Source organism: Alteromonas lipotrueiana, assembly GCF_019249245.1.
GTDB lineage: Bacteria > Pseudomonadota > Gammaproteobacteria > Enterobacterales > Alteromonadaceae > Alteromonas > Alteromonas lipotrueiana.
Map to the genome: position 1 here is coordinate 1 of NZ_JAESDK010000016.1, position 57,671 is coordinate 57,671.

Annotated in this window: 56 protein-coding genes (1 of these 56 running past the window's edge); 11 read left to right on the forward strand and 45 right to left on the reverse strand. The window is 43.4% G+C overall.

Features of this window, described 5'->3' with window-relative positions:
• Nucleotides 1-278: 278 nt before the first annotated feature.
• Nucleotides 279-1,043, forward strand: a complete 765-nt coding sequence (locus JK130_RS11335) for a hypothetical protein (RefSeq protein ID WP_218354445.1) — start codon at nucleotides 279-281, stop codon at nucleotides 1,041-1,043.
• Between the two features lie 49 nt (nucleotides 1,044-1,092).
• Here JK130_RS11335 and rfbB read toward each other — a convergent pair whose 3' ends face one another.
• From rfbB to JK130_RS11405, 14 genes are all read right to left on the reverse strand, one after another.
• Nucleotides 1,093-2,175, reverse strand: a complete 1,083-nt coding sequence (gene rfbB / locus JK130_RS11340; protein ID WP_218354446.1) for a dTDP-glucose 4,6-dehydratase — start codon at nucleotides 2,173-2,175, stop codon at nucleotides 1,093-1,095.
• 15 nt (nucleotides 2,176-2,190) lie between these two features.
• Nucleotides 2,191-3,045, reverse strand: a complete 855-nt coding sequence (gene rfbD / locus JK130_RS11345) for a dTDP-4-dehydrorhamnose reductase (RefSeq protein ID WP_218354447.1) — start codon at nucleotides 3,043-3,045, stop codon at nucleotides 2,191-2,193.
• A gap of 9 nt (nucleotides 3,046-3,054) precedes the next feature.
• Nucleotides 3,055-3,600, reverse strand: a complete 546-nt coding sequence (gene rfbC, locus JK130_RS11350) for a dTDP-4-dehydrorhamnose 3,5-epimerase (RefSeq protein WP_218354448.1) — start codon at nucleotides 3,598-3,600, stop codon at nucleotides 3,055-3,057.
• A 23-nt stretch (nucleotides 3,601-3,623) separates the two neighbouring features.
• Nucleotides 3,624-4,502: a glucose-1-phosphate thymidylyltransferase RfbA gene (gene rfbA / locus JK130_RS11355; RefSeq protein WP_218354449.1), complete on the reverse strand. Its 879-nt coding sequence runs from the start codon at nucleotides 4,500-4,502 to the stop codon at nucleotides 3,624-3,626.
• A gap of 201 nt (nucleotides 4,503-4,703) precedes the next feature.
• Nucleotides 4,704-6,380 (reverse strand): glycosyltransferase family 2 protein, encoded by a 1,677-nt coding sequence (locus tag JK130_RS11360; protein WP_218354450.1) that lies wholly within the window; start codon nucleotides 6,378-6,380, stop codon nucleotides 4,704-4,706.
• Nucleotides 6,377-7,459 carry a hypothetical protein gene (locus JK130_RS11365; RefSeq protein WP_218354451.1) on the reverse strand — a complete coding sequence of 361 codons (1,083 nt, stop codon included), beginning with the start codon at nucleotides 7,457-7,459 and terminating at the stop codon, nucleotides 6,377-6,379. Before JK130_RS11365 ends, JK130_RS11360 begins: the two co-directional genes overlap by 4 nt.
• Nucleotides 7,460-7,575: 116 nt before the next feature.
• Complete coding sequence (glmM, locus tag JK130_RS11370; protein WP_218354452.1) at nucleotides 7,576-8,919, reverse strand: phosphoglucosamine mutase; 1,344 nt, start codon at nucleotides 8,917-8,919, stop codon at nucleotides 7,576-7,578.
• 38 nt (nucleotides 8,920-8,957) lie between these two features.
• Entirely contained in the window at nucleotides 8,958-11,705 is a 2,748-nt protein-coding gene (locus JK130_RS11375) for a glycosyltransferase (protein ID WP_218354453.1), read from the reverse strand.
• 7 nt (nucleotides 11,706-11,712) lie between these two features.
• On the reverse strand, nucleotides 11,713-12,846 hold the full coding sequence (locus JK130_RS11380; RefSeq protein WP_218354454.1) for a hypothetical protein: 1,134 nt from the start codon (nucleotides 12,844-12,846) through the stop codon (nucleotides 11,713-11,715).
• A gap of 14 nt (nucleotides 12,847-12,860) precedes the next feature.
• The gene (locus JK130_RS11385; protein ID WP_218354455.1) at nucleotides 12,861-17,864 is read right to left on the reverse strand and encodes a glycosyltransferase; all 5,004 of its coding nucleotides are present in this window, start codon (nucleotides 17,862-17,864) and stop codon (nucleotides 12,861-12,863) included.
• 81 nt (nucleotides 17,865-17,945) lie between these two features.
• Nucleotides 17,946-19,163 (reverse strand): UDP-N-acetyl-D-mannosamine dehydrogenase, encoded by a 1,218-nt coding sequence (gene wecC, locus JK130_RS11390; protein ID WP_218354456.1) that lies wholly within the window; start codon nucleotides 19,161-19,163, stop codon nucleotides 17,946-17,948.
• The gene (gene wecB / locus JK130_RS11395; RefSeq protein WP_218354457.1) at nucleotides 19,153-20,280 is read right to left on the reverse strand and encodes a non-hydrolyzing UDP-N-acetylglucosamine 2-epimerase; all 1,128 of its coding nucleotides are present in this window, start codon (nucleotides 20,278-20,280) and stop codon (nucleotides 19,153-19,155) included. Before wecB ends, wecC begins: the two co-directional genes overlap by 11 nt.
• Nucleotides 20,277-20,618 (reverse strand): hypothetical protein, encoded by a 342-nt coding sequence (locus tag JK130_RS11400; RefSeq protein WP_218354458.1) that lies wholly within the window; start codon nucleotides 20,616-20,618, stop codon nucleotides 20,277-20,279. Before JK130_RS11400 ends, wecB begins: the two co-directional genes overlap by 4 nt.
• A gap of 54 nt (nucleotides 20,619-20,672) precedes the next feature.
• Nucleotides 20,673-21,827 carry a hypothetical protein gene (locus JK130_RS11405; RefSeq protein WP_218354459.1) on the reverse strand — a complete coding sequence of 385 codons (1,155 nt, stop codon included), beginning with the start codon at nucleotides 21,825-21,827 and terminating at the stop codon, nucleotides 20,673-20,675.
• A gap of 250 nt (nucleotides 21,828-22,077) precedes the next feature.
• Between JK130_RS11405 and JK130_RS11410 the strand changes: the two genes are divergently transcribed.
• The gene (locus tag JK130_RS11410) at nucleotides 22,078-23,367 is read left to right on the forward strand and encodes an alginate O-acetyltransferase AlgX-related protein (RefSeq protein ID WP_218354460.1); all 1,290 of its coding nucleotides are present in this window, start codon (nucleotides 22,078-22,080) and stop codon (nucleotides 23,365-23,367) included.
• Nucleotides 23,368-23,419: 52 nt separating this feature from the next.
• Here the strand turns inward: JK130_RS11410 and rplQ are convergent, their stop codons facing one another.
• The 23 genes from rplQ to JK130_RS11525 all read right to left on the reverse strand — a co-directional run bounded on the left by rplQ (nucleotide 23,420) and on the right by JK130_RS11525 (nucleotide 40,860).
• Entirely contained in the window at nucleotides 23,420-23,818 is a 399-nt protein-coding gene (gene rplQ / locus JK130_RS11415) for a 50S ribosomal protein L17 (RefSeq protein ID WP_218354461.1), read from the reverse strand.
• 41 nt (nucleotides 23,819-23,859) lie between these two features.
• Nucleotides 23,860-24,849 carry a DNA-directed RNA polymerase subunit alpha gene (locus JK130_RS11420; RefSeq protein WP_218354533.1) on the reverse strand — a complete coding sequence of 330 codons (990 nt, stop codon included), beginning with the start codon at nucleotides 24,847-24,849 and terminating at the stop codon, nucleotides 23,860-23,862.
• Nucleotides 24,850-24,868: 19 nt separating this feature from the next.
• The gene (gene rpsD / locus JK130_RS11425) at nucleotides 24,869-25,489 is read right to left on the reverse strand and encodes a 30S ribosomal protein S4 (protein WP_218354462.1); all 621 of its coding nucleotides are present in this window, start codon (nucleotides 25,487-25,489) and stop codon (nucleotides 24,869-24,871) included.
• Nucleotides 25,490-25,513: 24 nt separating this feature from the next.
• Complete coding sequence (rpsK, locus tag JK130_RS11430; protein WP_218354463.1) at nucleotides 25,514-25,906, reverse strand: 30S ribosomal protein S11; 393 nt, start codon at nucleotides 25,904-25,906, stop codon at nucleotides 25,514-25,516.
• Between the two features lie 17 nt (nucleotides 25,907-25,923).
• Complete coding sequence (gene rpsM / locus JK130_RS11435; protein WP_218354464.1) at nucleotides 25,924-26,280, reverse strand: 30S ribosomal protein S13; 357 nt, start codon at nucleotides 26,278-26,280, stop codon at nucleotides 25,924-25,926.
• A 163-nt stretch (nucleotides 26,281-26,443) separates the two neighbouring features.
• On the reverse strand, nucleotides 26,444-26,557 hold the full coding sequence (rpmJ, locus tag JK130_RS11440) for a 50S ribosomal protein L36 (RefSeq protein ID WP_013786217.1): 114 nt from the start codon (nucleotides 26,555-26,557) through the stop codon (nucleotides 26,444-26,446).
• 25 nt (nucleotides 26,558-26,582) lie between these two features.
• Nucleotides 26,583-27,902, reverse strand: a complete 1,320-nt coding sequence (gene secY / locus JK130_RS11445) for a preprotein translocase subunit SecY (protein WP_218354465.1) — start codon at nucleotides 27,900-27,902, stop codon at nucleotides 26,583-26,585.
• A gap of 5 nt (nucleotides 27,903-27,907) precedes the next feature.
• Entirely contained in the window at nucleotides 27,908-28,342 is a 435-nt protein-coding gene (gene rplO / locus JK130_RS11450; protein WP_218354466.1) for a 50S ribosomal protein L15, read from the reverse strand.
• Between the two features lie 3 nt (nucleotides 28,343-28,345).
• The gene (rpmD, locus tag JK130_RS11455; RefSeq protein ID WP_195811084.1) at nucleotides 28,346-28,525 is read right to left on the reverse strand and encodes a 50S ribosomal protein L30; all 180 of its coding nucleotides are present in this window, start codon (nucleotides 28,523-28,525) and stop codon (nucleotides 28,346-28,348) included.
• 6 nt (nucleotides 28,526-28,531) lie between these two features.
• Nucleotides 28,532-29,032 (reverse strand): 30S ribosomal protein S5, encoded by a 501-nt coding sequence (gene rpsE, locus JK130_RS11460; protein WP_108568767.1) that lies wholly within the window; start codon nucleotides 29,030-29,032, stop codon nucleotides 28,532-28,534.
• Nucleotides 29,033-29,041: 9 nt separating this feature from the next.
• Nucleotides 29,042-29,395 (reverse strand): 50S ribosomal protein L18, encoded by a 354-nt coding sequence (gene rplR, locus JK130_RS11465; RefSeq protein WP_218354467.1) that lies wholly within the window; start codon nucleotides 29,393-29,395, stop codon nucleotides 29,042-29,044.
• Between the two features lie 12 nt (nucleotides 29,396-29,407).
• Nucleotides 29,408-29,941 (reverse strand): 50S ribosomal protein L6, encoded by a 534-nt coding sequence (rplF, locus tag JK130_RS11470; RefSeq protein ID WP_218354468.1) that lies wholly within the window; start codon nucleotides 29,939-29,941, stop codon nucleotides 29,408-29,410.
• Nucleotides 29,942-29,955: 14 nt separating this feature from the next.
• The gene (rpsH, locus tag JK130_RS11475; protein ID WP_195811080.1) at nucleotides 29,956-30,348 is read right to left on the reverse strand and encodes a 30S ribosomal protein S8; all 393 of its coding nucleotides are present in this window, start codon (nucleotides 30,346-30,348) and stop codon (nucleotides 29,956-29,958) included.
• A gap of 13 nt (nucleotides 30,349-30,361) precedes the next feature.
• Complete coding sequence (gene rpsN, locus JK130_RS11480; RefSeq protein WP_218354469.1) at nucleotides 30,362-30,667, reverse strand: 30S ribosomal protein S14; 306 nt, start codon at nucleotides 30,665-30,667, stop codon at nucleotides 30,362-30,364.
• A 13-nt stretch (nucleotides 30,668-30,680) separates the two neighbouring features.
• Nucleotides 30,681-31,220 (reverse strand): 50S ribosomal protein L5, encoded by a 540-nt coding sequence (gene rplE, locus JK130_RS11485; RefSeq protein ID WP_195811078.1) that lies wholly within the window; start codon nucleotides 31,218-31,220, stop codon nucleotides 30,681-30,683.
• A 16-nt stretch (nucleotides 31,221-31,236) separates the two neighbouring features.
• The gene (rplX, locus tag JK130_RS11490) at nucleotides 31,237-31,551 is read right to left on the reverse strand and encodes a 50S ribosomal protein L24 (protein WP_218354470.1); all 315 of its coding nucleotides are present in this window, start codon (nucleotides 31,549-31,551) and stop codon (nucleotides 31,237-31,239) included.
• Between the two features lie 12 nt (nucleotides 31,552-31,563).
• Nucleotides 31,564-31,932 carry a 50S ribosomal protein L14 gene (gene rplN, locus JK130_RS11495; RefSeq protein ID WP_108568760.1) on the reverse strand — a complete coding sequence of 123 codons (369 nt, stop codon included), beginning with the start codon at nucleotides 31,930-31,932 and terminating at the stop codon, nucleotides 31,564-31,566.
• 195 nt (nucleotides 31,933-32,127) lie between these two features.
• Nucleotides 32,128-34,227 (reverse strand): GAF domain-containing hybrid sensor histidine kinase/response regulator, encoded by a 2,100-nt coding sequence (locus tag JK130_RS11500; RefSeq protein WP_218354471.1) that lies wholly within the window; start codon nucleotides 34,225-34,227, stop codon nucleotides 32,128-32,130.
• A 286-nt stretch (nucleotides 34,228-34,513) separates the two neighbouring features.
• The gene (locus JK130_RS11505; protein WP_218354472.1) at nucleotides 34,514-36,166 is read right to left on the reverse strand and encodes a S8 family serine peptidase; all 1,653 of its coding nucleotides are present in this window, start codon (nucleotides 36,164-36,166) and stop codon (nucleotides 34,514-34,516) included.
• Between the two features lie 487 nt (nucleotides 36,167-36,653).
• Entirely contained in the window at nucleotides 36,654-37,394 is a 741-nt protein-coding gene (rlmB, locus tag JK130_RS11510) for a 23S rRNA (guanosine(2251)-2'-O)-methyltransferase RlmB (protein WP_218354473.1), read from the reverse strand.
• Nucleotides 37,395-39,707: a ribonuclease R gene (gene rnr, locus JK130_RS11515; protein ID WP_218354474.1), complete on the reverse strand. Its 2,313-nt coding sequence runs from the start codon at nucleotides 39,705-39,707 to the stop codon at nucleotides 37,395-37,397. It abuts the gene before it with no gap.
• 183 nt (nucleotides 39,708-39,890) lie between these two features.
• On the reverse strand, nucleotides 39,891-40,484 hold the full coding sequence (locus tag JK130_RS11520; RefSeq protein WP_246587783.1) for a tetratricopeptide repeat protein: 594 nt from the start codon (nucleotides 40,482-40,484) through the stop codon (nucleotides 39,891-39,893).
• Between the two features lie 130 nt (nucleotides 40,485-40,614).
• Nucleotides 40,615-40,860, reverse strand: a complete 246-nt coding sequence (locus JK130_RS11525) for a TIGR02647 family protein (protein WP_218354475.1) — start codon at nucleotides 40,858-40,860, stop codon at nucleotides 40,615-40,617.
• 212 nt (nucleotides 40,861-41,072) lie between these two features.
• Between JK130_RS11525 and ubiD the strand changes: the two genes are divergently transcribed.
• The 7 genes from ubiD to JK130_RS11560 all read left to right on the forward strand — a co-directional run bounded on the left by ubiD (nucleotide 41,073) and on the right by JK130_RS11560 (nucleotide 49,230).
• The gene (gene ubiD / locus JK130_RS11530; RefSeq protein ID WP_218354476.1) at nucleotides 41,073-42,542 is read left to right on the forward strand and encodes a 4-hydroxy-3-polyprenylbenzoate decarboxylase; all 1,470 of its coding nucleotides are present in this window, start codon (nucleotides 41,073-41,075) and stop codon (nucleotides 42,540-42,542) included.
• Between the two features lie 42 nt (nucleotides 42,543-42,584).
• Nucleotides 42,585-43,280 carry an NAD(P)H-flavin reductase gene (fre, locus tag JK130_RS11535; protein WP_218354477.1) on the forward strand — a complete coding sequence of 232 codons (696 nt, stop codon included), beginning with the start codon at nucleotides 42,585-42,587 and terminating at the stop codon, nucleotides 43,278-43,280.
• Nucleotides 43,281-43,339: 59 nt separating this feature from the next.
• Nucleotides 43,340-44,704, forward strand: coding sequence for a M28 family metallopeptidase (locus tag JK130_RS11540; protein WP_218354478.1), 1,365 nt, complete (start codon nucleotides 43,340-43,342; stop codon nucleotides 44,702-44,704).
• Nucleotides 44,705-44,947: 243 nt separating this feature from the next.
• On the forward strand, nucleotides 44,948-45,934 hold the full coding sequence (locus JK130_RS11545) for a type 2 periplasmic-binding domain-containing protein (protein ID WP_218354479.1): 987 nt from the start codon (nucleotides 44,948-44,950) through the stop codon (nucleotides 45,932-45,934).
• Between the two features lie 345 nt (nucleotides 45,935-46,279).
• Nucleotides 46,280-46,837, forward strand: a complete 558-nt coding sequence (locus tag JK130_RS11550) for a GbsR/MarR family transcriptional regulator (RefSeq protein WP_218354480.1) — start codon at nucleotides 46,280-46,282, stop codon at nucleotides 46,835-46,837.
• Nucleotides 46,838-46,848: 11 nt separating this feature from the next.
• Nucleotides 46,849-48,210 carry a cytochrome ubiquinol oxidase subunit I gene (locus JK130_RS11555; protein ID WP_218354481.1) on the forward strand — a complete coding sequence of 454 codons (1,362 nt, stop codon included), beginning with the start codon at nucleotides 46,849-46,851 and terminating at the stop codon, nucleotides 48,208-48,210.
• Between the two features lie 9 nt (nucleotides 48,211-48,219).
• The gene (locus JK130_RS11560) at nucleotides 48,220-49,230 is read left to right on the forward strand and encodes a cytochrome d ubiquinol oxidase subunit II (protein WP_218354482.1); all 1,011 of its coding nucleotides are present in this window, start codon (nucleotides 48,220-48,222) and stop codon (nucleotides 49,228-49,230) included.
• A 68-nt stretch (nucleotides 49,231-49,298) separates the two neighbouring features.
• Here the strand turns inward: JK130_RS11560 and JK130_RS11565 are convergent, their stop codons facing one another.
• On the reverse strand, nucleotides 49,299-50,483 hold the full coding sequence (locus JK130_RS11565) for an acyl-CoA dehydrogenase (protein WP_218354483.1): 1,185 nt from the start codon (nucleotides 50,481-50,483) through the stop codon (nucleotides 49,299-49,301).
• 55 nt (nucleotides 50,484-50,538) lie between these two features.
• Complete coding sequence (locus JK130_RS11570; protein WP_218354484.1) at nucleotides 50,539-51,012, reverse strand: Lrp/AsnC family transcriptional regulator; 474 nt, start codon at nucleotides 51,010-51,012, stop codon at nucleotides 50,539-50,541.
• Nucleotides 51,013-51,132: 120 nt separating this feature from the next.
• Here JK130_RS11570 and JK130_RS11575 point away from each other — a divergent pair, with 120 nt between their 5' ends.
• Nucleotides 51,133-52,116: a PLP-dependent cysteine synthase family protein gene (locus JK130_RS11575; protein WP_218354485.1), complete on the forward strand. Its 984-nt coding sequence runs from the start codon at nucleotides 51,133-51,135 to the stop codon at nucleotides 52,114-52,116.
• A gap of 5 nt (nucleotides 52,117-52,121) precedes the next feature.
• Here the strand turns inward: JK130_RS11575 and JK130_RS11580 are convergent, their stop codons facing one another.
• Nucleotides 52,122-52,805 carry a hypothetical protein gene (locus JK130_RS11580; protein ID WP_218354486.1) on the reverse strand — a complete coding sequence of 228 codons (684 nt, stop codon included), beginning with the start codon at nucleotides 52,803-52,805 and terminating at the stop codon, nucleotides 52,122-52,124.
• Between the two features lie 38 nt (nucleotides 52,806-52,843).
• On the opposite strand from JK130_RS11580, the gene JK130_RS11585 reads away from it, so the two are divergent.
• On the forward strand, nucleotides 52,844-53,341 hold the full coding sequence (locus JK130_RS11585) for a P-loop nucleotide/nucleoside kinase family protein (RefSeq protein ID WP_218354487.1): 498 nt from the start codon (nucleotides 52,844-52,846) through the stop codon (nucleotides 53,339-53,341).
• Nucleotides 53,342-53,378: 37 nt separating this feature from the next.
• On the opposite strand, the gene cspE is transcribed toward JK130_RS11585, so the two are convergent.
• The 5 genes from cspE to JK130_RS11610 all read right to left on the reverse strand — a co-directional run.
• The gene (cspE, locus tag JK130_RS11590) at nucleotides 53,379-53,588 is read right to left on the reverse strand and encodes a transcription antiterminator/RNA stability regulator CspE (protein ID WP_108568737.1); all 210 of its coding nucleotides are present in this window, start codon (nucleotides 53,586-53,588) and stop codon (nucleotides 53,379-53,381) included.
• 290 nt (nucleotides 53,589-53,878) lie between these two features.
• Nucleotides 53,879-55,519 (reverse strand): ubiquinone biosynthesis regulatory protein kinase UbiB, encoded by a 1,641-nt coding sequence (gene ubiB, locus JK130_RS11595; protein ID WP_218354488.1) that lies wholly within the window; start codon nucleotides 55,517-55,519, stop codon nucleotides 53,879-53,881.
• Between the two features lie 12 nt (nucleotides 55,520-55,531).
• Nucleotides 55,532-56,164: a ubiquinone biosynthesis accessory factor UbiJ gene (locus JK130_RS11600; protein WP_218354489.1), complete on the reverse strand. Its 633-nt coding sequence runs from the start codon at nucleotides 56,162-56,164 to the stop codon at nucleotides 55,532-55,534.
• Nucleotides 56,164-56,949, reverse strand: a complete 786-nt coding sequence (gene ubiE, locus JK130_RS11605) for a bifunctional demethylmenaquinone methyltransferase/2-methoxy-6-polyprenyl-1,4-benzoquinol methylase UbiE (RefSeq protein ID WP_218354490.1) — start codon at nucleotides 56,947-56,949, stop codon at nucleotides 56,164-56,166. Before ubiE ends, JK130_RS11600 begins: the two co-directional genes overlap by 1 nt.
• A gap of 147 nt (nucleotides 56,950-57,096) precedes the next feature.
• A protein-coding gene (locus JK130_RS11610; protein ID WP_218354491.1) for a DNA-3-methyladenine glycosylase I crosses the window boundary here: on the reverse strand, nucleotides 57,097-57,671 show its 3' portion. 118 nt of this gene lie beyond the right edge of the window; 575 of the gene's 693 nt are visible here — the last part of the coding sequence; its start codon lies beyond the right edge, outside the window; its stop codon occupies nucleotides 57,097-57,099.

Sequence of the window (57,671 nt, forward strand, 5' to 3'; positions counted from 1 at the left end):
AAACCGTTACCAGCGTTGCTCTGTAGCCTGACTGATAACCCTTCTTCAGTGTTGCCGTTTGGCCTGTCCCGTCGAAGTGGAGCGCATTCTAGCGACTCTCTAAAAAAGGTCAATACTTAATGCAAATAAAATTGAAAAAAACTCATTAAAAGGTTACTTTTTACACTTGCGTAACAAAAAGTGACCATTGTGGACTTATTGATAATGGTTTCGTTCTATCTTTACGCTATCTTATACATTAACCTGTTTGTTCACCCACTTTAGGAGTTCGGCTTTTTATGCGCAGTCTAAGCTATATAGCCTTAGCGGCTTGCATTTGCACCTCAGCCGGTGCTACGGAATTTTCAGATACCGAAGCAAAAGTGATTGACCCCTATCAGGTTAAGTTTCTTAAACGCCAGGTAGATCAGAACATGTCTATTGGCAGGGCTATCAAATCTATCGCCAGCCATTATCCCCAAGACGTAGTAGCAATTGTCGAAGTAGCATTAGAAACCTACCCCGACTACTACCAGGAAATTATTCATTCAGCGATATCTGCTCAACCTTCGTCCACTAAAGAAATAGTTGAACTCGCTATCGCTAAAAACGTGAGCTCATGCCCGGCTATTGTTAAACTCGCAATCTCTGCTGAGCCTAGCTATGTAGACTTTGTGGTTCAGGCGGCAGCCAACGCCACACCCGATGAATTAAATGAGATTGTACGAGTGGCGGTACTAACCGAGCCAAACTCTGCCGACTCTATTGTCCAAACCCTTTCTCGCCAACACCCAAACAAACTCGTCGATATAATGACTACCGCGCTGAACACCGTTCCTTATGTAGGAGAATATGTTGTTGATGCCTTATTGGCTATTTTCCCAGGTCAGGCGGATAATGTTGTAACCACCGCGATTAAAGAATCCGCGGCGCAGCGTGAACAAATATTACGTATCCTGGAAACCGCCCAAGATGCGGGTGTGGCAGATGACCGAATCAGACAGTATGGTCTGGATGCAGGTTTTTCTGATGAAGAATTGGCAGGTGTATTAAACGACAAGTAGTTTTAGACTGAACAAAAAGAACCCGCTTTTAAATGCGGGTTCTCATAGCTTAGCTTCCAGCCCCGAGCCTTTCACCCTGATAACTTCCATCAAGGACCGCTTGCCACCAGCTTTCATTATTTAGATACCATTCGATGGTTTTACGTATACCAGATTCAAATGTTTCTTGCGGGCTCCAGCCTAACTCGCGCTCTATTTTTGAGGCATCTATAGCATAACGCATATCGTGTCCCGGACGGTCCTGTACATACGTAATCTGCTCAGCGTAAAGGGATTCTTTTGGCTTTACTTCATCCAGAATTGAACAAATGGTTTGTACGACTTCTAGATTCTGCTTTTCATTGTGGCCGCCAATATTGTAGGTTTCACCAATCTTCCCCTCCAGTGCAACAAGAACCAATGCTCGGGCATGGTCTTCTACATATAGCCAGTCGCGGATTTGGTTGCCCTTACCATAAACGGGCAACGGCTTTCCTGCCAGCGCATTCAGAATTACCAGCGGAATCAATTTTTCCGGGAAGTGATACGGGCCATAGTTGTTTGAACAATTGGTGACAAGCGCAGGTAATTTATAGGTTCGCAACCATGCCCGTACTAACTGATCGGATGATGCTTTAGAAGCAGAATAAGGGGAACTTGGCGCATAGGGCGTGGTTTCAGTAAATAGTGGAAGCTCCGTACCCGGTTCCATTTCATCGGGATGAGGTAAGTCGCCATACACTTCGTCGGTAGAGATATGATGAAACCTAAAGCTTTCACGCTTGTTATTAGTTAAATCATTCCAATATGCGCGAGCTTGTTCAAGTAGCGTATAGGTACCGACTACGTTAGTCTGGATAAACTCGCCAGGCCCATCAATTGACCGATCAACGTGTGACTCAGCCGCCAGATGCATAATAATATCAGGCTGATACTGTTCTAATACGGTACGAACGCTTTCGCCATCACATATATCCACCTGCTCGAAGTGATAACGATTGTCAGAATCTATACATTGCAAAGATTCAAGATTGCCCGCATAGGTCAGTTTGTCCAGATTGATAACCGTATGCGTAGTGTCATTAATAAGATGGCGCACTACCGCTGACCCAATAAAGCCAGCGCCGCCAGTTACAAGAATGATTTTCTTCATCAACTTTCTCGATTGTTAAAGTGCATCAAGCATTTTAGCTAACTGACTTCGCCAATGCTGAGGCTGAATAGTGCTGAAAGCTTGTCGTGCCGAGGTTTTATCCAACACGCTGTAAGGTGGGCGTTTGGCGGGCGTAGGATATTGTGAAGACGGAATCGGTAAGATGGAAATTGCAGACTTTAGTAAGCCTTTTTGCAACGCCAGCTCCTGAATTGCACAAGCAAAATCGTACCAGCTGGCGACGCCTTCATCAGTCCAGTGAAAAACACCTTTGGTACAGTTTTGAGCGGCAAAAACACAGGCTTGGGCCAGCCCCCGGGCCCACGTGGGCGTACCTATTTGGTCATCAATAACGCCCAATTGCGGCTTTTGCGCCATTAGCGTAAGCATCGTTTTTACAAAATTATTGCCATGTACTGAATACACCCAGGCAGTGCGCAACAAACAACTTTGTTCGGGCAAAATTTTTAACAGGGCTTTTTCACCTTCAGCCTTTGTTCGCCCGTATACGCCTTGGGGCTCAATGGTATCGTCAGGCATGTAAGGCACACCTTTGTGCCCGTTGAAAACATAGTCTGTAGAAACATGCACCATGAAAGTATTTGTACTTTTGCAGTAGCGAGCCAGGTTTTCGACACCGTCACAGTTGATTAGGTGTGCAGCTTCAGGCTCTGATTCGGCTTTATCTACCGCGGTATAGGCAGACGCATTAATTATCGCCTGTGGGGCCAAAGCACCCAACGTAGAAAACAGTCTTTCGCTATTAACCAGATCGATATCATCCCGACCTAAAAAAGATACCGATTCGGGCAATAGTTGTTGTAGTTCGCGTGCCAGCTGACCCGACTTACCAATAACGACAATATTCACATCACCACCTTAAAATGTCGGGGCGTCAGAAAAATCCAAACCATCTTCATCTTTTGCTGACAACGACGGTTTTTTGCCATCTAATAGTGGCCAATGAATACCGATATCTGTATCGTCGTACTTCACCGATACTTCAGATTCGGGATGATAATAGTCGGTACATTTGTACACAAATTCAGCCGATTCACTGGTGACATAAAAACCGTGTGCAAAGCCAGCCGGAACCCATAGCTGCCGACTATTTTCAGCCGAAAGCATGACCCCAACCCACTGACCGAACGTTGCCGAGTTCTTGCGCATATCGACCGCAACATCAAACACCTCACCATGGGTAACACGTACTAATTTACCCTGAGTTTGTTCTAGCTGATAATGCAAACCCCGTAAAATCCCCTGTCGCGACTTAGAGTGATTATCCTGTACAAATTCGACATCGGCGCATTCCTTTTGAAACCAGTCGGTGCGAAAGGTTTCCATAAAGAAACCACGCTCATCGCCAAATACTTTCGGCTCGATGATTTTCACATCGGGAATGTCTGTTTTGATTACTTGCATACTTTACTACTAACCTGAATATATTATTTAACGCGATCATTGATTACTTTAAGCAGATAATCGCCATATCCGCTTTTTATTAATGGGGCAGCGAGCTGTTCAAGTTGGGTCGCGTCGATATAACCCATACGATAAGCAACTTCTTCCGGGCAACAGACTTTCAAACCCTGACGTTTTTCAATAGCGGCAACAAAATTGGCCGCATCCAATAGACTATCCAGTGTTCCGGTGTCTAACCACGCTGAACCGCGGCCCATCAGCTCTACCTTTAATGAGCCATCCTTTAGGTATAAATTATTCAGGTCAGTTATTTCAAGCTCTCCCCTGGCAGAGGGTTTGACCTCTTTAGCAAAATCCACAACGCGGTTATCATAATAATACAAACCCGTAACTGCGTAATTTGATTTCGCCTTTTGAGGTTTTTCTTCAATAGATAAAGCATTCCAGTCATCATCAAAGTCAACCACACCATAACGCTCAGGATCATTTACATGATAACCAAAGACGGTAGCGCCTTGCTCTTGTTTAAAAGCGCTTTGTAAAGAAAGCTTCAAATCATGGCCATAGTAGATGTTGTCACCCAAAACCAGCGTGCAACTGTCATTACCGATAAACTCTTCACCAATTAAAAAGGCCTGCGCCAGACCATCGGGGCTTTTTTGTACCGCGTATTGAATATTCATGCCTAAAGAAGTTCCGTCTCCTATAAGCTGAACAAATCGCGACTGCTCTTCAGGCGTGGTAATGATAAGAATATCTCGAATGCCCGACATCATCAGAGTAGACAATGGGTAGAAAATCATCGGCTTGTCGTACACTGGCATCAGTTGCTTACTAACTACTGAAGTCAGAGGGTGCAAGCGGGTGCCGGAGCCACCGGCGAGGATTATTCCTTTTCTCATAGCTAAAGCTGAGCCTTCACAAATATTAATAAAAAAGAACGTCTGCTTGTATGGAAAAAGTAATCAGACCCGACAAACAGCATTTAATAGGCTGGTAATGGTAAGCCCGAGCGTAGCGATACTCAATGCCTGGTTTATGTTTTGTCACCAGCGTTTACCTTTACAAACCATAATACATTCAATAAATCGCTGGCGGCGGCGTCAATACTCTTCTTTTGCCTTAATAGCAAAGTTCTCGCGCTTTAGCGTAAGATTTGGGTTGTAGGCCGGATCGTGATCGATATATTGACCCCACGTGGTTTTTAGGTAGTTTAGCTCTTTATTGAAGCGCGCCGCCTTTTCAGGAGTGATATCCAAACCACGCGACACCGATTCATGATGAAACAGTTCAGCTTCGGCGCAATAAAGATTGCGGACTCCGGATTGAGCTACCCGCAAACAAAAATCCACATCATTGAAAGCTACGTGCAGGTCTTTTTCGTTTAATCCGTCTACCTCTTCATACTTAGACTTTTTCACAAATAAGCAGGCGGCAGTTACCGCACTGTAATTCTGAGTTGCAAGCAATCGATTCATGTACCCTGGGTGGTAGCGTGGAAAATACTTGTGCGCGTGCCCTGCCCCGCCACCATAGCCTAACACCACCCCGGCATGCTGAATTCTGCCATCTGAGTACAATAGCTTTGCTCCTACGCAACCTATGTCGTCGCGCATAGCATGAGCCGCCATATATTCAAGCCAGTGATCTGAAATAACTTCGATATCATTATTAACCAGACCGACGACTTCGCCTTTTGCCTGCTTTACTGCAAAATTATTGATCGCTGAGTAGTTAAAAGGATATGGGTATTTCAGAACTCTGATTCGTGGATGTTGATTCAGTTGCTCAAAAAACTCCAGACTTGCGGTCTCGTCTGAATTGTTGTCTACCAGTAAAATTTCGTAATTCTGGTAAGTAGTTTTCTCTAAAATAGAATCAATACAGGCTTTAACTAACTCTTTGCCGTTGTAAGTTGGAATGACCAGAGATACAAGAGGTTTGGACAGTAAAGGCCATTGCACTGACAACACGTTACCAGTCAAATTTTCGGTTTGCAGATGATGTTTGTTTATGATTTTTTTTAAGCTGTCTAAGTCAGGCTTAATAGCTCTGCTCTGCGTAAAAGACAGTGGTAAATGATCAATTGAAAAATCTACACCTGCTAAATAAGCATCGGCCAACGCACTTTCAATATTATTACTATCGGAAAAAAACGGGTTAAGCCGGGAGTCAGGCTTCAACATAACAGCCGATTTAACATACCCTGTAGACAATAATAAATCGGGATTCCAGTCCGGTAAAAACTCATAAGTTTGCAGTTTATTTTTTTCATCAACCGTGAATGCATCGAAGTAGGTTACATCCGATTCGGGGCTTTTTCTGTCAATCGGCAGGATGTCTTCATACACTTCTACGCCCGCTTTTAAAACGAGCAGAGGATAAATACCCATAACTATTGCCGAACGAGGTTTTACCGGCAAAGCTGTATTTAAGCCCTCCCGACATTTGCTGTGGTCAACATAAACCGAGTTAACGTTAGTTTTTAAACGGCATAGCGAGGCAGCCGTCTTTGCAAAGCCCTTCTCGCCAATAATCAATACATTAATAGTCTGTTTAATAGGTAGGGCCTTTTCAACACGTGCAGCCTGACCCAAAAGATGTAATTGATGAAGTTGACGTGTCTTTCTTAGCGAAGGTACTTCATAGGCAATACTAGATTGACGTAATTTATTGCCATACCACTGTCGTAGGTTGTGATACCCACGCATTCTGTTTTTTGATTTTTCGGGTAACAGACCATAAGCGCCTTTTACTGCTTTAAGCAGAAGATCTCTCATTTATTGTTCCTCTGCTGTTGTGAAAATAGAGTTGTTTTAAGCTTAAAAGCCAGTTTTACCCAGTAAGGCACAACTTTATTTAGTATTTCTACACGTTGCGGATTTTCTAACTTTTCTTGATATAACCGAGCCTGCTCGTAAGCCGTATGTAAAGCGGTATAAGTTAGCTTCTGATCGGCAATCATACCCCTCAATATTCGTTCAAACTTGATATCTGAGAGAATCTGCTGTTTGTAATTTTGATTTTGAAGTTGCTCACACTGTTGATAGAAGTCGCTACTCCAGTCAAGGTTTCGTTGATGTAAAAAGTGCTTTAATTGTAGCAAATATCTTGCTTTCGCAGTCTCAAACTCTTCGTCACTTAGCAGCGAGAAAGGTTGACCGTCACCGTAACCTTGTAGTGAAAGATCGAGGCGATCTTGTAAGCTTTCTAAATCGAGCTGATTGAACCAGCGTTTTACTTCGATTGCCTCTATAGAGTAAGATGAATTAACCCTACCCACTGCCGTACTGACATTTTTTGCATCTATACCAACGGTATCAAGAAAGTCAGATACCAGGTTGTTTCTCGCAAACAGTGACGTACTGTAAGGGCGGAGGATAAATCGATTCTCTCCAATTGATGCAATCATTTTGGACATAAACGTTAAAGACGATTGTGTATAATTCCCCGGATCAAATAGCGTAGTTCTACTATGTCTTTTTACTGACTGATTGTAGGAGGATTGCAATGTCTCTAATCCAAACCGAACATAACCTACAAATAGAGCGCCGGGCACTTTCTCCGCGAGTATTGCCAAACTTCTGAAAAAAAATTCAGATGAAAAAATGACTGTATGACAATTTTTTTGTTCAGCTATTTGCTGCTCATTACTAAATAGCGACTCAGAAAACTCAAAATTTGCTTTGCTACCAGAAAAAACACTACGCAAATTACCAGAGCTAACACCGTTCAAATCCAGTGAGTGCTTAGGATAATGAATACCCTGCTTCAATAACCATTCGTAGTTAGTTGAAAACCACTTTTGTATTGCCGAAGTACCTGTTTTAGGTGGGCCGAAATGGAAGATAACGCGCATTAAATTACTGACTTCTTAATTGGAAAGAATTTTAAATAAATCTTTCATATAAAAAAGCACTGGTACAAGCTGTCATTACTAACAGAATGAACTAGCGCAACGTATCTATAGCCTTATTAGGATTCAGAATCGATGACTTTTGCCAAATTTTCTGCAAAAAAGCTTGCATCATTATGATGAAGGGCTTCTACCATAATGCGTATAAGCGGTTCAGTACCTGACTCCCGCAATACTAACCTTCCAGTCTCGGCAAGCGACGCCTTAAGATTTTCCACCGCTTGAATTACGATTGGCGCCTGCAAAGGATCTTTTATCCCGTTGATGCGAACATTAGCAAAACTCTGAGGGATTTTGGTCATACCCTTTTTAAGTTCGTGCAAGGGATGACCACTAGCAACAATAATTGCTAAAACTTGTAAAGCAATTACTAAGGCATCACCTGTAGATGAATGGCCTAAATGCAATATATGGCCAGAGGGCTCCCCTCCAATCTTCCAACCATTTTCTTTAAGTTTTTGCATTACATATCGGTCGCCTACTTCTGCTCTTTCAAAAGCTATCCCCAACCCTTCAAGCGCCCGCTGCAAACCTAGGTTTGTCATTAATGTGCCAACAACACCACCACTGTAGCCATCCCGCTTGGCCGCTCGAGCTAACAAAAAAAGAATCTCATCACCATCGACAACCTCTCCTTCATGATCGACCATAATAAGCCGATCTGCATCTCCGTCGACGGCAATCCCTAAATCTGCCTGGTGTTTAATAACTGAATTTTGTAGGTTTGTTAAAGAAGTAGAACCACAATCTTGATTGATATTTATGCCATTAGGCTTATCATGAATACTAACAACCTCAGCCCCCAGTTCTAATAAAACGCTAGGGCCTACTTTATAGGCAGCGCCGTTAGCACTATCAATAACTATTTTTAGACCTTGCAGGCTTGCTTCTGTGGGGAAAGAACCTTTGCAGTACTCGATGTAACGTCCTGCTGCGTCTTCAACTCTTCTCGCTTTTCCTAGCCTTTCTGAGCTTACGCAATCAATACCGTTTTTCAACGCATAACATAGCTTTTTTTCAACCTGGTATTGTTGTTCGTCCGATAATTTTGCGCCCCGCTGGGCGAAAAATTTAATACCGTTATCATAATAAGGGTTATGGGACGCACTAATGACTACGCCAGCGTCAGCTCTAAACGTAGACGCGAGATATGCCACGGCCGGCGATGGAATCGGACCCGCCAATGCAATATTTACTCCTGCAGCAGATAAGCCAGCCTCCAGTGCAGACTCAAGCATATACCCGCTTGCCCGGGTATCTTTGCCAATCAGCACTTCCTTGGTACCTGAAGCTGCCAAAACGGTACCGGCTGCCCAGCCTAATTTCATTACAAAATCAGGCATCATTGGTAGTTGTCCAACTTTACCGCGTATTCCATCAGTACCAAAATACTTGTTGCCCATCTTCAATCCTACAGCAATTCTTTTTTATAATTAAAACTTTAGAAGTTAAAATGTGACATGAATTTTTCAGCCACTACCTTCTTATTAAAGTATGTGGCGGCCCTCCGTCTTCCTTGCTGTCCCATTTCCACAATACTAGTTGTGTCTGCACTGAGTTTCATTATTGCAGCGACAACATGCTCTATATTTTTATATTCAACGACGATTCCACAACTTTCATCAATTACCTCTGAGACAGCGCCCCAGTCGTATGCAACCACGGCTCTACCGCACGCCATAGCTTCGAGTACTGTTCGCCCAAACGACTCTTGAAAATGAGATAAATTTAGTACGATATGTGCATCTGAAATGCCTTGCCACGACGACTCCGCGTAGCCACAAAATAACAAATTCGAAGGTAACCCCTGCTTTTTCCAATTAACTACATATTCATTAATAGGACCATATAACTTGAACGCTACGTTGATATTTAGCTTTTTTAATCTTTCAGCTACCGCAATAACATCATCAATTCCCTTTTTGGGTAGATTACTGCTCAGCACTACTATCTTTATTTCACTGTCAAAGTTCATCGGAGCCAAGGGATAATCGTTAATATGAATAGTATTCGGTATAACGGTTGCGCTCGATGATGGTTGTAACCATTTCGCTACCGCATTTGAATTAGCGATAAGTCTACATCCGGTAGCATGAAGTGAATTTCTTACATCTGTATGAGTTGTACCTAAAACTTCACATAGATCCGGATCATACTCAAGAAGCTCTCTTACATGTACAGTCGTAGTAAGGTCTAATTCTCTGGCGGCAATAGCGGCTTCGCCAAGAACCAAGGTATTTATATAAACCTGCTTGATTGCGTGCCTAATCATCAATTGTTTAAATTGATCAACTGTAGCTGAACAAGCTTGTTTATTCTTTTCCCACCAACCATATGGAAGAATGATGACGCTACTGACCAAAGGAACTATCTTTTCGATGTAGCTCTTGTTACTTGCGCTAGGCAAAGTGACTATAATATTGAGCTTTTGTTGAGAAAGCACTTCAATAACATCTAAAAAACTGCGTTCAGCACCAAATAGCTCATCTGTAACCTGGTGCCCAACCATCAACAAGGTAGGTTTTGCAGCAATCCGAGATTTACTTCCAGCAATACCTATTGGACTTTTGAGCTGTTGAGGTGCATCGATGAAGCGCTCTATGGACTCCCACAGGCTAACGTTCAATTTAAAAGCGAGGCCAGTAACACTGCAGATGGCAGAGGGATCTCGCCCTTCCGTTAAACCAAAACGGATAAAATGATTAAATGGGTTAGCTTTTGCTAGTCTCACATCTTTATAACGAGACAAATACCATTCGGCATCGAATAATCCACTATCCTTAAGACGAAGAGCTAGATTACTTTCCTTAGCACGTTGCGTTCCACGACAAATAAGAAAAGGAACTGCAAAAGGTCTTTTACTAGGCTTTTCTGGCATAAAAAGACGCTTGGATGAATTGTGCCATTGTATCGCGGCGTCGTGATAATCCTTCCTTACTCCCTTAAATTGTGTACGCAAATGTGTAGCTTTTGTCTGACTAAGGGATGATTCGTCAGCTCTTCCGAAGGCAAGTGGAACACCTGGTTTTACTTCCAGGATGCTCTTATCACCAAATACTTTCCTAATTCGGTGATAGTATTCTGTGTCAGCATTAACAGACACCCGGTCCCAAAACCCTAATTTGCGAAAGACTTTTCGTTTGAACATCAACGAGGATACATTACGATAAACCCATCCTTCCTCCATGCGCCAACGCTGAAAACTAAGATCAGGTGTAGTACGAACCCAATGAGATACCGACGCAGCGGCTTTGGGGTTCCAGATTAATACGGCCACTTGTAATCTAATTTTATCAGGATGCGACCAGTCATCGGCATCATGAGTTGTTATCAGGCTCCCCTTGGAAACTCGTAATGCTGCGTTTCTAGCTGCATAAGCTCCACTATTTTCTGGCATTGATAACAGTCGAATGCGCCTATCCCGCTCACTAAACTGTTGAACGACCTCTCGCGACGTATCTGTAGATGCATCGTCCGCAACCAGAATCTCCAACTTTTGGTAACTCTGATTTAAAAGACTTTTGAGCGCAGTAGATATTGTCTTCTCAGCGTTATAACAAGGGATAATGACTGTAACCAAAGGGTCAAAATACCGATGATTACTGCGAGCGTAAGCAGAAATTAAATCTAAAGAGTTACCGGAATTAGTATTGATAAGAGCTAAATTGTGATTTTCGAAAACCTTGTTAATCTGCTCGAGTTTATCTGAACCAAAGTGAAGCATCGACTTTGCTAAGGCTTTATCTTCAGAATATACCCACCTTTCATCATCCAAAAGTGATTTCGCAAGTTGATGCTCTTGCAAATTAAAATAAATCGAAAACGCGAGTAAAAATGGGCCCTGGCACCCTATAACATCAAAAATAATGTCATTTTCGAGCATCTTATTAATATATACCCGCGCTTGAATCCATTCTCCATTACTTCCATACCACCTAGCTAAAGACCAAGCAGCGAAACTTAATTCGACTGATTCACTTTCGTATAATAAAACATTTTCTAAATCATAAATTCTAGCACTATGGTTAGATTGAGACCAGAGCCTACAATCAATATCGACACTCTTTATAAAAAAAGGAAGTCTGCCTTCTTTTTTACCAAACTTAATATAGTGCTGATATGGGGAAATAGAAGACTCGCGGACATCAGGGTACCTTTCAAGATACCAAACTTCATCGAACTGATTCATTAACTATCTAATACTTTACAATTGAGAAATCATTTGACTGGAAGAAAAACTTTTTGAAAGGTAGAGATATAGTAAAAACTCCATGCTTACTAGGAGTAGGATTAGAATTGGTCTTTCTAATAAATACCCAGTCAACTTTAACTGGAATTTTTTTCAAAAGTTCATGAACATCAACTTTATTGTAAATAACGAGTAGCTTACAATGGTTACTTTTCAAACTTTCAGCGTCGTTCGATTCTGAAACAGCTAGATTAGATAACTCACTTACGTTAATGAATTTCGATACGTAATCGAAGTCTATTAGCGCTTTTTCTTTACTATCTGTGATAACTTCGATTAAAGATGAATCATAAGACAAAGTCTCTATCAATTTTTTATAAGGGGTATTGGCTGGAAAATGAGAAGTGTGAAATTTGCCAGAATGTTTTTCACAATGTCTTATGTCATAAAGCTTTTCCGGATGTTTATCTTGGAAGTAATCTACAATGGGTAAATGATGTGCTTCAAACGTCATATCATCGAATACATTTGAAGATAAAATAAGTTTTTTAGGCGGCCCATATTTATTTAACCAAGAAAAGATATCAGGATAATCGATTTCGTCGCCCTGACTACGTATTACTTCTGCTGTATTTTCGAAATTCCACCAGATGTCCAAATAAAATTCGGCATTTCCTATTAAACAATAGCCATTAAAGTATGAGCTATACTTTAATGCGGCCAATCCCCCGGCACTAGTACCAAATGTCAGAATATCGCCAACGTTAAAACTTTGGAAAAACGCTAACACTTCTATAATAATTGATTCAGAATCTATTTTCGATGTACCCTGAAAAAACGTAGAATCAAAAGAAATTGTAGTATTATTACCTTCCCTGTATTTGGCAAGCACCGGATCACTGACACACAAAATATTAGTGTTATCCACGGACCAATCATGTCCTCTAAAAACTGGTAGTGAAATAGTAGGCTCGACAGCAGCGTGAAAACTAACCAATGTCCCATAGTCATTTGATTTATGAGAGTAATAAAAATCAGTATTCTTGTAAATAAAGTGAAACTGAAATAATCCCGAAGATATAAGACAGGAAATATCATCAAGCTTATCAATTAGTTTTGTTTTATAACCGTAAGAATTCAAGATATAACTCCACACTAATAAACTATATTTCTAAATTTGTTGGACATGCTTTCAAAACTAAACTTATCTGCGACTAAAGATATAGAATTAAAACTTAACTCTTCTAGGCTGAAATCGTCAGATTCAAAAAGTTTAAACACACGAATGAATTCCTCAATGTTACTCGTTTCATTATCGTGCATTACTTTGGATAATTTGTTATACGGCTTTTCCTCGAAAAGATTATCAAGGTTAAGTTCAGGAAAATTGAAAAGATAACCGTTAACTCCATCTTTTATTAGAGAAGAAACTGCTCCGACATTTGAACTTAGTACGGGCAGCCCCAAGGAATTAGCTTCGATAAAGGTGTAAGGAAGACCTTCAGTAGCAGTGGTGTAGACCAAAGCATCTACTGATTTAAACAGCTCTATTCGTTCCTGAGCATTGAATTCTTTGTCGTGGAGTTCAATTACACTTCTACCTGCTAATTTGTTACACTTTGCAATCACGCTGTCTAAACCTTTATGGGCGAGAGGGCCACAAATTAAAAGTGTATAGCCACTGTCATTGCGCATTACATACTCGGTGAAGGCCTTACAAAGAAAATCAGCACACTTTAATCTCGCTATTCTTCCAAAAAAAGCGACCCGGTACGATCTAACTTTCTTAACTTCGGAATACTTCAGACCATTAGCTCCTGAATCTAGAGCCGGTGTAATATTATGAAATCTACTTGAAAAATCCGCACCACAAGAAAACTTAATCTTTTTTATTATATTTTTATTTATTGTAATTAACTCATCCACCAATGATAGATGATTAGTAATTTCAACAGTAAAAGGATGAATATCTGAATGCAAGATAGGGTATATTCTGGAGCCACCGCTTTTAAGAGAAGAGAGTAATTTCGATAGTAAATCCCTATCAACAGGAAAACTATTTACAAATGTGAAATCGAAAGAACTATCGAACAGCTCTGAATAATTTTCCATATAAACGACTTTCATATTTCGATTTATTGTCTTCAGAGCGTCGAGTTTGTCTTTTTCTATAATTTCATTAACAAGGACCGTTATGCTACAGCCATATAATGATTCAATTAATTGCTTTGTATATTTTTGCACGCCCCCGACATTCATATTCTGCGTGATTATTAAAATACGCTTTTCGCAGAGTTCTCTGATTTGATAATTATACAAATAGGAGGCGACATCTTTTGATATAAAACACCTTCGCCATGCCAAGTAGTTTTTTACACCTAATTTGAAATCCTCATCAAAACATCTTTTCAAAAGAACGCCAAATCTATCTCTCGTGACACTATCGCGGTCAGGATCATTTGGATCGAATTCATAAAAAAGAGGATATGAAGATCCTAGCTGCTCCTCATAAGCGGGAGTTCGCGCTGCTATCAGCGGTATTGAATAATTAATTGAATCTATATTCTTATTTGAACCACTGTACATCTGTGTTGATGACTTCCAGGTATTCACAATCACATCTAATTGAGAGAGAGCTAGTTCCTTTTCATGTTTTGAATAGTTAGAAACTTTTATCCAATCTTTATCTGGCAGCTCTTTTAATACATTGATCGTGTAAACTACTAACTGAATATTTTTTTCTGGGTACTGTTCTCTTAACAGCTCTATCGTTTCAATAAGTAAATCAGGATACGTACCATCGTAAATCGTGCCAATAACACCCACGATAAACTTACTTTTTAACTGATCACGTAAGTGGTTCGCATCTCCAGTGGTCTTGGTAATTTCCCCATCGGTAACACTTGATTGATAGCGGATAAATGAAGATTTTGGAATTACTCTGCAGTCTCTATAGCCTAGCGTACCGTCATCATCAAAATCACTTAATAAAAGTTTTTGAGAAAAATGGTAAGAAGCTTCTGTTTGAAATCCAACTATAGAATCTGTCCATATCCTCTCTACAAAATTGTGGCTAAATACTTTGGGAAGGGATAATTCGGATTCAAAAAATTTAATAAACTTCTCAGACTCGCCACTCCTATAAAACGAGATATCGTATTTTCTTGAGGGCAATAAGATTTTAGATAAATATTTTGAATGACCTACAGATCGTTTTGTAGCTTCTATATTATACCGTCTGGAAAATGCTTCTTCATCAAATAAACCGTCGGAAAAAAGATCATTTACATATATGTCGTTATAGTACACATCATTCTCAACAGATAGCACAGCCATTTCGTTTATCGCATTGATAGAGGCTCCGCTCCATTTATAAGAAATTATCCACTTATCTGCATACAAATAGTAAATTTTCTTTTTATCAATTTGAATGAAATCTGTATAGTCTTTTGTAATCTGAGTCCAATCAGCTTGTTCTTGTACCCATCTGTATGCTTGATCAAGCAGCTCTGTAGGATACCCCTTTTTAAGTATGTCAATTAAAGAATTTTTCAAACTTTCTGTATTACCCGCTTTAAATACAAGAGCTCTATTACCCCCATCAGCCAATCGGTTAAGCGCTTTACAGTCTGAAACAAGTAGAGGAACTTTTCTAGCAAAACAATCGAATGGCTTTAGGGGCTCTACATTTTGGCACACTGAATAAGGCAAACGGGGAATAATGAAAAGATCAATCTGATTATAATATTGGTCAATATTATTTGAAAACCCTTCAAAAGTAACAAAATTATATTTAGATAAATCAAGAATCCATTTCTCTTTAATAGAGATTTTTCCAAGTAGAATGACTCGGATATTATAACCCTGTGCAATTAGCTCTCTAATTGAATCAAGCAAAAAGGCTATACCTTCGTAATATGTTATTGCACCAAAATAGCCTATTACAAATGAACTGCCTGCTTCAGCATTAGCTTTAGGTTTCCTCACACTAACAGATTTAATATCAAAACCATTACCAACTATCTGATAGTTTTGAATAGGTTGCTGTAATTTATTCTGTACATAAGCTTGCATCTCAGAACATATGAAAACGACCTTGTCTGCTTTTGAGACAACCTCTAATTCAGCGTTTAGGCTACTTTTATAAAAATCATCTGATTCTAAGTCGTATGTCTTAGACTTTTCTTTCATCTTAGCTGCATAGGTTTCATGCCATAGGCCACGCATCTCATATATGAATACGAAAGGAATATTTTTCCTTAATTGAAGAAAAGGTGCGGCATTTTCAAAATTAGAAGCTGCTATTATAGAGTTTGGTGCTAACCATTTTATTAACCGCGCTAGGAAATCGATGCTTTTTGGAATGAAACACACACTGTTTGTCACACCAAAGGTATCATTAGTGAATGATACTAGTGGAATTATAATGCCATTTTCAGCAAAGCCGTTTTTTAAATGTAGAGATCGTTTGTGATAACCAGCTGAAAAGTTATTTTCATTTGTAGATACAAAATACAAGATTTTACTCAAAGCAGATAGCCTGGATGCCTCACATATCGACTCCAGAACAGATAATCCATTTTCTAGACTAAATACTTGATGGTGGTTTTGGTTCATTTCCCTTGTATCAGTCAGAACCAAATCCCAGTTCGATAAATCAATAGAACTGTCGATATTAAGGAAGTTGAAAGCTGCTTGATCTTTTAACTTTTTACGGTCTGTATCTTCCATACCGGTGAGAGTTAAGGCAATTCTATTTACGTTTTTAGCTATTTTTGTATAACTAGATATTACCTTATTAATTTCATCTGTATTTTTTCCATTTACCTCAAGAAGAACTTTAAAGATAGATTCCTCTCTTGAGATATTCAAAGGTTTTGGCGTAGAAATAATATTAGATGTGTGCCTTGTCACTTTTTCCTTTTCAAACGTATCAATCAGTGACTGGATATTTGAGCTCATCATCAAATCCTCAGCCTTATACAATCGATTTGTATTTTTTAGGTTGATAATCTGATCAGCTAATTCATGAACGTTGCCGCTTTCGAAAACTTTCACATTATGATAGTTTTTAGCGTAATATGTTAGCGGAGGAAGATTTGATACTATTATATTTTTCTTATGGGCTAATGCTTCAACCAACTTAAGAGGGGGAACGAGATTACATACCTGTTCATTCCGCCTCGGTATTACAATTATATCTATAGCATCGTAATATTTTTTTATTGAATCATGACTTACGCGACCAGTCTGCAGCAACCATGAAAATTTAGATTCCATCTTTTTATCTAATACTGCTAAGGGACTTTTATTTCCAACAACAATTAGCTGTATATTATTTCCTTCGCTGATTAGCCATTTACAGGCTTCTATTAAGTCATCAAGCCCCTCATATTCATTCGTACTACCAACAAAACCTACAGTCAAACAATCCTTTTTTATCCCTAAAGAATCATTGTTGCAGTCCTGAGTTTGATTTGGAATTTCTTTAACACCATTAGGAATTACACTTATAAGATCTTTAGTAATACCTCTATTAATCAACTCATCTTTCATCAATTCGTTAAGAGTAAGAACTTTATCAGATTTTTTTGCAACGAAAGTATCGCGCATTTTTTGCTTGTGATAATCCTCGCTATCAACATAGCTTTTATTTTTCGCTACGCGTGTGAGCTCCCAGAATCCGCGAACTTCATTAAGAAAAGATAAATTCAAATGTCGCGCTGCAATCAGAGCTGGTAATGAGGTATTATAATCAGAAGCACCTACAACGTACTCTGGTCGATAGATTTCAAAAAGCCGAATAAAGTAGGCTACTTCTTTATCGAGTATTTCCTCTGAAGAGCCGATATCAAAGTATTCACCTTTGCCTGAATGAACATATCTTACATTTTCGACCCATTCTTCTGTAGAAACACTTATATCGGAAGATAAATTCCAAGGTCTTCCGGGTTTAATAAAACAAATTGTTTCGTACCCTTTTGATGTTAGTGCCTGAGCTACATTTTGGGTTCGTATCGCATAACCGTTACTTGCGTAACTTGCACCGTGGCTAACAATGTAAGCAACTCGCTTTTGGATAGGAATTTTTGATTTAATCTTTCCATCAAGTAATAGATGTTCAGCTTTTTCAAGTAAATAATCCTGCGTTATATCCATAGCGAGTTACATTATCCAGAGTTTTTTGGTGAGTTTTATTAAAGTTTTGTTTACCTACCAGCGAAGGTGGGAGGTCCGGTTTTACTTAAACAAGCCTGCGAAGTCTATTGTTAAGTCATGAGCTACATGGGTTTTAAATTGCTTATGTGCAACCAGATAGACCAAAATATCCGCTGTCTTGGCGGTATCTTCGTCAACTAATTTAAGCCCATTCACTTTTTCTACGTTCGGCTCAACCGCTACGACATCCAGTATTTTGTTAAGTGCAGTAGTGATTCGGAGGGCCGGTGATTCTCTTAGATCATCAATATCTGGTTTAAACGCAAGTCCCATACAGGCTACTTTTGGCGGACGCCCCTGCTTATTTTCAAACTGAAGAGCAGCATTTTTCACTTTCTCGATGACCCAATCGGACTTATAGTCGTTGGTTCGGCGTGCCTGCTCAACCATTTTTGCTTTACCGTTGCCTGAGTTGACAATAAACCAAGGATCTACGGAAATACAATGTCCTCCAACTCCGCAACCGGGTTGCAATATATTCACTCGAGGATGGTGATTGGCTAGCTTAATGAGCTCATAAACATCAATTTCCATTTCATCACTGAGCATCGACAGTTCGTTAGCAAACGCAATATTTACGTCTCGAAATGCATTTTCCGTTAACTTCGCCATTTCAGCTGTTTTAGCATTTGTTTCAAGTACTTCGCCTTGTACAAAACTGCGATAAAATTCAGCTGCAGCTAAAGTCGATGATTCATTAATCCCCCCTACCACACGGTCATTTTCAATCAATTCACGCATAATATGACCTGGCAGGACACGTTCTGGAGAGTGAGCTACATGAATACTAGAAAGATCTACGCCTGCTTTTTCTAACTCGTCCGCCATCATTTGTGTTGTTCCTACAGGCGATGTTGATTCAAGCAGAACTAAATTTCCAGGCTTAATGTGCGGCGCAATAGCTCGCGTTGCGCTAATGACATAATCAAGATTAGGAACTGGTGAATTGGTTACCTGATTAAGTTGGTCATGATGAAAGGGTGTTGGCACCGCTACTAGAAAAATATCTGCAGCTGTAGGTTCAAGATTCGCTGTTAGCATCCCACTATTAACTGCTGAATTTACAAACGTATCTAACTCAGGTTCGACGATATGAATCTTACCCTCGTTAATAGTATTTACGGCGTGCTTATCAACATCGACGCCATGGACTTTGAAGCCTCTGTTAGCGAGGAGAGCTGCTGTGGGCAAACCAATGTAACCTAAGCCGACAACACAAACTGATTTATTAATTTCCATAATGGTCCTTTAAGATCTGAATGATACGATCACACGCTTTACCATCTCCATACGGATTATGGGCAAAGCTCATGTCTTTATATTCTTGGTCGTTAGTTAGTAGGCGAGTAAGACTAGATGTAATTTTATCGATATCAGTCCCCACTAACTTAACAGTACCTGCATCAACTGCTTCCGGACGCTCGGTCGTATCTCGCATTACAAGTACGGGTTTACCCAAAGAGGGGGCTTCTTCTTGTATTCCGCCGGAATCAGTAAGAATGACATAAGCTTTATTCATCAGATATACAAACGGTAAGTAATCTTGTGGCTCTATTAATCGCACATTAGTAATATCTTTCAGTAGCCTGTTAACTGGTTCCTGTACGTTTGGATTTAGATGTACAGGATATAAGATTTGGCATTCGGGATGCTGCTTAGCAGTTTGTGCTAATGCTGCACAAATACGCTCAAATCCGCCACCAAAACTTTCACGGCGATGTCCTGTTACAAGGATAAGCTTTTTGTTTTCATCAATAAAATCGAATTTACTTTGCATCTGCTTCAGTAAGTTCTGGTCATTATCAAATTTCGCTGTTACGTCTAGTAATGCATCAATAACTGTATTACCTGTGACAAAAACAGACTTGCCTGGTACTGATTCAGCTATTAGATTGTTTTGAGATTTAGTAGTTGGAGCAAAGTGTAGACTGGTAAGGGCGCCGGTGAGCTTTCGATTCGCCTCTTCAGGCCAAGGAGAATAAATATTTCCTGTGCGCAATCCTGCTTCAACATGGCCCACCGGAATCTGTTGATAATAAGAAGCTAGGCTTGTAGCAAATGTTGTCGCGGTATCACCATGAACCAACACAATATCGGGTCTGAATTCGTTAAATACTTTCTTCATGCCTTGAAGTATGCCGGTCGTTACATCAGTTAAGTCCTGACCCGGTTTCATTAAATTCAGATCAAAATCGGGGACCAAATTGAAGAGACCAAGCACCTGATCAAGCATTTCTCGATGTTGGGCTGTAACACATACTCTTGCGTCAATACTATCAGTTGCAGCTAACTTTATTGCTAGTGGTGCCATTTTTATTGCTTCAGGGCGGGTTCCGAAAACTGTTAAAACTTTCATTTTTGAATTAGCTCCTCAAGCTGGGCTTTACTATCTAAGGCCTCTTTATAATATTTTTCCAAAAGAGATTGGGTCTCTGATAGCTGCTTTTTTAATTCATAACTAGAGTACTCCTCTCTTTCTGCGAAAATTGGAGCTGTGATAGACTTTAGAAAAGAATCGTCAAATGAAGATGTTCTTTGAAGTTTTCTTCTTTTACACAACCAGATATTCGTCGTAAAAAGCGCTGTCCCTAATTTTTCCTGGGCCAAATTATAGTATTTTTCTGCTTCATCGTATTTCGCCTCAGAAAAATAGAAGTTTGCAATCTCGCTGAAATAGTTAGAATTAAATTCCATAACCAACCTCTAATTGATTTGTAATGAAAGTAGAGTGTAGAGATACTAATACTTTTAACATGACCTTCTATTTTCCGAACGACCAAATTTAATAAAATGAATTAAAGGATTCAAGCCAGACTCAGAAACATCTTTATATTTATTCAAGTAGTATTCTGTATCGAACTTGGAAGATGGGTTTCTGCCCTCAACCGCACCATATAACAGATAATGTTCGGCGGGATCTGTGAAAGAAGCATCGACGTCAGGGTATGTGGAAATATACCAGTCAGGATCAAAGTACTCACTTTTATAAAGAAGCTTAATATCATCCAAAAGAATCTTCCGCTTCTTTTGTTTAGGTAGTAAATTCTTCATTAGCGGCAAACATTTAATATAAATCTTCCAAAATAGGGAAGACTTTAACATTTTAAGCTCTGCTAATTGTGATCGTAACCTTGATTCATCTTCTTGCTTTTTTAATATTTTTCTTTCAAGATTAAGAATCTCTCTACCTTTTTTTCGTTCCAACTGATAATTTTTTTGGTAGCTTTCTTTCTCTAATAAAGAATTAATTTCAAAACTTTTTTCTAGTTCTTCTTGAACAATAAATAGCTGTTTCAGGATCGACTCGTATTCATCACTATCACTTACGGATTCTTTTGACTTGAAATATGAGTCAACATTAATATTTTTGGCGTGAAGTTTGAAATCTCCACATCCGATAGCTTCAAATGATGTCTCTAATAAACCCAAAAGTTCATCGCTTTGATAAATGTAGTAGCTCAATAGATAGGTGGCGTCATCACAGTTGAAGCAATATCTACCGTCTTTAATGGTAAATAATGTTAATTCAACATCGGATTCAGAAAAACAGTCTAGCTCTTCAAGGGATAACAGGGAAACAAAGCTGTTATATTTTTTTAAGGCTTTCAGCAATGCTCGTCTACAGGAAATAAAATTATTCTTGCGGAGCTCGAAGTTTGTCCCATTGATGAAATATTCAACCATTACTACCATTAGGGGTATTAATACCAGCTTAACTTCAACGTCTTTATTCTGCTTAGCAAAATCAAAGAGCTCGATGATATCAACCGGAACACTAACTATAGATTGTTCGTCAGTATTATTTTTTGCTTCGTCCAGCGAAGTAAAACTCTGTATGTTCGTTAATTTTCCGCAGAGTTCCTGCCAAGCATCAGAACCATCAACTGTACAATAAACGACCACCGCACCTCCTATATTAACTTTATAAGCTAATCTATACTTTATCTAGGATGAATCTCAAGATTGTAATTATTACAAAAACTTGCTAATCCTAACAGATTATATGTTGTTTAAGAACCAAAAGTAATAAACTAGTTTATTTACTTGACGTATTTTTTAGACTAGTGATATTTTTTCAGTCGACTAAAACGGACTACTGTCTTTGTTTTTCCATCAATATGGAAAATCGGTTCTGACGTATAAGGCACCCACTTTGAAAGATTTCAAAATTCATCTTTTCGAACATGGTTTTCATGATAAAAAGATATCACTACAGCTTAACGAGCCGGTGGCTGAGCAGGAGTTAGACTATAATGAAGCGGTCAATCGTGGCATTCGCATAAAAGGCTATCTGTCATGCGACAATCTTACAAATATTAAGGTTGGTTTAAGAATAAATAAAACGTTTCATTCTCTAACCTTAATAGAGATCGACTATCACAATCATCTCTTCGATAATGAAAGCTACACGCCTGAGTGTACTTTTTTATTTAATGAGTCTGTCGTTTTTGAATGTAACGAGTCTACTCTAGAGGTCATGGAGGAGGATCAGGTCCATGTACTTTATACAATAAGGGTTAAACATGAATTAGAGATATTAGAAGGTAAAAATAACTGGCTATTTTTGGACAATGACTCTAATTGTAGTGTAGACCAGTTCAGAGGTAAACTTCTACTTTCATGGTCAAGACGCAGGCTTTGGAAACGTTTTCTTAAAGAGCTAATATTTTTATCTAAACGTAATAACATAAAGATATTAACTTTAATAGTTCCATCTAAAGAATTAATCTATCCTGAATTTTATCCATATGAAAAATCAAATAAAACAGTATTGGATCAGTTAGTTAAATTAGCACCCAATAATTGTAACTTATTAATTCCTCTGAATGAGTTAAGAGATTTAGAAGAAAGTACGTTTAGAAAATGCGACTCACATTGGAATGATTATGGGGCCCAAAAAGCGACATCGCTAGTCGCCCTAAAGCTATTAGATTCTGACTATAGCTATGCATTCGAAAACGACCTCTATGTGAAAAAAAGATTAGGCGGAGATTTAGGTAATAAACTGTTTCCAAAAAGAAAAAGTCCAGAGCTAGTATTAAAAAACTACGATTATACAGAAAACGTGATTTTTGATAATAAAATAAAGAATAAAGGAAGAATTATTGTAATAGATACTATTGAATCCGCAAGCAAGGAAACACTACTTCTCTTTGGCTCTTCTTCAACCTATCCAATGCTTAATTATTTAACTAGGATCTTTAAAACAGTATTTTTCGTTCATTCAGCAGGTCATATTGATTTGAAATTATTAGATTTAATTAAACCTAAGTATTTACTGAATCAGACAAATTCGAGATTTTTGATAAAGCCTGCCACTACTGATTTTTCTACCGAATTAGTTATAAAGCTTAAGAAGCCCAGTCATAAGCCATTTATCCAGAACTCAGGTACTGAAAAAAATTTATCGGATCTCATAACTAAATTATATTGCTTGCATTAACAAAAAACCCGGCATAAGCCGGGTTTTTTTATACGAATTCACTTAGTTAAGCTTATTCTTCTGCTGCTTCAGCTTCTTCAGAAACTTCTTCAACAGGACGGTCTACTAGCTCAACAAACGCCATTGGGGCGCTGTCGCCTGCACGGTAACCGCATTTAAGAATGCGTGTGTAACCGCCTGGGCGGGCCTCATAACGAGGACCTAAGTCATTGAACAGTTTACCTACCACTTCTTTATCACCAGTGCGTGCAAAGGCCAGACGGCGGTTTGCTACACTGTCTTGCTTAGCAAGTGTGATTAGTGGCTCAATTACGCGACGTAATTCTTTCGCTTTGGGTAACGTCGTTTTGATCACTTCGTGCTTGACCAAAGAGCCGGCCATGTTTTTAAACATAGCTTGACGATGGCTGCTGTTGCGATTCAACTGACGACCACTCTTACGATGGCGCATAGTTTTATCCTTCTCTACAAATCAGTTTGATAAAAACCTGATTAATCTTTGTCAGCGATGCTCTCTGGTGGCCAGTTTTCCAGGCGCATACCCAGAGATAGACCACGAGAGGCTAACACGTCTTTGATTTCAGTTAGCGATTTTTTACCAAGGTTTGGCGTTTTAAGAAGCTCAACCTCAGTACGCTGAACCAGGTCACCAATATACTGGATAGCTTCTGCTTTCAAACAGTTGGCAGAACGTACGGTTAGCTCCAAATCATCTACAGGACGAAGTAGAATCGGATCGAATTCCGGCTTCTCTTCTTTCTGTACAGGCTCTGAGACATCACGTAAGTCAACAAACGCATCTAACTGTTCAGCTAAAATAGTAGCAGAACGGCGGATCGCTTCTTCAGGATCCAAGGTGCCATTTGTTTCCATGTCGATAATAAGCTTATCAAGGTCTGTGCGTTGTTCAACACGGGCAGACTCAACAGCATAAGCAATACGTTCAACAGGACTGAATGAAGCATCTACTAACAAACGACCAATTGGACGATCATCATCTTCTGAGGAGCGACGGGTAGAAGCCGGAACATAACCACGACCCATTTCTACTTTAATGCGCATGCTGATTTCAGCTTCGCCGGTTAAAGTACAAATAACGTGATCAGGATTCGTAATTTCTACATCACCATCATGCTGAATATCACCAGCAACAACAGGGCCAGCGCCAGACTTCACTATGGTCAGCGTAGCTTCGTCTTTACCTTCAAGACGAACCGCTAAACCCTTTAGATTTAGCAGGATTTCGATAACGTCTTCTTGAACACCTTCTTTAGTGCTGTACTCGTGTAGAACGCCATCGATTTCTACTTCAGTAACTGCGCATCCTGGCATGGATGACAACAGAATACGACGCAGGGCGTTACCCAGAGTGTGGCCAAAGCCGCGCTCTAGCGGTTCCAAAGTTACTTTGGCACGAGTAGATGAAACGTTTTCGATCTCAACTAATCTCGGTTTAAGGAATTCAGTCACAGAACCCACAATGCTTCCTCTTTAGTTAGCTTTACTTAGAGTAAAGTTCGACGATCAACTGTTCGTTAATTTCAGCAGACAGGTCAGTTCTTTCAGGAACGCGTTTAAACGTACCTTCCATTTTATTGCCGTCTACTTCAATCCAGGTTGGCTTCTCGCGTTGGTCAGCCAATTCCAAAGCAGCGACGATACGCGCTTGCTTTTTAGCTTTTTCACGAACAGAAACCACGTCTTCGGCAGAAACGTTATATGATGGAATATTCACACAACGACCATTTACCATAATCGCTTTGTGGCTAACCAGTTGACGTGCTTCAGCACGAGTACTGGCGAATCCCATCCGATATACTACGTTATCAAGACGCTGTTCTAAAAGTTGCAACAAGTTTTCACCTGTATTTCCTTTTAAACGAGCAGCTTCTTTATAGTAGTTGCGGAATTGTTTTTCCAGAACGCCGTACATACGACGAACTTTTTGCTTTTCACGCAGCTGTACACCGTAATCAGACAAACGGCCACGACGGGCACCATGCTGACCAGGCGCAGTATCGATTTTACATTTAGAATCGATTGCGCGAACGCCGCTTTTTAGGAACAGATCGGTTCCTTCGCGACGGCTAAGTTTGAGTTTTGGACCCAAATATCTTGCCATGTTCTTTCTCCAACTGTCCGTCGATTAAACGCGACGTTTTTTCGGTGGACGACAACCGTTGTGAGGAATAGGGGTCACATCGGTAATGTTTGTGATCTTGTAACCTGTTGCGTTAAGTGCGCGGATAGCAGACTCGCGGCCTGGACCTGGACCCTTAACAAATACTTCTAGGTTTTTCAGACCGTATTCTTGTGCTGCGATTCCAGCACGTTCTGCAGCTACCTGTGCAGCAAATGGCGTTGATTTACGTGAACCACGGAAACCAGAACCACCTGATGTTGCCCAAGATAGTGCATTACCAGAACGGTCAGTAATAGTCACAATAGTGTTGTTGAAAGACGCATGGATATGAGCCATTCCGTCTGCAACCTGACGTTTAGCGCGCTTACGCGTTGTACGAGTTGGTGCTTTTGCCATAACTTATACTCCCCCGCTTACTTCTTAATTGGCTTACGAGGACCTTTACGGGTACGCGCATTAGTTTTAGTGCGCTGACCACGTAGAGGCAAGCTACGACGGTGGCGTATGCCACGGAAGCAACCCAGGTCCATCAAACGTTTGATGCTCATGGAGACTTCACGACGCAGATCACCTTCAACGGTGAACTTCGCTACTTCTTCACGAAGTTTCTCTACAGTCGCTTCGTCTAGTTCTTTAATTTTTGTTGATTCTGCAACACCAGCATTTTCACAAATCGCTTTAGCGCGAGTTGTTCCAACACCGTAAATCGCTTGAAGCGCGATTACAGTATGCTTGTGCTCAGGAATGTTAATGCCAGCGATACGGGCCATTAACAGCACTCCTCTTGTATTTTATGTCGACAGCCTAAAAAGCCCGATAGGATACTTATCCATCGACAAAATTGCAACTTAAGGTTCATTTATTCGTAATAAGCTAAGCTGAACCTGATTGGTTCAGCTTAAAATTAATTCGACAAATGTACCGCGTATTCGATTAACCCTGCCTTTGCTTATGCTTAGGCTCTGTACAAATCACCCGCACAACACCGTTGCGCTTGATGACTTTACAGTTACGGCAAATCTTCTTTACTGATGCACGAACTTTCATTACATCACTCCGTAGTTCACTAAACTCATCGGCCGTAGCCTTTCAGATTAGCTTTCTTCAGAACAGACTCATACTGACTTGACATCAAATGGGTCTGCACCTGCGCCATAAAGTCCATGATGACTACCACTATTATCAGAAGCGACGTACCACCGAAGTAGAACGGCACATTCCAGGCAATCAACATAAATTCAGGCACTAAACAAATAAAGGTTATGTAAAGTGCGCCAGCCAAGGTTAGGCGAGTCATTACCTTATCGATATAACGTGATGTTTGTTCACCTGGACGGATACCAGGAATGAACGCACCAGACTTCTTCAGGTTTTCTGCTGTATCACGTGGATTAAAAACCAACGCAGTATAGAAGAAGCAGAAAAAGATTATAGCTGCTGCATACAACATCACATACAACGGCTGACCAGGTGATAGCATTAACGCTACATCCTGAAGCCAGGCTGTTGATTCATTCTGACCGAACCATCCTGCGATAGTTCCGGGAAACAGAATAATACTGGAAGCAAAAATTGGTGGGATAACCCCAGCCATGTTTACCTTCAGTGGTAAATGGGTACTTTGAGCAGCAAAAACTTTACGGCCTTGCTGACGTTTCGCGTAGTTTACCACAATTCGGCGTTGAGCGCGTTCCACGAACACCACCAAATAGATAAGGCCAATTACAATGGCACCAATTAATAACAGGAATAACAAGTTAATGTCGCCCTGTCGTGCTTGTTCGGCGGTCTGACCTATCGCTGTTGGCAGACCGGCAACAATACCAGCAAATATCAATATAGAAATACCGTTTCCGATACCTCGTTCAGTAATTTGCTCACCTAGCCACATCAGGAACATTGTTCCTGTGACTAAGCTCACTACCGCTGTAAAGTAGAATCCGAAGCCAGGACTTATCACCAATCCATTAATTAGGTTCGGCAAGTTTGTCGCTATTCCAATAGATTGGAAGGTAGCCAGAATCAGCGTCAAATAACGCGTGTACTGACTAATTTTACGACGACCTGCTTCACCTTCTTTTTTAAGCTCCATCATCGGTGGATGTACCACCGTGAGCAACTGCATAATAATGGATGCAGTAATGTATGGCATAATGCCCAAAGCCAGAACGGATGCACGCTCAAGAGCACCACCGGAGAACATGTTGAACATTTCAACGATGGTACCTTTCTGCTGCTCAAAAAGCTCAGCCAGAACCGCAGGATCAATGCCCGGAATAGGAACATAAGAACCTAACCGGAATACTACGATCGCACCGAGTACGAACAGCAATCTTGCCTTAAGCTCACTTAAGCCGCTTTTAGCGCCCGAATCCAATCCTGGTTTAGCCATCTAGCTTATTCCTCTACTTTACCGCCGGCAGCTTCAATTGCTTCACGCGCGCCTTTAGTAACCTTCAACCCGCTAATCGTAACAGCACGTGATACTTCACCACTCTTGACGACCTTAACAAACTGGATGTGCTTTTTAACAAGCCCAGCAGCTTTTAGGGTCTCAACAGAAGCAGTATCACCTTCTACCTTAGCGATTTCATTCAAGGTTACTTGATCAGTAACCATGCCCTTACGAGACGTGAAACCAAATTTAGGCAGACGGCGCTGAATTGGCATCTGACCACCTTCAAAACCTGGCTTCACAGAACCGCCAGAACGGCTTTTCTGACCTTTGTGACCACGGCCAGCAGTTTTACCAAGACCTGAACCAATACCACGGCCAACACGCTTAGCTGTGCTTTTCGCTCCAGGTGCAGGAGAAATTTCATTCAAACGCATGTGTTACTCCTCCACTACCTCAACCATGTAATGTACACGGTTGATCATGCCACGAACAGCTGGGGTGTCTTCCAACTCACGAACATGGTTGATTTTACGAAGACCTAGGCCTTTCAGCGTAGCTCGGTGCTTTGGCAAGCGGCCAATCGCACTTTTAGTTTGCTTTACTTTAATCGTTGCCATGTCTGCTTACCCCAAAATCTCTTCTACTGACAACCCACGCTTGGCAGCGACGCCTGCCGGAGAATTCATCTCTGTCAGTGCGTTGATCGTTGCGCGAACAACGTTCATTGGGTTAGTCGAGCCATAACATTTTGAAAGTACGTTTTGTACACCAGCTACTTCAAGTACTGCACGCATCGCACCACCGGCAATAATACCGGTACCTTCAGATGCTGGCTGCATATAAACTTTCGAGCCAGAGTGACGACCTTTAATAGGGTGTTGCAACGTGTGACCTTTAAGGTCAACAGTCACCATGTTACGGCGAGCCTTTTCCATTGCTTTTTGAATAGCGGCTGGCACTTCACGTGCTTTACCGTAACCAAAACCAACGCGGCCATTGCCGTCACCCACTACCGTCAATGCGGTGAAACTGAAGATTCGACCACCTTTAACCACTTTAGAAACGCGGTTTACGGCAATCAATTTTTCCAGCATATCACCATTTTGAACATCTTGTTTAGCCATTATAAACTCCTAGAACTGAAGGCCAGCTTCGCGAGCTGCATCAGCTAATGCTTTAACACGACCATGGTACTGGAAACCGCTGCGATCGAAAGCCACTTCTTTAATGCCTTTCTCAAGTGCGCGCTCTGCGATTGCCTTCCCCACTACTGCCGCTGCTTCAGCATTGCCAGTTGATTTAAGATCTTTTGCAAGATCCTGTTCAACAGTAGAAGCTGCCGCTAATACTTCAGAACCGCTGGGTGCGATTAGCTGAGCATAAATGTGGCGAGGTGTACGGTTTACTACCAAGCGATGCGCGGCCAGTTCACGAATTTTTGCGCGTCCGCGAGTTGCGCGACGCAAGCGAGCTGCTCTTTTATCCATCGTATCACCCACCTACTTTTTCTTAGCTTCTTTACGACGTACATGTTCGTCTGCATAGCGAACACCTTTGCCTTTATAAGGCTCTGGTGGACGATACGCGCGAATGTTCGCCGCAACCTGTCCTACCTGCTGCTTATCAGCGCCTTTGACGATGATTTCAGTTTGGCTAGGAGTTTGGACCGTAATGCCTTCAGGCATCTCGTATACAACAGGGTGAGAGAAACCCAGAGTCAGGTTAAGTTTGCTACCTTGTGCTTGTGCACGGTAACCAACACCATTCAACTGTAGTTTTTTCTCAAAACCTTCGGTAACACCTTGAATCATAGTGTTCAGAAGCGCACGTACAGTACCTGCTTGTGCCCAACCGTCAGCAAAACCTTCACGAGGTAATGCTTTAAGCTGGTTGTCTTCCTGAACCACTTCAACTGCATTGTTGAAGTTACGAACCAACGTGCCGTTTTTGCCTTTTACGGTAACGTCTTGACCAGCGATAGATACTTCTACACCTGATACAACGTCGACCGGGGCTTTTGCTACTCGTGACATATCAACTCCTCCGATTACGCAACATAACCGATGATCTCACCGCCCATGCCTGCTTTACGCGCAGCACGGTCGGTCATCACACCTTTAGAAGTCGACACGATAGCTACGCCTAGACCACCCATTACCTTTGGAAGCTCATCTTTTTTCTTATAGATGCGCAAACCAGGGCGGCTAACACGTTCAATTGTGTCAATTACTTGCTTGCCTTCGAAGTACTTTAACGTCACTTCTAAAACAGGCTTAACGTCACCAGATGCAGCGAAGTCAGTGATATAACCTTCAGCTTTCAACACGCCACAAATAGCAACGCGTACTTTTGAAGAAGGCATAGTCACAGAAACTTTCTGTGCCATTTGGCCGTTACGGATGCGGGTAAACATATCCGCGATAGGATCTTGCATGCTCATTATCAGCTACTCCTTACCAGCTGGCTTTTTTCAAGCCAGGGACTTCACCGCGCATCGCTGCTTCACGCAGTTTAATACGGCTAAGACCGAATTTGCGTAGGTAACCATGTGGACGACCAGTAATACGACAACGATTTTGTTGACGTACTCTGGCTGAATCACGTGGCAGTTGTTGTAGCTTCAGAACAGCGTCCCAGCGCTCTTCTTCAGAAGCGTTAACATCGCTGATAGTTGCTTTAAGTGCGGCACGTTTTTCAGCGTACTTAGCTACAAGCTTAGCGCGCTTCGCTTCACGAGCCTTCATTGATTCTTTTGCCATAACCCTACACCCCTTACTTTTTGAATGGGAAGTTGAACGCGTCCAGCAGAGCACGTGCTTCTTCATTAGATTCCGCACTGGTAGTGATAGTAATATCCATACCACGTACCTTATCAACTTTATCAAAGTCGATTTCAGGGAAAATAATTTGTTCACGCACGCCCATGCTGTAGTTACCACGACCGTCGAATGATTTAGGATTCAGACCACGGAAGTCGCGGATACGCGGGATAGCGATTGAAATCAAACGCTCTAAGAATTCCCACATACGCTCGCCACGTAGGGTTACTTTACAGCCAATCGGATAACCTTCACGGATTTTGAAGCCCGCTACTGATTTTCTGGCAACTGTGACAATAGGTTTCTGACCAGCGATAGACGCCATGTCAGACTGAGCATTCTCAAGAACCTTTTTGTCAGCAACTGCTTCACCAAGACCCATGTTCAAGGTGATTTTTTCAATCCGAGGGACTTGCATGACGCTTTTGTATCCGAACTGCTTCGCAAGTTCAGCTACTACTGTTTCTTTATAGAAATCATGCAGTTTCGCCATCGTACTCTCCAATTAATTAAACAAGTTCGCCGTTAGATTTGAAGAAACGAACTTTCTTCTCGTCTTCGAAACGGAAACCAACGCGATCTGCTTTACCCGTTGCCGGGTTAACAATCGCAACATTAGAAACGTGAATAGATGCTTCCTTTTCAATCACACCGCCAGGCTGACCCGCTTGCGGGTTAGGCTTCTGGTGCTTCTTGATAAGGTTTACACCTTCTACAACTACGCGGTTATCAGCAATAAGCACTTTCAGGACTTTGCCTGTTTTGCCTTTGTCTTTACCCGCTAATACGACTATTTCATCATCACGACGAATTTTATTAGCCATTATCGTGACTCCTTATAGTACCTCTGGGGCCAATGAGATGATCTTCATGAAGTTATCACTTCTCAACTCACGGGTTACCGGGCCAAAGATACGCGTACCAATTGGTTGCTTGTTGGTATTCAACAATACAGCCGCGTTATTATCGAAACGGATGGTTGAACCATCTGCACGACGAACGCCTTTTCTAGTACGCACCACCACTGCGTTCAGTACGTCACCTTTTTTTACTTTACCGCGAGGAATTGCTTCCTTGACGGTAACTTTGATGATGTCACCGATACCTGCATAACGGCGATGCGAGCCACCAAGAACCTTAATACACTGAACCCTGCGAGCGCCGCTGTTATCTGCAACGTCCAGGTTAGTTTGCATTTGGATCATGTTAGTGCTCCGCTATTAAATGAAAACTCTTTCGAGTCGATTACGCTGCTAAAAGCAACAAACACTGTTGCTTTTATGTACATACCCCCATAAAAAGGGCGCGAAATGATAACAGATAAGATAGGTCAGCGATAGGCTAAATTTGAATTATTTTTAGACGATCGAGGATGCCGCCTTTCAAAACGAATAAAGGCGTTAAAATTCGCTACCTTCAGCCTGATAGGCGCCGATAAGGTAACGTCTAATACATTTTCCAAGCTGTTCAACACTCACCGGTTTGGTTAAATAGTCGTTCATTCCGGCTAATACACATTTTTCACGTTCGCCAGCCAAAGCATTCGCTGTCAGTGCAATAATTGGCACTGTCAGTGCGTCTTTCCCAAGCTTACGAATAGCAGCAGTTGCTTCGTAGCCGTCCATAACGGGCATTTGGCAATCCATCAAAATAAGGTCATAGCCTTTTTCTGATGATTGACTGCGGACATATCGGTCCACGGCTTCGCTGCCATTTTGAACAAGATCTGCCTCAATGCCAAGCTCTTTTAACTGTTCAGCGATAACTAACTGATTTATTTCGTTATCCTCTACAACCAGCAACCGGCAACCGGCCACCATTTCGGCAGTTAATTGAGATGCATCATCAAAATAACAGTCATTTTCGGTGGTGGCGGCTGCTTGTGTCGATTTATTCAGCTGCAACGCGACTATAAATGTTGAGCCCTCGCCCGGCGTACTCTTTACCCGTATCCCCCCACCCATATGTTCCGCAATTTGCGCCACAATAGACAACCCTAAACCCGTTCCGCCAAAGCGTCGGGTGGTGGCGCTATCGCCCTGCTGAAAAGGTGAAAATATCGCTGCCTGACGATCTGGCTCAATGCCTATGCCCGAATCCTGCACAATAAGCTGTACGAGAAATTTTCTGTTGCTTTGCTCTAGTACCCGGGTTTTAACGCTTACCTGCCCGGCGGCCGTGAATTTGATTGCATTGTTTATCAGGTTCGTCAGAATTTGTTTAACTCTGACCGGGTCGGCCATAAAGTACAGATTATCGGTGGCTGTGGTCTCTACCTCTAAACAAATTTCTTTGCTCTTGGCGATATGTTCAAACACCCGTTGTTGTTCATGAATGAGCGCACTGATATCGACGGGTACCTGCTCAAGGCTAATTTGTCCGGAATCTATTTTTGAAAAATCTAAAATATCATTGATAAGACCTAAAAGCGTTTTTGCACTGCTTCTGGCGACCTTACAGTATTCTTGCTGTTGTTCATCCATAGTGGTCTTTGACAAAGCATCAAGCATGCCCATCACCCCGTTGATAGGCGTGCGTATCTCGTGGCTCATATTTGCTAAAAACAGACTTCTGGACTGTAGCGCCTGTTCTGCTACACGCTTTTTTTGTTCTAGCTCATGCGCCGCAACCACTCGGCTTGTCACATCCTGGGTAGCACCAATCACTTTATCTGGCTCACCATTACGATAAGTCAGCTTACATTGGGCCTGAACCCAAAATTGCCGACCGGTATAGCTTTCTACCTGTATTTCAACTGAAAACTCTTCGCCTGTTTCCATCATGCGAAAGAAACGTGCATGGGTTTCTTCACGTTGCTGCGGATCACAGATGAATTTGAATGCCTGGTCGGTGGAAACTTTATAGTCTCGGGGAAGATCGTACATTTCGCGTAGTGGCTCTGACCAGAACATTTCGTCGCGAGCAATATGATACTCCCACGAACCGACACCGGCCAACTGCGCCATTTGGTCAAATAATTGGCTTTGATGGGCAAGCTGCTGTTGCTGCACCTGCAATCCATCTAAAAATTGCTTGCGCGAGAATTCGGCGCCTACCCACTCAGCCAATAGCATCATTTGGTCAAGCGCCAGCTTTGTAAAAGGCTGTGAACGTGTTGAGTTGGCAAAAAAAGTAATGGTGCCGAATTGCCGCGCATCCACAACTAAAGGCACCGCAATGTAACAGCCAAACCCTAATTGTTTGATACAAGAATGCTGAAGCTCTGGATTGTCGCCAGTGTTGTGATATGCCACAACTTCATGTTGATTAATGGTATCAAGACAATGGCTTTGCTGCAGAGGGAGCATATCATCTTTTGTAAAGGGTCCATCTTCGGGATAAACCGCCAATATCTCGAAAGCATCTGTATGTCTACGGGTAATAATACCGGTATCCATTTGCAATGTGTTGCACCCGATACCTAATAGTTGGTTAATCTTTTCTTCAAAAGATTGCAATACATCAGATGAAACTTCGTTTAGAGCTTTTAGAATGTCCATGGAGTCTCTGTGTTTGATACTAGCTTAACTGCGCGTTGCACTGTTACCGATTTTGGTCGCTGCTCTGAGTGTAGTGAACAGTGAAGTATCTTTAAAGCTTTGTTTATAGCAATAAGACTACTTTTTAGAGCAATGCCCGGTTTATGTGATTCTTCATTCTGATTAAGCGACCAACAGTTTGCTTTTTGCAATATCACGAAAGGGGTTTCTGTAAATTGACGTACAGCTGCTTTAAAAACAAAAAGGCCGCTTTAGTAAGCGGCCTTTTATTAGTTATTGTTCAGATTTACTCGTAAGAGTAATTCATGGTAACACCTGAATAAGTGCTATAGGCGCGAATACCTATATTCCAGGTGCCTTGAGATGGATTAGTGAAAGTACAAACTTCACTATTGCCGTTTTTATAAGGACGGCAATCATAGCTACTGGTCGTCGGCTCAGCACCAAAGCGAACATACAGGTCAGCATCACCCGACCCGCCTGAGGTTTGAATTGTCATCGAGCTTACGCCTGCAGGAATAGTCCATGTATAGCGCTTCCAGTTTCCTCGGGTAGCTGAAATGTTATTTACTTCACCTGATACCGGATCTACACCACTCGGAGGAGGCGTGCCACCACCACCGTTTCCGCTACAACCGTTCGCATTGATGTAATCTACGGCATCAGCTACTTTCACAATACCGTACCCGTAGTAGTTATCACGTCCGGCCGCACCACGATCTTGCGCAGTGGCGTTTAAGACAGAACGAATCTGGGTATTGCTACACTGCGGAAAATAGCTCCATACTAATGCTGCGGCCCCTGCTACGTGAGGCGTTGCCATTGAAGTACCATTTAATGTGGCATAGCTGTTTGTAGGGTACGTAGAATAAACTGACGAACCTGGCGCTGCTATTTCTACCTGAGAATTATATTGTGAATAGCTGGCATGATTAGCGTTAGAGTCTACTGCAGCCACCGACACTACGGCATCATATGAAGCAGGATAAGACTTCACGCTATTGCCATCGTTACCTGCCGCAGCCACTAATAATATGCCGCCGTCTTCAAAAGACTGCATTGCCGCCGCTTCAGCTGAAGAAGAACCGCCGCCACCCAAGCTCATATTAACGACATTTGAACCAGCATCTTTACACTGCTGAATACCGTCAATAATATCTGATGCAAAGGTCCAGTTACCGTTGTCATCAAAGATTTTAACAATATGCATGTCTACGCCCGGGTAAACACCGACTACCCCTTGCGTATTGTCGTAAGCTGCAATGGTTCCTGCTACGTGAGTGCCGTGGCCGTTGCCATCGTTATACCAGTTACCCACTGCGCTGTTGTTTCCTACGCCCGATACACCGCCATTGGTGTCAGGTAAGTCTGGATGGCCCAGGTTATAGCCGGTATCGATAATACAAACTTTTCGCGCGCCCGTATCGCTTTGAGCAAACTGACTGGCTTGCACCATATTGATGCCGTAGGGAGTAGTTTGTGCCATTAAATGACGACGCGGATCCGGAGCAATGCTGGCAATATTCGGGTTTTTACGCAGTTTATTAAGCTGCCCCTTGTTCATGGAGGCGGCAACCATTTTTTGTTTGTTAAGAACTTTGTGGGTCTTCGCGCCAACCGATTTTAATATATTTTTAGCTGCAATAGCATCAAAGGCTTGATCAGCGGCGTTGTCTGAGGGGCCTTTATTAAGCTTTTGCTTACCTTTTAATGCAGCAACGCCTGTTTTTTTAAAGGTAACGATATAGCGATCCTGGTCATCAGCTAATACCAATCTGTCACTTAGTGCATTTTTCAGCAATCCGGCCGGAGCAGAATTCTGAGTTTCTTTCGTGACCTCTACCGGGCCATTCATTGCCGCACTTACTGACATGCTTATTGTTGTGATTGTTGCCAGTAAAACAGCTTTACCGCAAAGTGTGCGTTTATTATTCAACATTTATTGTTTCCTTTTACTATCTTGTTATGTTTTGTTTCTTATCTCCCTCGCTCTTCAACGTAGCGTTACTAGCAGGATTATTATTATTGTATTCAGCGCAGTTTGTTTTTCGTTTACCGAGAAAAGAGGCGTATTTCCGTATCCTCTACCCGCGAGACTAAAAACTGTCATCTGAATATTTGTTGTTGGTGCAAATTCACCAGAAGGCCTCATACTACAAATCCACGAAGAAGAATCTGTATAGTTTGTTATGCGTAATTATGAAACTAGATACTTATTTTGATTTGTAAAAATCGAGTTTCTCAACGCCAACAGTGAGCTCTACGTAAGATTGGCCACCTATTTATGTTTCACGCCCTGTTAATAATTTTAACATTTCAGAAACATATTTATAACTTAATGAGATTTTTGAAGAAAAGAAACAGCAAGGAATAAGTTAGGAAGGAAACCTCTGTCAACTTATGTTCACTAACAGAGGTTGAATGCATTATTGTTGCCGCTGGCGCACGACCTCATACAGACAGACACCCGTGGCTACTGACACGTTTAAACTGGAGACCGAACCTGCCATAGGCAGTTTAATAAGCTCGTCACAGGTTTCCCGGGTCAATCGACGCATGCCTTTGCCTTCGGCACCCATCACTAATGCCATAGGGCCACTAAGCTTTGTATCATATAAGGTTTGGCTAGCTTCACCCGCGGTGCCGATTACCCATACGCCGGCATCTTGCAGGCTTTTAAGCGTTCTTGCCAAATTGGTTACCTGAACAAACGGCATAGTTTCGGCAGCTCCGCACGCAACTTTGCTTACGGTGCCGTTGAGGCCTGCTGATTTATCTTTGGGAACCACTACCGCATGTACGCCTGCAGCATCGGCGGTACGCAAACAAGCCCCCAGATTATGAGGATCGGTCACGCCGTCTAAAATCAATAAAAATGGTTTGTCGGCTTTTTCGACAATCCCAGCCAGATCATTTTCGTCTAACATTCTGGCGGGTTTTGCTTTAGCCACCACCCCCTGATGTTGCTCGCCGCCAACTTTGTCATCTAAAGATTTACGGTGACAAAACTGCACACTGATACCAAAGCGACGGGCCTGATTAATAATTTCGCCAAGACGATCATCAGTTCGACCTTTTAAAACCATTAACTCAAGAATACGTTCAGGTTCTCGCTCTATGACCGCCTGCACAGCGTGCAGACCATATAAAAACTCTTGTTGCGCCATTTATCTTTTCTTACCTTTACCTGAGAATGATTTACCGGTTTTTTTGTTGTCGTTCCGCGGCTTAGATGTTGATTTATCTTTACGGCCCGATTTACCTGACTCTCTCACTTTTACCTTTTTACCACTGCGGTTTCGCACCATGGCGGCATCCAGGACCAGGTCAATTTTACGCTCATCCAGATTTACCGCCGCTACCTTGACGGTAATGTTGTCACCTAAACGAAATTGCCGCGCTCCGGTTTCGCCAATCAGCATTTGCTTTACATCATCATAGCGATAGTAATCATCTTCCAGCGAGGTGATATGAACCAGTCCGTCAATATGATAATCGGTCAGACGCACAAATAAGCCAAAGTTGGTTACCGAACTGACCACACCTTCAAAGCTGTCACCCACATGATCTTGCATAAACTCACACTTTAACCAGTCTGCAACATCGCGGGTGGCATCGTCGGCCCGGCGCTCGGTCATTGAGCATTGTTCACCCAGTTGTGAGATTTCTTCTTCGCTATAACTTTTAGCACCAGAAACCTGTTCGCGATATGGTGCTTTTGCAAGAATGCCTTTAATAGCACGATGCACCACTAAATCAGGATAACGGCGAATAGGGGATGTGAAGTGCGCGTACTGTCCTAAAGCCAGCCCAAAATGGCCGATGTTTTCACCATCGTACACGGCTTGTTTCATAGAGCGCAGTAACATTGTCTGAATCAGTTCCTGATCAGGCCTGTTACGGGTTTTGAGCACTACATCAGTAAAGTCGGCGGGGGTGGCGTCTTCGGTAATACGATGAGGAACACCCACTTCGCTAAGATACGAGGTAAACGAGGTAAGACGATCGGCATCGGGTTTATCGTGCACCCGGAATAAAGTAGATGCTTTGTGTTCTTCAAGCATTTGCGCCGCGCTCACATTTGCCATGATCATGCATTCTTCAATCATTTTGTGAGCATCGTTACGCGTCACTGGCACAATGTTTTCTATCTTGCGCTGCGCATTAAAGACAAACTTACTTTCTTGTGTTTCAAATTCGATTGCTCCGCGTCCGGCCCGGGCTTTTTTCAGGGAACGGAACAGCGCATGTAAATTGCGTAAATGCGGAACCTGATCTTCATAGCGTTGATTCAGATCTTTATCGCCCTGCAGGATTTTCCAAACCTTATTGTAGGTCAGCCGGGCATGAGAATTCATCACGGCTTCGTAGAACTCAAAGCTGTCAAGCTTACCGTTAGGCGTGATGGTCATTTCGCATACCATACACAACCGATCAACCTCTGGGTTTAGTGAGCAAAGACCATTAGACAGCTGCTCGGGCAGCATTGGAATAACCTGCTCAGGAAAATATACCGAGTTACCACGATTAATGGCTTCGCTATCTAATGCTGTACCAGGACGTACATAGTGACTGACATCGGCAATGGCGACCCATAGTTGAAACCCTCCATCGTCCAGGGGTTCACAAAATACAGCATCATCAAAGTCGCGGGCGTCTTCACCGTCAATAGTCACTAAGGGTAATTGGCGTAAATCAATACGACCGTGTTTGGCTTCTTCAGGCACCGCTTCGGTTAGCCGGCTAACCGAACGCCCTACCCCTTCTGGCCATTGATGGGGAATATCAAATGAGCGCAGCGCCATTTCAATTTCCATTCCCGGTGCCATATGCTCACCCAGAATTTCTTTAATCTGACCTACCGGGCTTACGCGGCGACGGGGACGCTGAGTAAGCTCAACCACCACCACCTGACCCATACGAGCACCATTTACATGCTCTTGCGGAATAACTATTTCATGATTAATACGACTGTCGTCGGGTATCACCACTGCCATGTTATGTTCGGTGAAAAAACGTCCAACGATAGGTTCTGAACGTGGCTCTACCACCGCAACAATATAAGCTTCTTTGCGCCCTTTACGATCGGTACCACTGACGCGCGCATCGACCACATCATCATGCAGAAAAAGCTGCATCTGGCCGCCGCTGATGTACATATCGCCGCTTCGGTCTTCGGGCCGAAAAAAACCAAACCCGTCGCGATGACCAATGATTTTTCCGCGGATAAGGTCGGCTTTATCCATTATTGCGTAGCGTTTGCTTTTGGTAAATTGTAGCTGACCCTCACGCTCCATTGCCCGCAGCCGGCGCTGGATGCCAATACGGTTGTCTTCTTCCGTGGCGTCCACTGCTTCGCATACTTCAAGAAAAGACATGGGTTTGCCGTGAGCCTGTATTATTGACAACAGATATTCGCGGCTCGCTACCGGGTTTTCGTATTTTTCTTGTTCGCGTTTGAAATGGGGATCGTCACTCATGCAGTTGGTCTTTTACCTGTAGTTAGTTTATACACACGTTTTATACCGCTAGTATAACAGCTACACACTGTAAAATATGGTTATATTACCAGCAGATAAAATTCGTTCTGTCTAAGCCTTACTTTTACTGTGTCACAAAATACTTAGATCGATTTTTGTTATGCAGCGATACGAGCAACCCATCTATAGTGGCGAGCGCGCTCTGCGAACTGCTTTGGGGTGCATCAGCTTTTTCAGTGCCTGAAGATACTCTGTCACTTTGTTATGAGTCGACGGGTCTGCAGTAATGGCTTGATGTAGCCACCGATACGCATCTTCATAGTCGTAGGGGCTACCATGCCCTTCAATAAACAGCTCGGCTAATTGTAACTGGGCGTTAAGGTTACCCAGTGCTGCGGCTTCTCGCAAAAAAATGACTGCGCGCGACAAGTCTTGTTGAACCAAAGTGGCGTTTTTGTAATACCTTCCCAGCTGTTCTAAAGCAGCGGGTAAGCCTTGCTGTCCTGCTTCCTGAATTAACCGTATGCCACGGGTAGGATCAGCTTCAACACACACTCCCCAGGCCAGCATATCGCCCCATAAAAATTGATAAGACGGTTCTTTAAGCACCTCGGCATGAGCTTCAATGTCTTGCACAAGCTGACACCGGTCAGCCATAACTTTATTCAAATGCTCATTTTTATTAATAAGCGCAATTAACTGGTCTTGGGTATAAAGCTGAACAGCCTGAAGAGGCTCAGACTGACCATAACCCGAAGGTGCAAAACAAAGAACCATACAAAACAGCAAAAATTTCATCAGCCGGCTTCCTACTATTACCGCATTCATACGTTACCTATTGTTTATCGGCAACACTTATAAAAACTATAATAGTAGCCCTTCCGGCTTAAAGGCAACGACACCTGGGTTAGTTAAGTTTCCGAAGCAGTGCGCTGTAAACCCGGCGTGCGTGATCGGCAACTTCTATACCCAAATCGGTAAGGTAGCCACCATCAGATTGGGTAATTAACCCTTTGGAATAAAGACTTTGCGCAGCCTGAACGGTAGATTGAGTCGCATCATTGTGAATTTTAAGTCCTTGCATCAGGCTGTCTGAAGGAAACTTAAGTAACAGGTTCAGTTCTTCGGTCATCGATTTGTCAAATGTACCCATGGCAAGCTCCTGATTAGGGAAAACAAAGTGGGGTGACTTACATTATATTTTTGTCACGTTTTGTCTATATGACACCCTATCCGCGTCGCTGTCCAGAAAAACTTTACTTAAGAGTCATTGGTTTAGTGTACTCGCTCGCAGGCTACTGTGTTTACATTGCATAATGTTATACTGGCACTACTATTACCCACTACAACGTTCACAGGTTACCCATGAAGTATAAAGACCTACGCGATTTCATTGACAAGCTGGAAGCTCGCGGTGAATTAAAGCGTATCACCCGCGAGATTGATACCAACCTGGAAATGACTGAAATTGCGGACAGAACATTACGCGCAAAAGGTCCGGCGTTGCTGTTCGAAAATCCAAAAGGCAGCACTATACCGGTTTTGGCAAACTTATTTGGTACTCCCGAGCGCGTGGCTCTGGGTATGGGTCAGGATAGTGTAGAAGCTTTGCGTGAAGTGGGTAAACTGCTGGCTTATTTAAAAGAACCAGAGCCTCCGAAGGGGCTAAAAGATTTGTGGCAAAAGTTGCCTGTTTTTCGTCAGGTGCTAAACATGCCGGTAAAAGAAGTACGTAAGGCGCCCTGTCAGGAAGTGGTTATACAGGGTGAAGATGTAGACCTGACGACGTTACCAATTCAGCGTTGCTGGCCCGGGGACGCCGCGCCCCTGGTTACCTGGGGGTTAACCGTAACCCGTGGGCCACACAAAAAGCGTCAGAATCTGGGTATCTATCGGCAACAGCTTATCGCTAAAAATAAACTGATTATGCGATGGTTGTCTCACCGGGGAGGGGCGCTGGATTTTAGAGAATGGTGCGAAACTCATCCCGGCGAACCGTATCCGGTTTCCGTGGCTTTAGGCGCTGACCCTGCGACCATTTTAGGTGCAGTAACGCCTGTGCCCGACACGCTAAGCGAATACGCCTTTGCTGGCCTGCTACGCGGGGATAAAACCGAAGTCACGCAATCTTTGAGTAACGATTTGCAGGTTCCGGCCACTGCAGAAATTGTTCTTGAAGGCTATATTGCTCAGGATGAAACTGCTCCCGAAGGCCCCTACGGCGACCATACCGGCTATTATAATGAAGTTGACACCTTTCCGGTGATGACCGTGACGCATATTACACATCGTAAAAACCCCATTTATCATTCTACCTATACCGGTAGGCCGCCTGATGAACCTGCTATTTTAGGGGTTGCCTTAAATGAGGTGTTTGTTCCTATTTTACAAAAGCAGTTTCCAGAAATTGTCGATTTTTACCTACCGCCCGAAGGCTGTTCGTACCGCATGGCCGTCGTCACCATGAAAAAACAGTATCCTGGCCATGCTAAACGCGTAATGATGGGGGTGTGGTCATTTTTGCGACAATTTATGTATACCAAGTTTGTGATTGTTTGTGACGATGATGTCAATGCGCGCGACTGGAACGATGTTATCTGGGCGATAACCACCCGCATGGACCCGGCCCGAGATACGGTCATGGTAGAGAACACGCCCATCGATTATCTGGATTTTGCCTCTCCGGTATCTGGATTAGGTTCAAAGATGGGCATGGATGCCACTAATAAAATGCCAGGCGAAACCGACCGTGAATGGGGCACACCTATTGTTATGGACGAAGCGGTGAAACAGCGCGTGGATGACATCTGGGATGAGCTTGGTATCATGGGCTAGCGTCTTCATGTTTTTAGCGATTTAATGTAAAGAAGAGAATTAATGTCACAAATCAAATGTCAGGTCGACACAATAACACCGCTGGCCGAGGCTGTTTTTCAGGTCATTCTTACCCCTGAAAAGCCGCTGTCTTTTTATGCTGGTCAATATGTGCTGGTGCATATGGGCGACAACGACAAACGACCTTTTTCAATCGCTAATGCCGCGTTTGATAATCACAAAATTGAGTTGCATGTGGGGGCTGATGAAAACAATGCCTATGCCACAGAAGTGTTAGATCGCATGCGTAACAATGGCGAGATCTCTATTAGTGGCGGTCATGGCGAAGCCTATTTGCAATCTAATGGTAAGCCAATAATATTGATTGCCGGGGGCACCGGGTTTTCTTACACCTGGTCTATTTTACAGCAAACCCTGCAAGATCATCCTCATACCTCTGTGACTTTGTACTGGGGCGGAAAAAACAGCGATGACTTATATTTGCACGATGAGCTTAGCAAACTAGCCGATGAGCATGAGCAGTTCAGCTTTATCCCTGTGATAGAATTTGCTAATGATGGGTGGCGTGGCAGAACTGGCTGGGTACACCATGCTGTTATTGCCGATTATCCATCATTAAAAGATACACAGGTTTATATTGCTGGCCGGTTTGAAATGGCTAAAGCAGCCCGAGACGATTTTACCGCCCGTGAGCTCTCTCAAACAAACTTGTTTGGTGATGCTTACGCGTTTATTTAAGTCACGCCGTATTAAAACAACCACATGGCGTGACCTCAACAAGCTTAGAAGGAGCTTTTATGTTTGCACGCCTTGCTGGTATTGCAATACTAACGACCACCTCCCTGGGAAGTGTCGCTGCACCTAACGATGAAAACGATAAATTACACGCTATTCCAAAAGCGGTATCTGCCGACAGAATTGAGCAGGACATTCGTAAGTTAGTGGGCTTTGGCACCCGTCATACTTTATCTGAAACCGAATCGGATACCCGCGGTATTGGCGCAGCCCGCCGCTGGATAAAACAAGAGTTTGAAGCTATCTCTGCCCAGTGTGGAGGATGTCTTGAAGTGATGTTTGTCGGCGATACCATAAGTGGGGAAAAACGCATTCCTGACCCCACCGAAGTTATCAGTGTTATTGCGATTCAACGTGGTTCAACCGATCCTGATCGTTATGTTTTGATGTCGGGTGATATTGACTCGCGGGTCTCTGATGTTATGGATGCAACGTCTGACTCGCCTGGCGCTAATGACAATGCGTCTGGTGTGGCCGGCACCCTTGAAGCGGCCCGGGTTTTATCGCAATACAAATTTAATGGTAGTATTGTTTATGCTGCTCTTGCGGGCGAAGAACAAGGTCTGTTTGGTGGCAAAATTTTAGCAGCTAAAGCTAAAGAAGAAGGCTGGCGTTTAAAAGCCGTGCTAAACAATGACATGATTGGCAATATTGAAGGGGTTAACGGTGTCATAAACAACACCACAGCGCGTTTATTTGCTGAAGGTACCAGAGTCACCGAAACCGACAAAGAAGCACGTACTCGCCGCTTTACCGGTGGTGAAGTTGACTCACCGTCCAGAAACCTGGCCCGCTATATCGATCGTCTGGCCGATAACTACATTCCAAATCTGGATACTATGGTGATTTACCGGTTAGACCGTTTTGGTCGCGGTGGCCACCATCGGCCATTTAACGATTTGGGCTATCCTGGCATTCGTATTATGGAAACCAACGAAAATTATGTTCGTCAGCATCAGGACCTTCGGACTGAAGACGGCGTAGAATATGGTGATACCATTGAAGGCGTCGATTTTGATTATGCGGCTAAGCTTACCTCGTTAAATGCAGTAAGCTTGGCGTCAATGGCATGGGCTCCCGCCCCACCTGCTGATGTTAAAATTAAGGGCGCGGTTTCTCCCGACACCACGTTAAGCTGGGCGAAAGCGAACGATAAGCAAAATCCACAATTAGCGGGTTATAAAATTTACTGGCGCTATACCGATGCCCCTCAGTGGCAGTACAGCAAATTTGTGGGTGACGTCACCAGTGCAACCTTAGAGAACGTGGTTATCGATAACTATTTCTTTGGCGTGGCAAGCGTAAGTAAAGACGGTTATGAAAGCCCGGTCGTATTTCCGGGGGCGGCAGGCAGCTTTGGCGAGTAAATTGCCAGCCTGAAGCTAATTCCCAGTCACAGTGTGTGTTTATGACATACTGTGACTCTATCCCCCCATTTTAAAGCCCGGAAGCGATCCCTTTCACACCTCTCCTATTTCTTTTCTTATCACCTTAGATTATTTGTCATATCGGGTTAAAAAGCCGGACTTTGCTATTTCACCTTAAAAGCCGCTACACTGAGCATCAGAATAAAATTTGCATTTACCGATTTATTTATCAAGGAATTGCCTTTGCGCTACTTATTTTTCGTCGCGGTCGTCTCGTTGTTGCTAAGCCCATTGAGTTCGTTTGCCCAAACCCGTTTAGGTGCCAGTCAGTTGCCCACCTATGTGGATGATGAAGGCGAGCCAGCCCGACTAAACAACTTAGTCAAAGAAGCTTTTGAGCGTATGGACGAGCCCCTTGAAGTCAGCGTAATGCGTCCCGCTTTTTTGGGAAGCGCAATTTTAAGCGGTGCGCTTGATGGTAATTACGCATTCATTGATTTAGACAATGAAAAAAGCAATATGAAGTATTCCAAGTCATATATGCCGCTATATCTGTACGCGGTTAGCAAAAACGATTCGGTAAAAGAAGTCGCATTAATTCCCCATTTACAAGACCGTCGTGTAGCCATTGATAATCGCTTTTCCAATACCGATACTATCCGGCTTATTAAAGATGTGAAGTGGGGTCGAAACCCGTCGACCTACGATGCATTTAAACAACTGGCGGATAATCGTGCCTATTATTTGGTGACCAGTCGTTTGTTGATTGATGAATTTAATCGCTTATTGCGCAATGAAAACGAAGAGATGGTGTATTTATCGGCCCGGCCATTAGTCACCGCCGGTTTCAAGCTGGCCTTGCGTGAAGATGTCAGTGGTGCGGATGCGCGTTTACAACGATTCGACCAGGTTATTGATGCAATGCAGCGCGATGGGAGCTATAACCGTTTACTTGGAATTACCTGGCTGACTAAAGACGTCAATGGTGATGGTAGTGCAGACTTTATAAGCAGTTCGCAGGTTATTCATCAGGCATTAGCACCCAGAGTCTTAGAGTATGCATTAGCTTTAGACACAACGTCGGTTGACGATACCTCGGTATTTGTGGTTGATGGCACACTCTATACTTCGGCCAGCGACGCCTTCAGTGCCTTACAAAGTGCCGAGGTAGGCGCCCGGCCAAGCTTATTAGATACCGATATCTACGAGCGTATTTTACAGCGCTGGTAGGTTGCTAACAAAGCCCTTTCCAATAAGAGTATTTTCACTACGATAGCAAAACGTGCGCGGTAAACTATGGTGCAGTTTTGTTATTTTTTATCTGGCTTGCCCTTATCCTTCCCTGCCCGTCCATCATCGCTCTAATCGCGCTATATTTTGCTAATCATCTGTTTTGCACCTTGCAGGCAAACCCCACACTTCAATACCTTCTCTACATTTTTACCTCCTTTTTCAAGTCATTGACTGAGGACGATCTTACTGGGTTTTAATATCTTTAATCACAAAGAGAGTTGATCCCTCACGCCCAATATTATAAACTTTCAGTAATTTCTGAAACTTTAAAGAGTTTAATGTATGGAAATGTCTCCTACCGTTAAATCAGCGGTTATGCATTTTGGTGAAATGGGCAGCCGCTGGGGTTTTAATCGCACCGTAGGGCAAATTCTGGCGCTGATAGTTTTAACCGAGCACCCGTTGGCGGCTCAACAAATTGCTGACGCGTTAAGTATTTCGCGGGGCAATACCAGCATGGGACTCAAAGAACTGCAGTCATGGCGGTTGGTCAAACAACATCATATTTCTGGAGAGCGTAAAGAATATTTTGTACCGGCCGGCTCTATCTGGGTACTGGCGAACCGGGTTTTTGAAGAGCGCCGCAAGCGCGAAATAGATCCTACATTATCACTGCTTCGTGATTTGATGATGGATGCGCCTGCTGAAGAGCAGGATGAAGCGGTACAACTTCGCCTGAATGAGATTCACGATTTGCTGGAGTCAGTCACGGCGTGGTCGCAGGAGTTACAAAACTTAGGGCCAGAAAAATTAGACACTCTAATGAAACTAGGCTCCGGAGTAGGTCGTATACTCGATTTCAAAGATAAACTGTTTATGGGCAAAACGCCCTCTCAGTAATGGAGGTTTTCGTGGACGCACTGATTCTTTCACGGCTTCAGTTTGCATTAAACATTAGTTTTCATATTTTATTTCCTACTATTACCATCGCGTTGGGATGGTTTTTATTTTACTTTAAAGTTCGCTCTGACATCTCCGGTCACCCCGTGTGGATGCGCATATACCGTTTTTGGGTGCGGGTATTTGCCCTTACCTTTGCATTGGGGGTTGTCAGTGGTGTAACCATGTCGTTTCAGTTTGGCACAAACTGGCCGGGCTTTATGGAAAAAGCCGGAAATATCGCCGGACCATTATTGGGCTATGAAGTGCTGACTGCGTTTTTCTTAGAAGCGACCTTCCTGGGCGTTATGCTATTTGGTATCCGACGGGTTCCGGGTTGGCTGCACACCTTATCAACCTTGGTGGTAGCCATAGGCACAACAGTTTCAGCCTTCTGGATTATCTCACTTAACAGTTGGATGCATACCCCCCAGGGCCACGAGATGGTAGATGGGGTGCTGTATGCCAAAGACTGGTCAGCGATAATTTTTAATCCGTCATTTCCTTATCGGCTTACACACATGTTGTTAGCTTCGGGCCTGACAGCAAGCTTTTTAATCGCCGGGCTCTCGGCCTATCGTATATTTAAGGGCGATGACAAAATTGCGCCAAAAATTGCGCTCAAAACGGCAACCTATACCGCGGCGGTATTAATCCCACTTCAAATTTTTGCCGGCGACTTGCATGGTTTAAATACACTTGAGCATCAGCCACAAAAGATTGCTGCAATGGAAGGGGTGTGGGAAACCGATACCCAGGTGCCCTTAGTTTTGTTTGCGGTACCTGATGAAGACAACCGTACGAATCATTTTGAAGTGAGTATTCCGCGACTTGCCAGTTTAATTCTTACCCATTCGCCAGATGGTGAAATTAAGGGCCTAAACGAATTTAAAGGCGAGCATCCACCAGTGAAACCGGTCTTTTTCGCGTTTCGGGTTATGGTGGGTATGGGCATGCTGATGTTATTTTGCGCCTGGGCGGGTAGCTTTTTCCTGTATCGCCGTAACCAGTTGCCAGGATGGCTAACCCGGATATTCATAGCCATGAGCTTTAGTGGCTGGATTGCTACGTTGGCAGGCTGGTATGTAACCGAAGTAGGCCGGCAGCCCTACCTGATTTATGGTGTCATGAAAACAGCGCAAGCGGTGACTGCCCTACCGGCCGGTAATGTCTGGTTTTCTTTTCTGATGTATGCCGGGGTCTATTCCATACTGCTGGTGGCTTATATGAGCACCTTGACACTTATGTGCCGGCGCTCAATCGAAATTGAAGAAATTTCCAGTGAAGAACGCGAAAAAGCGCGCGCTGCCCGCGTCTCGCCTACCGGAGCTTAGGAGTAATTTATGCCATTTGAAAGTTTAAGTTTAGTCACGCTGGCACATATTTACATAGGGTTAATGGCATTAGCAGTACTTTTGTACGCCGTACTAGATGGTTATGATTTAGGTGTTGGCGTACTGATACCGCCGCGTAACGAGGCCTTTCGTGATGACATGATTGCTTCTATTGGTCCTTATTGGGATGCCAACGAAACCTGGTTAGTGTTGGCGGTCGGCCTTTTATTATTTGCGTTTCCTCATGCTCATAGTCAAATTTTGCAAACCTTGTACGTACCGGCCACATTAATGCTGTTGGGGCTTATTTTACGGGGTGTGTCGTTCGACTTTAGGGCTAAGGTTGCTCAGTCAAAAAAACGTAAATGGGATTTGTCATTTAAGTATGGCTCATTAATAACGACTTTGGCTCAGGGCTATATGCTGGGAATTTGGGTCACGGGTCTGCGTACTGACTGGATGGCCCAGGGCTTTGCCTTGCTGGCCGCACTGGGTGTGACCGCTGCGTATGCATTTATCGGTTCGTGCTGGCTTATACTGAAAACAGAAGGTGAGTTGCAGCAAAAAGCGGTGTACTGGGCTAAGCGCGGACTATTTATATTAGGCGGAGGCATTGCTGTGGTCAGCATATTAAATCTGACTTTGCATGAAAGTGTGCGAGCACTTTGGTTATCGGCGCCCTGGGGGTATTTTCTAATGGCGATTCCGGTTACCTGTTTTGCATTGCTGTGTTTATGCGCCGTTGTTTTAAAACGCTCGCCCACCGCAAAAGGTCATGCCGAATGGTTACCCTTCGTTATCGCTCTGCTGATATTTGGCTTGTGTTTTGCCGCCTTCGCTATTAGCTACTACCCCTATGTGGTGCCGGGTGAGTTAACTATAATAGAGGCCGTGGCCGATGCCAGTTCGCTACGCTTTTTACTGGTAGGCGCTTCAATTGTTGTTCCCTGTATTCTGGCCTACACATTTATGGTGTATCGAATTTTTTCAGGTAAGGCTGAAAAACTCAGTTATTATTAAGCAATGCCTTAATTTAAAAATGGCGGGGGCCATACATCTGCCTCCGCCATTATTGCGCTCGTGCAGTATCAAAAAAACGCCTGCAAACCCGTTTGGGCACGTCCTAGTATAAGGCCATGTACATCGTAGGTGCCTTCATAGGTGTTAACCGTTTCTAAGTTCAGCATATGGCGCATGATGTGATATTCATCGCTGATGCCGTTACCGCCGTGCATGTCGCGGGCCTGGCGGGCAATATCTAACGCTTTACCGCAATTATTGCGTTTAATCAGTGAAATCATAGCCGGATCAAATTGCTGACTATCAATTAAGCGCCCTACCCGCAGCGCCCCTTGCAAACCCAGTGCGATATCGGTTTGCATATTAGCCAGTTTAGTTTGAAACAACTGAGTTTGTGCCAGCGGCCGGTTAAACTGTTTACGCTCTAATCCATATTGGCGCGCTGCATGCCAGCAAAATTCGGCTGCCCCCATACTGCCCCAGGCAATACCGTACCGAGCCCGGTTCAAACAGCTAAACGGCCCTTTTAAGCCCGACACGTTTGGCAGCATATCGTCATCAGGTACAAATACTGAGTCCATCACCAACTGCCCGGTAATAGAGGCCTTTAAAGACAACTTGTGTTTTATCTCGGGGGTCGATAAGCCTTGACTACCAGTCTTTACAATAAAGCCGTGAATAGCGTTATTTTTATCGCTTACTTTTGCCCACACAATAGCAATATCGGCAATGGGCGCATTGGTGATCCAGGTTTTGGTGCCGGTGAGCAGATAACCGCCGCTTGTTTTAATAGCCCGGGTTCGCATGGCCGCCGGATCAGAACCGGCATCGGGTTCGGTTAGTCCAAAACACCCTATCCATTCGCCGCTTGCCAACCGGGGTAAGTACTGCTGTTTTTGGGCATCGCTGCCAAAAGCATCAATAGGATGCATAACCAGTGAAGATTGCACACTCATGGCACTTCGATAGCCACTGTCGACCCGCTCAACCTCTCGTGCAATTAATCCGTAAGTGACATAATTGACGCCCGCGCACCCGTACCCCTGGATTGTTGACCCCAGCAACCCCAGTTCTCCAAACTCGCGCATTATGTCCGGGTCAAAATGAGCCTCACGGTTTGCCTGAAGAATACGCGGCTGCAGGCGGTTTTGACAAAAGTCGCGGGCGGTATCGGCCACCATACGTTCGTCATCTTGCAGCTGGTCATCCAGCATTAAAATATCATTCCAACAAGAAGCAGGTTGATTACTCATAAGGTTCCTCTGTGATGTATGTGGTGGCGATAGTGGCGGGTTGATTTGCGGGTATTTATAAATGATGCAAGGGTAAAGCGGTAGAATACTTGATTTGTTCCATCGCAAAACTGGATGTTACATCGTTTAAATCTATACCCTTAACCAGCCGTTTATAGAAATAATCAAAACTGGTCATATCCTTAACCAGTACCTTCAATAAATAATCATATTCGCCGCTCATGCGGTAGAACTCTACGACTTCATAAAAACCTTCGACATGCCTGGCAAACTGTTCTAACCATTTGCCATCATGGCGCGCAGCTTTTACCTGTACAAAAACCGTGGTGGTCAATGCCAGCCGGCTGGCATCCAGTAGTGCCACTTTTTTCGTTACGATACCATTTTGCTGAAGCCGCTGAATTCGACGCCAGCAAGGAGTTGTAGTTAACCCCACCTGTTCAGCCACCTCTGTTACCGACAGATCAGCATTGGTTTGCAACAAGCCCAGAATAGCGCGATCAATCTTATCAATAGAAATTTCTTTCATAAAATATCGAATAACAGCAAATTATTTGTTTTTGAGCATAAATCGCCCAGCCTATTTAAGCAAATTTTGTAAGCACACTCTGCCACACTGGTTCTTATCAGAAGTCACCGGAACACCCTTATGAATATTGACCGACACAGCATGCCCCCAGCCCGCATCTATGACAATATCACGCAAACTATTGGTCATACTCCGCTAATTTATTTACACCGCCTGGCTCGTAAGTATCAATGGGTTACCACACCGATGGTAAAGGTAGAATATTTTAATCCTGCCGGTTCGATAAAAGACCGCCCTGCCCTGGCGATGCTAAAACAACTGATGAACAGCGCCGCGTTTAATCAAGACACCCAAATTATTGAAGCGTCATCTGGCAATAACGGAGTGGCCTGTGCCTGGCTTGGAGCGCTCTATGATATTAAGGTGACTATTGTTATCCCTGAGCATATGTCGATAGAGCGTCAGCGTTTGATTCGTCATTATGGTGCGGATGTTATTACTACCCCAAAACAGTTGGGTACCAAGGGCGCTATTGATAAAGCCCGGCAACTGGTATTACACACCCCCGGTGCGGTGGCGCTGGACCAGTTTGCAAACCCAGCGAATGTAAAAGCTCATGCTCAAACCACAGCTCAGGAGTTATTGCACGATACCGCCGGACAAATTGATGTGCTGGTGGCAGGAATAGGCACCGGTGGCACCATAACCGGACTGGCTCAGACCATAAAACAGCAATGTCCTGCTTTAAAAGTAATTGGAATAGAGCCGGCTCGCTGTCCGGTATTAAGTGAAAAGCGCAGTGGGGTACATAATATTCAGGGCTTAAGTTCAGGGCATATACCGGATATTCTGGATCCGCACTGCATTGATAAAATAATGACGGTAGAAGACGATGATGCCATTGGGTTTGCGCGCTTGCTGGCTACTTGTGAAGGTCTGGCGGTAGGTATTTCATCGGGCGCAGCTATGCATGCCACTGCAAAGCTGTGCCAGCTAGCCGAATATCGCAGTAAAAAAATAGTGACCATTTTGCCTGACGGCGCTGAGCGTTATTTTTCTACTGAACTGTTTGTAAATTCGTCCGATAGCCAAGCGGACGACTAACGGGTTTAAGGCATAATGTCGGTAGTCAGCCACCACGGTTGCGCAAAAGATACCTGCGCAGCGGGTATCTCGAATTCATAGGGCGGCTCGAATGTTTGCCAAAAACCGGCCCGCAGGTCGGGATTATGAATTGTTAGTAGTCCGTCATTCTGATAGCGGCGTAGCACAGTATTGTATGCTTCAACAGGAAATAACGGCTTACGGGGAGTAAACACCACCGCACCGCCGTGCTGCTGATACAGGGCTTTGTCTACCTGCCATGAGCCTACCTGCTGACGAGCCACTTTGTGTAAGTCAGTTGTTTCAGATGATGAAGCAACAGAAGTGCGAAATCGCTCGGTGAATTGCCTGGCAAGTTGAAGATCAGTCGTAATACCCTGTTTATCAGCATAATCCTTTAACACGGTATCGACGATAATCTGGGTCAGCTGGTGCTGACGAAAACCCACCAACGCTACTTCTTTGCTGACACTGGCATTATGCGTCATATTTTTAAGCTCTTTTTGATCTGGGCTTATCTGGCTAAGCTCAATCGTGTTTCCCAACACAACGGCCACTTCCTGCGCCCGTGGCGCGTGAGTGCATAACCCTAACCATAAAGTCCCTATTACAATTGCTACCTGCTGCAGACGCATGATGTCTTCTCCTATGATTTTGGTCAGCTGGCCATCGTGTTTGAGGCACTGCATACTAGTATCATAACCTGAAGTCGAATAAAAAAGCATCTATGCATAAATTGTATCTGGTCGCCGGACAGCCGGCCGTAGGTAAAACTACCTGGGCTGCAATATTGGCGCAGTCTACGCGCGCCTGTTTTATTGACATTGATACGCTGAGCGAGCCGATAGTCCGGGCTGGACTGGGGCTTGGTGGCATGCCGATGGACGACCGCGATAGCCTGCAATACAAGCAAACCTTTCGTGAGCCGATATATCAAGCCATGTGGCAAACTGCCCGACAAAACCTGCCCCACGTGCCGGTTGTTATGTGCGCCCCTTTTACTAAAGAGTTACAGCAACCTGACTGGCTGCAGCAAATAGAGCAACAAATACAGTGTAGGGTGACGGTTTTTTGGTTATATGCCAGTGAGACAACAATAAAGCGCCGGATGCAAAAAAGGGGAAATAAACGGGATTTGGCTAAACTGGCTACGTGGGGACAATACCAGTCTTATTTCGAGGTGATGCCACAGTGCCGACACATTGCGGTTAACTGTGACAAATAAAAAACAGCAGTCAGATGACTGCTGTTTTTAGGAATACTTAGATAGCATTCACGTTGGCAGCCTGCAGACCTTTCTGACCTTGCTCAACTTCAAACTCAACGCGTTGACCTTCGTTAAGAGTCTTGTAGCCTTCTGAAACGATAGCACGGAAATGAACAAAAACGTCCTTATCACCGCTATCCTGAGTTAGAAAACCATAACCTTTATCAGCGTTAAACCACTTAACGGTACCTGTAACTTTTGACATGTAGACCTCAAAAAATCTCTATTAACATCGCTTTCGCGTATAACTAACCGTCTTTAAACTTGACGAGTTTATTTGGGTCTTACTTTAGAATGAACAAACCACTAACTGCAAATCACAGGCGTAACTTGAGTATTTATACATCAACGCAGAAACAAATATAAACACGTCTGGTTAAAGACTTTGGCTAAAACAGCCAAGAACACTATAACAGGTATTTTTATAATTAACACATAAATAGCAAGTAAAAAGTTAAAATTTGTACAACTTTAAGGGCACTATTTGCGGCCTTATTATTGTAACTCCCGATGACCCTTTCGCCACGACTGCAACCAGCAGCCTACACCAGTACCGGCACTTAGCGCCGGAAATATCCAATGCATTTCGTAAACGGGTAATATCGCCGCCACTATAATAAAAGTGGCGCCCACAACACCGTAATGGGCTGCCCGGGTTGCATGAATTTGCATTTGAATAAGATGCTGATGCTCTCGGCGCTGTCGAATAGGCAAAGCTTTAAGTTGCACCATACTGTCGTGCAACAAATCGGGCATGTCTGGCATTTTTTCTGACCAGTACGGCAAATTAGCTTTTACTTTTTTTAGCATAGCTTTAACGCCAATTTGCTCCTGCATCCAGTTTTCTAAGAACGGCTTGGCGGTTTTCCATAGGTCTAGTTGTGGGTACAGCTGTCGGCCCAGACCTTCAATGTACAACAATGTTTTTTGCAGCAATACCAGTTGCGGCTGTACCACCATATTAAAACGTCGGGCAGTATTAAACAGCTGCAGCAAAACATTACCAAATGAAATCTCGGCCAGCGGTTTTTGAAAAATGGGTTCGCATACAGTGCGAATCGCCATTTCAAATTCGTCAATATTGGTGTCGGGCGGCACCCAGCCTGAATCGGCATGTAGCTGTGCGACCTTGCGATAATCGCGATTAAAAAATGCCACAAAGTTTTCTGCAAGGTACCGTTTGTCTTCTTTATTCAGCGTACCGACAATACCAAAGTCAATGGCGATATACTTGGGTTCATCAGGGGTCTCAGGCGATACAAAAATATTGCCTGGGTGCATATCTGCATGAAAAAAGCTGTCGCGGAATACCTGTGTAAAAAACACTTCTACCCCCCGTTCAGCCAACAACTTCATATTGGTCTTTTGCGCCAGTAAAGCATCAATATTTGAGACCGGTATGCCGTAAATACGCTCCATTACCAGCACATTGTGGCGGCACAGCTCACTGTAAATTTTAGGAATATACAGAGCATCCGAGCCTTCAAAATTACGACGTAGCTGAATACCATTGGCTGATTCACGCAATAGATCAAGCTCGTCGACCAGTGTTTTTTGATACTCGGTAACCACTTCTACCGGACGCAGACGTTTACCGTCAGGCAGCCATTTTTGCAAAACCTGAGCTAAGGTGAACAACAGATCCATGTCGGCTTCGATGGTTTTACGAATATCAGGTCGCAGTACCTTAACCACCACATTGCTACCATTGCTGTGAAGCTTTGCCGCGTGCACCTGTGCTATAGAGGCTGAGGCTAATGGGTCTACCTGAAATTCGCTGAACAACTCATTTAAATCGGTAAGCCCCAAAGCCTCTCGAATAATGATCTGAGCCTGGTCAGAAGGAAACGGCGCAACTTTATCCTGTAATCGGGCAAGTTGATTGGCAATAGCCGGATGCAATAAGTCACGACGGGTCGACAGCATTTGTCCGAATTTAATAAATACCGGCCCCAGCGACTGCAGCGCCAGAGTAATGCGTTCGCCTGCAGTTTCATGCTTATACTGGTTGTTTATCCAGAAAACACATTTGCGCAGGGCTCTGGCGTACCAGGGCATCCAGCGATCAGGAATCAGCTCATCTAAGCCGTGCTGTAACAGCACCTTGTTGATTTGGTACAATCGGAAAATTCGCATAACCAAATATAATTACTGCTCTTTGTCTAATGCGTTAAGGCGGGCCTCAAAACGCTGAATGTCGTCGCGTAAAATGCTCACTTCGTCACTAAAGTGCAACATAGCTAACTTACCAACCCCAATGGGTTTTTCTTCGGTTATGGTGTTTGTTATGCCAGCGCGGGTGCGCCCTAAAACTTGCATCAGGCTCTGTTTGAACTTTTCAGCACTACTAAACGCCTGATGGGCGGCAATATCGCCGATATAGTCAGACAACCATTCTTCAGGATCAGTATCCAGTTGCCCGAACAAAGCGGCTACTTTTTGTGCAATGCTTAATTCACCGTCTAAATCTAATGCTTGTTGACGGATAAGCTGAGTCAGCTGGCTGGTTTGGGTAAGTTTAGGCAACACACTGACTGAAGTGCGAATACAACAAGTGTGAGTGTCTATATCTGCCACTACTTCAGGGTGCGACCGGGGTTCGGTATGGATATCCACCCGCTTAGAAAATATCAGCGTAAGCCCGGCAGGCAGTTCATCTAAAAACAGCACCAGTCGCTGACCTTCTAATGCCGCCAACCGACCCGCACTATCTTCATCCAGTGTCAGTATTCGGTTGACTGCAGCTTCGGCAGTGGCCGTAAACAATGCGCTTGCTGGCATTAAAATTTGTATCCCCGATGCAGCGCTACTATGCCGCCGGTCAGATTACTGTAGTCGCATTGCTCAAAGCCGGCCTGCTCAAACATTCCTTTAAGCGTCTCCTGGTCAGGGTGCATGCGAATGCTTTCAGCCAGATAACGATAGCTTTCTTCATCGTTTGCCACTACCTGCCCCATACGCGGCAAAATATGAAAAGAATAGATATCGTACAGCTTTGATAAGTGCTCTGATGCGGGTTTTGAGAATTCCAGTACCAACAGACGCCCACCCGGTTTTAACACCCGGTAGATTGAATCCAGTGCGTTTTGTTTTTCGGTCACATTGCGCAGGCCAAATGCCATAGTGACAACATCAAAAGTGTTGTCGGGGAACGGCAGGCTTTCGGCGTCAGCCTGAACATAATCAATGTTACTTACCAGGCCTTTATCACGCAATTTATCGCGGCCAACTTTAAGCATCGACAAATTAATATCAGCCAGTGTTACTGAACCGGTAGGGCCTACCATGCGTGAAAATTTTGCAGTCAGATCGCCGGTACCACCAGCAATATCCAGAACCTTATGACCGGCTCTTACTCCGGAACAATCAATGGTATAGCGCTTCCACAACCGATGTACGCCTAACGACATAAGGTCGTTCATCACATCATACTTGGCGGCGACCGAATCAAATACATTGGCAACCAGCGATGCTTTTTGCGATTTATCGACCTGTTTAAAACCAAAGTGGGTCTGTTGACCGGGTGAATTCTCAGGCGCCGGAGATGTCGTATCTGAGTCGCTCATACCATTCCTGTTACGTATTCAATCATGGTTCGAAGTGTACCCAATAAAGGCAGCTAGCAACAGCCATTTAGGGTTAAATTCCTGCTAACTAACCCGATGACACTGTGGCAAAGAACAAGGCCCAAAATACAACATCGGCTTTACCTGTTAGCGATTAGCCCGGTTTGTACCCCAGCTATAAGACAGAATCTGGCTAATTTGTGTAAGCGAGCGGCCGCTCTCCTGATGCCAGTTGTCGAACTGATTATTAATAGCGGCCAGACTACGTTTGCTGCTTATTCCGCCATCAAACACCTCGTGCTTGCGCAAATAATCTTCGTTATCTTGCGACAACAAAAAGGTATCTACGCCTAAGGCACGCAACATGTAAGGCCCGGTATTTCCACCTAGCCGGGCGCCATGCTGTTTTAGCCTTAACCACAATTGAGTAATTTCAGCAGCCTTAAAGCCAGCAACAAACTTTCCGAAACTACCGTGCTCGTGACGCACATCCGCAATCATCAAGGCATTGGCGCGCACCGTCATTACCTTTTTATAGTTTCTGACTATGCGCTTGTCGGTGGCTTTTTGTTCAAGCATTTCATCGGGCATTAACAGCACCTTTTCTACATCGAAGCCAAAAAAAGTGTCTTCGAAAGCGGGCCATTTTTGTTCAATGACCCGCCATACAAACCCTGACTGAAATACCTTTTTGGTCATTGCAGATAAAAACCGGTCGTCGG

What these genes read in the sequence shown, in the direction of transcription:
- JK130_RS11335 (WP_218354445.1), top strand. Translation starts at nt 279, where the DNA reads ATGCGCAGTCTAAGCTATATAGCCTTAGCGGCTTGCATTTGCACCTCA.
- rfbB (WP_218354446.1), bottom strand. Translation starts at nt 2,175, where the DNA reads ATGAAGAAAATCATTCTTGTAACTGGCGGCGCTGGCTTTATTGGGTCA.
- rfbC (WP_218354448.1), bottom strand. Translation starts at nt 3,600, where the DNA reads ATGCAAGTAATCAAAACAGACATTCCCGATGTGAAAATCATCGAGCCG.
- rfbA (WP_218354449.1), bottom strand. Translation starts at nt 4,502, where the DNA reads ATGAGAAAAGGAATAATCCTCGCCGGTGGCTCCGGCACCCGCTTGCAC.
- JK130_RS11360 (WP_218354450.1), bottom strand. Translation starts at nt 6,380, where the DNA reads ATGAGAGATCTTCTGCTTAAAGCAGTAAAAGGCGCTTATGGTCTGTTA.
- JK130_RS11365 (WP_218354451.1), bottom strand. Translation starts at nt 7,459, where the DNA reads ATGCGCGTTATCTTCCATTTCGGCCCACCTAAAACAGGTACTTCGGCA.
- glmM (WP_218354452.1), bottom strand. Translation starts at nt 8,919, where the DNA reads ATGGGCAACAAGTATTTTGGTACTGATGGAATACGCGGTAAAGTTGGA.
- JK130_RS11375 (WP_218354453.1), bottom strand. Translation starts at nt 11,705, where the DNA reads ATGAATCAGTTCGATGAAGTTTGGTATCTTGAAAGGTACCCTGATGTC.
- JK130_RS11385 (WP_218354455.1), bottom strand. Translation starts at nt 17,864, where the DNA reads ATGGATATAACGCAGGATTATTTACTTGAAAAAGCTGAACATCTATTA.
- wecC (WP_218354456.1), bottom strand. Translation starts at nt 19,163, where the DNA reads ATGGAAATTAATAAATCAGTTTGTGTTGTCGGCTTAGGTTACATTGGT.
- wecB (WP_218354457.1), bottom strand. Translation starts at nt 20,280, where the DNA reads ATGAAAGTTTTAACAGTTTTCGGAACCCGCCCTGAAGCAATAAAAATG.
- JK130_RS11400 (WP_218354458.1), bottom strand. Translation starts at nt 20,618, where the DNA reads ATGGAATTTAATTCTAACTATTTCAGCGAGATTGCAAACTTCTATTTT.
- rplQ (WP_218354461.1), bottom strand. Translation starts at nt 23,818, where the DNA reads ATGCGCCATCGTAAGAGTGGTCGTCAGTTGAATCGCAACAGCAGCCAT.
- rpsD (WP_218354462.1), bottom strand. Translation starts at nt 25,489, where the DNA reads ATGGCAAGATATTTGGGTCCAAAACTCAAACTTAGCCGTCGCGAAGGA.
- rpsK (WP_218354463.1), bottom strand. Translation starts at nt 25,906, where the DNA reads ATGGCAAAAGCACCAACTCGTACAACGCGTAAGCGCGCTAAACGTCAG.
- rpsM (WP_218354464.1), bottom strand. Translation starts at nt 26,280, where the DNA reads ATGGCCCGTATCGCTGGCATTAACATTCCTGAGCACAAGCATACTGTA.
- rpmJ (WP_013786217.1), bottom strand. Translation starts at nt 26,557, where the DNA reads ATGAAAGTTCGTGCATCAGTAAAGAAGATTTGCCGTAACTGTAAAGTC.
- secY (WP_218354465.1), bottom strand. Translation starts at nt 27,902, where the DNA reads ATGGCTAAACCAGGATTGGATTCGGGCGCTAAAAGCGGCTTAAGTGAG.
- rplO (WP_218354466.1), bottom strand. Translation starts at nt 28,342, where the DNA reads ATGCGTTTGAATGAAATTTCTCCTGCACCTGGAGCGAAAAGCACAGCT.
- rpmD (WP_195811084.1), bottom strand. Translation starts at nt 28,525, where the DNA reads ATGGCAACGATTAAAGTAAAGCAAACTAAAAGTGCGATTGGCCGCTTG.
- rpsE (WP_108568767.1), bottom strand. Translation starts at nt 29,032, where the DNA reads ATGGCTAAACAAGATGTTCAAAATGGTGATATGCTGGAAAAATTGATT.
- rplR (WP_218354467.1), bottom strand. Translation starts at nt 29,395, where the DNA reads ATGGATAAAAGAGCAGCTCGCTTGCGTCGCGCAACTCGCGGACGCGCA.
- rplF (WP_218354468.1), bottom strand. Translation starts at nt 29,941, where the DNA reads ATGTCACGAGTAGCAAAAGCCCCGGTCGACGTTGTATCAGGTGTAGAA.
- rpsH (WP_195811080.1), bottom strand. Translation starts at nt 30,348, where the DNA reads ATGAGCATGCAAGATCCTATCGCGGATATGTTTACCCGCATCCGTAAC.
- rpsN (WP_218354469.1), bottom strand. Translation starts at nt 30,667, where the DNA reads ATGGCAAAAGAATCAATGAAGGCTCGTGAAGCGAAGCGCGCTAAGCTT.
- rplE (WP_195811078.1), bottom strand. Translation starts at nt 31,220, where the DNA reads ATGGCGAAACTGCATGATTTCTATAAAGAAACAGTAGTAGCTGAACTT.
- rplX (WP_218354470.1), bottom strand. Translation starts at nt 31,551, where the DNA reads ATGGCTAATAAAATTCGTCGTGATGATGAAATAGTCGTATTAGCGGGT.
- rplN (WP_108568760.1), bottom strand. Translation starts at nt 31,932, where the DNA reads ATGATCCAAATGCAAACTAACCTGGACGTTGCAGATAACAGCGGCGCT.
- JK130_RS11500 (WP_218354471.1), bottom strand. Translation starts at nt 34,227, where the DNA reads ATGGACATTCTAAAAGCTCTAAACGAAGTTTCATCTGATGTATTGCAA.
- JK130_RS11505 (WP_218354472.1), bottom strand. Translation starts at nt 36,166, where the DNA reads ATGTTGAATAATAAACGCACACTTTGCGGTAAAGCTGTTTTACTGGCA.
- rlmB (WP_218354473.1), bottom strand. Translation starts at nt 37,394, where the DNA reads ATGGCGCAACAAGAGTTTTTATATGGTCTGCACGCTGTGCAGGCGGTC.
- rnr (WP_218354474.1), bottom strand. Translation starts at nt 39,707, where the DNA reads ATGAGTGACGATCCCCATTTCAAACGCGAACAAGAAAAATACGAAAAC.
- JK130_RS11520 (WP_246587783.1), bottom strand. Translation starts at nt 40,484, where the DNA reads ATGGTTCTTTGTTTTGCACCTTCGGGTTATGGTCAGTCTGAGCCTCTT.
- JK130_RS11525 (WP_218354475.1), bottom strand. Translation starts at nt 40,860, where the DNA reads ATGGGTACATTTGACAAATCGATGACCGAAGAACTGAACCTGTTACTT.
- ubiD (WP_218354476.1), top strand. Translation starts at nt 41,073, where the DNA reads ATGAAGTATAAAGACCTACGCGATTTCATTGACAAGCTGGAAGCTCGC.
- fre (WP_218354477.1), top strand. Translation starts at nt 42,585, where the DNA reads ATGTCACAAATCAAATGTCAGGTCGACACAATAACACCGCTGGCCGAG.
- JK130_RS11540 (WP_218354478.1), top strand. Translation starts at nt 43,340, where the DNA reads ATGTTTGCACGCCTTGCTGGTATTGCAATACTAACGACCACCTCCCTG.
- JK130_RS11550 (WP_218354480.1), top strand. Translation starts at nt 46,280, where the DNA reads ATGGAAATGTCTCCTACCGTTAAATCAGCGGTTATGCATTTTGGTGAA.
- JK130_RS11560 (WP_218354482.1), top strand. Translation starts at nt 48,220, where the DNA reads ATGCCATTTGAAAGTTTAAGTTTAGTCACGCTGGCACATATTTACATA.
- JK130_RS11565 (WP_218354483.1), bottom strand. Translation starts at nt 50,483, where the DNA reads ATGAGTAATCAACCTGCTTCTTGTTGGAATGATATTTTAATGCTGGAT.
- JK130_RS11570 (WP_218354484.1), bottom strand. Translation starts at nt 51,012, where the DNA reads ATGAAAGAAATTTCTATTGATAAGATTGATCGCGCTATTCTGGGCTTG.
- JK130_RS11575 (WP_218354485.1), top strand. Translation starts at nt 51,133, where the DNA reads ATGAATATTGACCGACACAGCATGCCCCCAGCCCGCATCTATGACAAT.
- JK130_RS11580 (WP_218354486.1), bottom strand. Translation starts at nt 52,805, where the DNA reads ATGCAGTGCCTCAAACACGATGGCCAGCTGACCAAAATCATAGGAGAA.
- JK130_RS11585 (WP_218354487.1), top strand. Translation starts at nt 52,844, where the DNA reads ATGCATAAATTGTATCTGGTCGCCGGACAGCCGGCCGTAGGTAAAACT.
- cspE (WP_108568737.1), bottom strand. Translation starts at nt 53,588, where the DNA reads ATGTCAAAAGTTACAGGTACCGTTAAGTGGTTTAACGCTGATAAAGGT.
- ubiB (WP_218354488.1), bottom strand. Translation starts at nt 55,519, where the DNA reads ATGCGAATTTTCCGATTGTACCAAATCAACAAGGTGCTGTTACAGCAC.
- JK130_RS11600 (WP_218354489.1), bottom strand. Translation starts at nt 56,164, where the DNA reads ATGCCAGCAAGCGCATTGTTTACGGCCACTGCCGAAGCTGCAGTCAAC.
- ubiE (WP_218354490.1), bottom strand. Translation starts at nt 56,949, where the DNA reads ATGAGCGACTCAGATACGACATCTCCGGCGCCTGAGAATTCACCCGGT.